Source organism: Frigoribacterium sp. ME-P-080 (assembly GCF_030209595.1).
Lineage (GTDB): Bacteria > Actinomycetota > Actinomycetes > Actinomycetales > Microbacteriaceae > Frigoribacterium.
The window spans coordinates 517,001-574,671 of sequence record NZ_JARVRR010000004.1; the positions used below are offsets into that span (position 1 = coordinate 517,001).

Consider the following 57,671-nt stretch of genomic DNA (forward strand, 5'->3'; position numbering starts at 1 on the left):
AGGGGGATGCGCTGCTGGGCCATGGTGTCGCGCTCGCGCACGGTCACGGCGTCGTCCTCGAGCGAGTCGAAGTCGACCGTGACGCAGAACGGCGTCCCGATCTCGTCCTGGCGGCGGTAGCGTCGGCCGATGGCGCCCGCGTCGTCGAAGTCGATGTTCCAGTACTTGCGGAGGTCGGCGGCGAGCCCGCGGGCCATCGGCGACAGCTGCTCGTTGCGGCTGAGCGGCAGCACGGCCACCTTGATCGGTGCCAGGCGACGGTCGAGCTTCAGCACGGTGCGCTTGTCGACGCCGCCCTTGGCGTTCGGCGCCTCGTCCTCGGTGTAGGCGTCGACGAGGAACGCCATGAGCGAGCGGGTGAGACCGGCCGCGGGCTCGATGACGTAGGGGGTCCAGCGCTCGTTCTTGGCCTGGTCGAAGTAGGTCAGGTCTTTGCCCGAGGCGGCGGCATGGGTCTTGAGGTCGTAGTCGGTGCGGTTCGCGACGCCCTCGAGCTCGCCGAACTCGCCGCCGGCGAACCGGAAGCGGTACTCGATGTCGACGGTGCGCTTGGAGTAGTGCGAGAGCTTCTCGGCCGCGTGCTCGAAGAGGCGCAGGTTCTCGGGGTCGATGCCGAGGTCGACGTACCACTGGAACCGCTGGTCGATCCAGTACTGGTGCCACTCTTCGTCGCTGCCGGGCTCGACGAAGAACTCCATCTCCATCTGCTCGAACTCGCGCGTTCGGAAGATGAAGTTGCCGGGCGTGATCTCGTTGCGGAAGCTCTTGCCGATCTGGCCGATGCCGAACGGCGGCTTGATGCGCGAGGACTGCAGGATGTTGTCGAAGTTGGTGAAGATGCCCTGCGCGGTCTCGGGTCGCAGGTACGCCATGCCCTGCTCGTTGTCGACCGGGCCGAGGAAGGTCTTGAGCAGACCGGAGAAGTTCTGCGGTTCGGTCCACGAGCCGGGCTGGCCCGTGTCGGGGTCGCGGACGTCGGCCAGGCCGTTCTCGGGCGGGTGGCCGTGCTTGGCCTCGTACGCCTCGAGCAGGTGGTCGGCGCGGTAGCGCTTGTGGGTGTGCAGCGACTCGACCAGCGGGTCGCTGAAGACCTCGACGTGCCCCGAGGCCTCCCACACCTGGCGCGGCAGGATGACCGCCGAGTCGAGGCCGACGACGTCGTCGCGGCCCTGCACCATGGTCTGCCACCACTGGCGCTTGATGTTCTCCTTCAGGGCGACGCCGAGGGGCCCGTAGTCCCAAGCCGAGCGCGAACCGCCGTAGATCTCTCCCGACTGGAAGACGAAGCCGCGGCGCTTGGCCAGGGCGATGACGGAATCGAGACGGTTGGGTGCTGCCACGTGTGATGCTCCGATGAGTTGAGGCCCGAGCTGGGTGCCCGGTCGGTCGAGGTACCCGGCAACTCTACCGGCGGTGCGTCACCGGCCGAGCGCGACGGCGACGGCCTCGACGTCGCCCTCGTCGTTCCAGAGGTGGAAGGCCACGCGGACGCGACCGGCGCGCCCCGAGACCACGAGACCGGCGTCGCCGAGGAGGCGCTGGTCGCGTCCGTCGGGATCGGCCCAGGTCACGATCGCGCGGCCCTGCGCCTCGATCCCGAGCCGGGAGCAGAGCGCGTCGCCCGTCCCGGCGGCGTGCGCCCAGGTCTCGTCGGGGTCGAGCGCGGCGAACGTCGTGAGCGCGGGCAGCGCCCCGGCCCAGGCCTGCCAGGCGGGCGACACGTCGAAGGCCCGCGCGTCCGTGGCGAGGCTCATGTCGGGGCCGTAGCACGAGGCCCACACGTCGTCGCCCGCGTACCAGCCGGCCTGGGCCGGGACCATGGCCTCCTGCAGCCGCTCCCCCACGGTGAGGAACGCCACCCCTCGCGGGCAGCACAACCACTTGTAGGCGTGCGTGACGCTGGCGTCGTACCGCGAGGCGTCGACGGGCCTCACGCCGGCCGCCTGCGTGAGGTCGCACAGCGTCAACGCCCCGTGTCGGGCCGCCGCGGCGACGATGGCGGCGTCGTCGGCGACCTCGCCGGTGGCGGACTGGACGGCCGACCAGGCCACGAGGTGCGTGCCGGGCCCGACGGAGCCGGCCACCTCGCCCAGCGGGACGCTCCGCACCCGGATGCCCCGCGCCTCCTGCACCACGAAGGGGTAGACGATCGAGCTGAAGTCGCCCGTGGGCACCAGCACCTCGGCGCCGTCCGGGACCGAGGCCGCGATGACGGCGACCATCGCCGACGTCTGCGACGCGATGGCCACGCGGTCGACGCCGACCCGGGCCAGCCGCGCGAAGGCCGCGCGCGCCTCCTCGACGACGGCGCCGTAGGCGGCCGGGCCGGCCCGACCGGACGACCACCGGTCGAGGTCGGCGCGCGACGCCTCGACCGTGGACCGCATCGGCAGGCCCATGGTGCAGGCGGCCAGATAACCCGGTGCGGGGGCGAAGATGTCGGGTCGGGACGCGGTCATGTCCTCAGGCTCCCCCCGTCGAGACCGGAGGACAACCACCAGTGTCTGAGGCCGATCATCACCGCGGCTTATGATTCGACCGTGCCCGACGACCTCGACCTCGCGTCCCTGCGCGTCGTCCGCGCCGTGGCCGACACCGGCAGCATCACGGCGGCGGCCGCCCTGCTCGGCTACAGTCAGCCCGCCATCAGCCAGCAGTTGCGTCGAGCCGAACGCCAGGTCGGGCAACCGCTCGTGCTCCGCGCCGGGCGCGGCGTCGCCCTCACCGAGGCCGGGCACAGGCTCGCCGCGCACGCCGTCCACGTGCAGGCGGCCCTCGACGCCGCGCGGCAGGACCTCGACGACCTGGGCGGCGTCGCGACGGGCCACGTCACCCTGGCCGGGTTCCCCAGCGCGTCGTCGACGATCGTCCCCGACGTGCTCTCGCGCCTGCGCGACCGGCATCCGGGCCTCACGGTCGACTACGTCGAGGCGGAACCCCCGGAGGCGCTGGCACGACTGCGCGACGGCTCGGCGGACGTCGCGGTCACCTTCCGTCACGGGGGCGACCCCGGGGGCGAACACGACCTCGACGGGTTGCTGCACCGCGCCTCCTTCGTCGACCGCACGGTGCTCGCCGTGCCGTCTGCCCACCCGTTCACGCGAGGCGACGACTTCGGCGGCCTGGCGCACGAGAGGTGGATCGGCGGATGCCCCCGCTGCCGGGGCCACCTGCTCGCGACCTGCGCCGCGTCCGGGTTCGAGCCCGAGATCGTGCTCGAGACCGACAACGCCCTGGCCGTGCTCGGCCTCGTCGCGGCGGGCCTCGGCGTCGCCCTGCTCCCGGGGCTCTCGCTCGTGTCCGCCGCCGTGCCTCGCGGGGTGCGGGTGGTGGAGCTCGACGACGGCCTCGCCCGCGTCGTGCACGTGGTCCACGGGCGTGGCGGCGACCGCGTGCCGAGCGTGCGGGCGGTCCTCGACGCCTTCGAGCAGGTGGACGGCGACGCGCTGGGCCTCGTGCCGGTGCCACGGGGCGAGCCGTCCACGGCGCCGGGTTAGGCTGGCCCGACGAACCAGGAGAGGTGCAGGTCGTGCGCACAAGACTGACCGTCGGCATCGCCGTCTCGGTGCTGGCCCTCGTCGGGCTGACCGGCTGCTTCCCGAGCCTCGACGACCTCACCCCGGCCGGTGCGGGCGGATCGGCGTCGACCCCCGGCCCGGGAGCCACCGGCGCGCCGCAGCCCCAGGTCACCGGGGCTCCCGGCACCGGCGGCGGCACGGGGTCGCAGCCCGACGCCCTCGCCCCCGGGGGCACGCTGCTCGGCCAGGTCAACTACAAGGACCTCACCATCTACGTCTACGGCGTCGGCGAGCTGACGACCTCGGCGCCCTCGATCTACGCCCGCCCCGACGGCACCGACCCCTACCCCGCGGGCACCGACGTCGAGGTCACGGCCTACGTGCTGACGAACAACTCGCAGCGTCGGCTCGACCTGACCGACCTGAGCGCCGACTACTCGTCGTACGGCAACGACCTCGCCACACAGGACGTCTTCGCCGGGCAGGATCTGTTGACCCAGCTGGGCTACGAGACCTCGCTCGAGTCGAAGTTCCCGGCGGACAGCGCGAACTGGTACCTGCTGCCGGGCGAGTCGACCGTCTTCGCCAACGCCTGGTTCCACCGGGCGAGCGACGGACCGCTGACCCTGCAGTTCCTCTGGCCGGCCGAGCGGATCTTCCTGGGCGCGAACATCCAGTTCTGACGGGCGTCCGGTCAGGCCGGGCCGGGGGCGTCCACCGCTCCCCCGAAACGACGGGTGCGCGAGGCGTAGGTCTCGACGGCCTGCCAGAGGTCGGTCCGGGTGAAGTCCGGCCACAGCCGGTCGAGGAACACCATCTCGGCGTAGGCGGACTGCCAGAGCATGAAGTTGCTCGTGCGCTGCTCGCCCGAGCTGCGCACGAAGAGGTCGACGTCGGGCAGTTCGGGAGCGTACAGCCGCTTCTGGATCAGCTTCTCGCCGACGGCCGAGGGCTTGAGCCGACCGGCGGCGACGTCGTCGGCGATCGAGCGCACCGCGTCGGCGATCTCGGTCCGCCCGCCGTAGTTGACACACATCGTCAACGTCAGGACTTCGTTGCCCTTGGTCAGCTCTTCGGCGAACTGCAGTTCCCTGATCACCGACCCCCACAGCCGCGGCTTCCGCCCGGCCCAGCGGACCCGCACGCCCCAAGCGTTCAGCTGGTCGCGACGTCGGTGCAGCACGTCACGGTTGAAGCCCATCAGGAAGCGCACCTCGTCGGGCGAGCGCTTCCAGTTCTCGGTCGAGAACGCGTACACGCTGAGGTGCTTCACGCCGATCTGGATCGCCCCGGCGACCACGTCGAGCAGCGACATCTCGCCGGCCTTGTGGCCCTCGACACGGGTGAGCCCGCGCCCGTTCGCCCAACGGCCGTTGCCGTCCATCACGATCGCGACGTGCTCGGGCACGGCGCCCCGCGGCATCTCGGGCGGGTGGACGCCCGTCCAGTCGAGGGGGCGGAAGTCGGCGGCGTCGCGGTGGGTCTTCTTCACGGTCTCTCTCTTCCGGGCACCCGGTCGACGTGCTGCAGCGATCGCAGTCCCCGTTCGAGGTGCCACTGCGTGTAGGCGGCGACGACGCCGCTCGCCTGGTTGCGGGTCGCGTCGGGTGCGTCCTCGGCGTGGTCCCAGTCCCCCGTGAGCAGCGCGCCCAACAGGGCCAGCGCCTCCTGCGTCAAGCGCGGAGCGCCGGGAGGCGCGTGCGAGTCGGCCACCACGCCACCGAGCTGGACGACGAAGGCCGAGTGCGGCCCGGGGGCACCGGTCACGGCGCAGTCGCCGAAGCTCGGCGACCAGCCCGCGATGCTGAGCGCACGCAAGAGGTACGAGTCGAGCGTGAGCTGGGGCGCGTGCTCGTGCCGCGCGAGCGAGCGGAGGGCCCCGACGAGCAGGAGGTACTGCTGCAGACCCGCCTCGGCCTCGGTCAGCTTGTCGGCCGTCTCGACCATCACGCTGCCGGCCGTGTAGCTCTCGTAGTCGGCCGCGATCACGGCACCGTACGAGCCGAGCGACTCGGCCTGCTGCACGATGTCGAGCGAGCGGCCCTCGTAGAGCTGCAGGTCGGCGACCATCATCGGCTCGAGGCGCGCCCCGAACTTCGACGCCGTGCGTCGGACGCCCTTGGCCACGGCCCGGATCTTGCCGTGGTTGCGGCTGAGCATCGTGAGGATGCGGTCGGCCTCACCCAGCTTGTGGGTGCGCAACACGACGCATTCATCACGGTAGACGGGCACCGACCAAGCATCGCACGCGTGGTACAAACGTCAGGTGCACGCCACAGCCTTCGCCGTACCCCTGTGGGTGGACCTCCTCGCCGTCGGCATCGGCAGCCTTCAGGGGGCGATGTTCGCGTCGGAGTACAAGGACCGCCGTCTCGACCTGCTCGGCATCGCCATCATCGGGATCGCCACCGGGCTCGGCGGCGGCGTGCTGCGCGACGTGTTGCTCGGCGAGGTGCCGCGCGCCATGTCGAGCAACTGGTACCTGCTCGTCGCCGTCGCCGCGGCGATCGTCGGCATGGCGCTCCAGCGCGTGTTCACCCGGCTGGCCGGGGTCATCACCGTGCTCGACGCGCTGACCATCGGCCTGCTCGGCGCGATCGGGTCGACCAAGGCGCTCTCGCTCGGACTGCCCGAGATCCCGGCCGTGTTCGTCGGGGTCATCGCGGCCGTCGGCGGCTCGGTGCTCCGCGACCTGCTGATGAACCTCACCATCGCGATGATGCACGTGGGATCGCTCTACGCCGTGGCGGCGGCCGGCGGCACCGTCGTGCTGGTCGTGGCCGTGACGCTCGGCGCACCCGTGGCCGTCTCCGCGATCGCGGGCACGTCGATCACCCTGGTCATCCGCATGCTGGCGGTACGGTTCGGCTGGACCCTGCCCGAGCAGCGCGCCCTCAGCCGGCTGCCCCGCTGGCGTCGTCCGCGCTGAGTCCGGCTGCCCGGTCTCGACGCCCGGTCTCGACGCCGGGCCCGTCGCCGGGCTCGGCGTCGGGCCGGTTGCCGGGCACGTCGCCCCTCGTCGGGCCCGTCGCCCCTCGTCCCTCGTCGCTCGTCGGGCCCGTCGCCCCTCGTCGGGCCCGTCGTCCTTCGTCGGGCCCGGGCCGCACCCCCTCGGCAACTCCTGCCCCCTGCGCCAGCGCACCCCGACACGCCGCACCCCCGCACCCCCGCGCGACACCGGGCAGGAGTTGCCCGCACCCGCGCGCGACACCAGGCAGGAGTTGCCCGCACCGTCGGCAACTCCTGTCCCCTGCGCCAGCACACCCGGACACGCCGCACAGCCGCACCCCCGCACGACACCGGGCAGGAGTTACCCGCACCCGTCGGGAACTCCTGCCCCCTTGCGCCAGCACACCCGGACACGCCGCACAGCCGCGCCCTCGCGCGGCACCGGGCAGGAGTTGCCCGCACCCGTCGTAAACTCCTGCCCCCTGCGCCAACACACCCGGACACGCCGCACTTCGGCGCCTGCGCCCTACACGAGGCAGGAGTTGCCGACACCCGCAGGCGCGACACCGCCGGCACGACGACGCCCCCGGCACCGCGAGGGCACTGGGGGCGGGTCGGGTCGGGTCGGGCGGGGCGGGACGGGACGGGACGGTCAGACCGACGCGAGCTCGCGCACGTCGGTCGTCGTGCGGATGGCGCGGTTCACCGCCGAGACGATGGCCTTGAGCGACGCCGTCGAGATGTCGGCGTCGATGCCGACGCCCCAGAGCCGGGTGCCGTCGACGTCGAGCTCGACGTAGGCCGCGGCCTGGGCGTCGCCCGAGGCGCTGAGGGTGTGCTCAACGTAGTCGTACAGCTTGACTTGGACGCCCTGCTCGGCGAGGACGGCGATGAACGCCGCGATGGGCCCCGTGCCCCGGGCCGACGTCGACTCGACCGTCTCGCCGACCCGCAGGTCGACGTCGAGGACGGTCTCGCCCGACATGTCGCTCGCGGTGCTCGTCCGGGTCAGCTCGAAGCGACCCCACTTGTCGTCGGCCTCGTCGGCGGGGAGGTACTCGTCCTGGAAGATCGACCAGATGTGGGCGCTCGTCATCTCGCCCCCCTCCTGGTCGGTACGCGACTGCACGACGCCGCTGAACTCGATCTGCAGCTTGCGTGGCAGGTCGATGGCATGGTCGGCCTTCAGCAGGTAGGCCACGCCGCCCTTGCCCGACTGCGAGTTGACGCGGATGACCGCCTCGTAGCTGCGTCCCAGGTCTTTGGGGTCGACCGGCAGGTACGGCACCGCCCACTCGAGCGCGTCGACGTCGACCCCGCGCGACGCCGCGGTCGCGGCCATGGCCTCGAAGCCCTTCTTGATGGCGTCCTGGTGCGAACCGGAGAACGCCGTGTAGACGAGGTCGCCGGCCCAGGGGCTGCGCTCGTGCACGGGCAGCTGGTTGCAGTGCTCGGCGGTGCGCTTGACCATGTCGAGGTCGCTGAAGTCGATCTGCGGGTCGATGCCCTGGGTGAACAGGTTGATGCCCAGTGCGACGAGGTCGACGTTGCCCGTGCGCTCGCCGTTGCCGAAGAGGCAGCCCTCGATGCGGTCGGCGCCGGCCAGGTAGCCCAGCTCGGCGGCCGCGATGCCGGTGCCCCGGTCGTTGTGCGGGTGCAGCGACAGGATGACGCTGTCGCGACGGGCCAGGTGACGGTGCATCCACTCGATCGAGTCGGCGTAGACGTTGGGGGTCGCCATCTCGACGGTCGCCGGCAGGTTGACGATCACCGGTCGCGAGGGCGTCGCGTCGAAGGCCTCGATCACCTGGTTGCAGATGTCGAGCGCGAAGTCGAGCTCGGTGCCGGTGTAGCTCTCGGGCGAGTACTCGTAGAACACGGCCGTCTCGGGGATGGTCTTCTCGGCCTCGAGGCACAGGCGGACGCCCTCGAGCGCGATGTCGACGATGCCCTGACGGTCGGTGCGGAACACGACGTCCCGTTGCAGCACGCTCGTCGAGTTGTACAGGTGGACGATGGCCTGCTTGGCACCGGCGATCGACTCGTAGGTGCGGGCGATCAGGTGCTCGCGCGCCTGGGTCAGCACCTGGATCGTCACGTCGTCGGGGATGGCCCCCTCGTCGATGAGGCTGCGGACGAAGTCGAAGTCGGTCTGCGAGGCACTCGGGAAGCCGACCTCGATCTCTTTGTAGCCCATGCCGACCAGCAGGTCGAACATGATGCGCTTGCGCTCGGGGCTCATCGGGTCGATCAGCGCCTGGTTGCCGTCGCGCAGGTCGACGGCGCACCAGCGGGGCGCCTCGGTGATGCGCTTGGACGGCCAGGTGCGGTCGGGCAGGTCGACGGCGATCTGCTCGTGGAAGGGCCGGTACTTGTGGATCGGCATGGCCGACGGCTGCTGTGCGTTCTTCATGTCCTGTGGTCTCTCTCGCCCTCGAGGGGCTGCTCTTCGCGGGGGTGTCGGCCGACGACGAACTCCGCGACGAGGGGGGCCTGGGTCAGGACTCGCCGCGGCAGCTAAGGAGGAGCAGGCCGGTGAACACGTGACGAGGCTAGCACCGACCGAGGAGGCGCGGGTCGTCGCGGACCGGCACCGCGCCTCCTCGGCTCCCCCGCCCGATCAGACCACCGTGCGGACGAGCCGCACGACGGCTCCGACCGAGAGGTCGGGCAGGTAGGCGCGGCCGAGTGCCGTGCCGATGGCCGGGAGCTGCACCGGATCGGGGAACGCCATGACGAGCGGGACGAAGTCGGGCTGGAACTTCTTCTTGAACGCCAGGAGGGTGCGGAACCCGTAGGCCGGCTCCAGCACGCGCCCGAGGAAGGCGAGCACGCGCTCCGTCTGCGTCGACGGCCCGTCGAACGGCGCACCGGTCGCCAGCGGCGCCGCCGACAGGCTCAGGAACTCGACGCCCTGCTCCTTCATCGCCAGGGCCGACGAGGCGATGACGAACTCCATGACGCCGTTCATGCTGTCCGGCCGACGTCGCATGAAGTCGAGCGTCCAGCCGACGACGACCCCGTCGCGCCACGAGGGCAGCCAGCTCGTCACGGCCTGGACCGAGTCGTCCTCGTCGAGGGCGAGCATCAGCGCCACGTCGGGGTCGCGCAACTCGTCGACGCCACCGAGGGTGAAGCCCATCTCGGGCAGGTCCTTCTCGGCGACCCACTGCTCGCTGATCTCGCCGATCTGGCGGGCGACGGCGGGACGGAGGTCGGCGTACCGGGTCCATTCGGCCCGGACGCCGTTCTTCGTCGCACGGTTGATGCTCGACCGGACGTCCTGCCACTTCTTGCCCGTCATCGCGAAGGTGGCCGGGTGCAGCACCGTCTCCTCGCCGACGGGCAGCGTCGCCCACCCCATCTCGTCGTAGAGGGGCGAGAGCTCGCCGCGCACGCTGTAGAAGACCGGGGTGAGGCCCTGGTCGTCGCACCACCGGGCGAACTCGCGGGTCACCTCGCGGAGCCGGTCGGCCGCGCAGAGCGGCTCGCCCGTGGTGATCGCGATGCCCGCGACGACGCGATAGGCCACCGCGGCGAGGCTGTCCTCCGTGAACCAGTACCGGTTGCCCTCCCAGAGGGCCATGTGCGACAGCGTGCCGGGGGTCCCGCGGTGGACGATGTCGCGCACCTGGGTGCGCGCCGCGTCGGGACGGACGTCTCCCGGCCGGGTCGCGCCCACCCCGAGCCCGACCAGGACGACGAGCCACCAGACCGGCCCCACCCACTCGAAGGCGGCCCGGACGAGCCCGCCGTCCGGCACCGGTCCGATGCGGGTGAGCCCGACGAACCCGACCGGCACGAAGCGTTCGGGCACGTCCAGCAGCAACGTCCACGGTTCGATCGTCGGGACGAAGGAGGCGCGCCCCAGCCACCCGACGACGGCGAACGTCACCGCCAGCACCAGACCCGACAGCACGACGACGAGCGCGAACCGCGGTCGTCGCGTCCCCTCGGCACCGACGCCGAAATGACGGCGCAGGAGGAACAGCCCGAGGGCCACCGCGGCCGGCACGGCGACCGCCAGCCCGGCGAGCACCACCCTCTCGACCACGTGTCGGGGCTGGTCGACCACCGGATCGGTCGTGACGGGCAGCACCACGTAGTACAGACCGGCGAAGAGGGCGAGGAGCCCGTTGACCGCGACGGCCACGTCGAGGGCGAGGCGACGTCCCCGCCGCAGGTACCAGGCGCAGAGCAGCAGCACGGCCAGCGGCAGCAGGCTCAGCAGGACCGTCGGGACGGTGTCGATGCCGGCGAGGGCCGCGGCGCGCGCGCAGGCTCCGATCGGAGGCGCGTGCCGGTCCGGTGCGCCCTGTCCCGCGGCCGCGCACGCGGCCGAGAGCGATCGCCCGGGGAGGACGTCGCGGAACAGCATGCCGAGGGGCGAGAGGGCCCCGATCGGGCTGCGGGTGAGGAGGGTCAGGACGGGACCCAGCGCGGTCACCGCGACGATGGTCGACGCGAGGCGGCGTACCTCGTGGTGCGAACTGCGCGACCAGCCGCGTTCGGCGGGGCGACCGGTCAGCACCACCCCGAACGCGAGCCCGACGAGGGCGCCGATCAGCGCGTAGAGACCGGCCGGGTGCCCGTCGTAGAGCACGAAGGCGAACACGCACGAGAATCCGACCAGCCGGATGCGCCGTCGCCAGAGGGGTCCGGAGAACGCGCTGGCGGTCATGATCGTGCCGAGGGCGGGGGTGAGCGGGTGGAGGGTGGACTCGGCCGCCACCTCGAGGGCCCAGGTCTCGCCGACCGCCTGCCCCAGGGCCTGCACCGCCACGCCGACCCCGGTCGCGACGACGGCCGTCACCAGGTAGGCGGCCACCGTGCGGGACCAGCCCATGCGACGCTCGGCGGTGCCCACGAGGACGAGCACGCCGACCACGGCCAGGACGAGCTGCGCGGGACTGCCGGCGAAGAACACCGAGCCGACGACGAGCAGCCATGAGGTGCGGTCCTCGAAGGGGTCGAGCCCTGCTCCGACGAGGTCGCGCAGCCGCTCGCTCGGCGCATGCGTCACGCTGCCCGAGGCGAGCGCGAGCACGACGAGCAGCAGCGCGAGGGCGAGACTGACGGGACGGCCGCCGACGAACGCCACCACGCGGGTCGCGACGCCGTCCACGAACCGGCGCGCACGCCCCGGCTCGTGGGGGTCGGGCTCGTGGGGTGCCGGCCCGGGGGGTGCCGTCGTGGAGGCCGTCGGCACCGTCGGTGCGCCGGCGCCGGCGCCGGCCCCGGCACCGGCGTCGGCTCCGGCCAGCTCGCCGCTCACGGTGTCTGCACCGTCGCACTCAGGCCGAGGCGCGGGTAGAACTGTCCGATGCCGTGGGCGAAGCCGTTCGTCGCGGTCGTCCAGTCGTGCCCGCTGCCCGGGGACACGTAGCGCGTCACCGTCATGCCGGCCTTCGCCGCGGCCGCCGAGTTCGCGGTCATGATCTGGCCGTACCGACCGTCCGTGGCGCCGACGGCGAAGAACGCCGCGGTGTCCTCGTAGGGCCCGTGCGCGGCCATGATCGCCTGCGGTCGGGCCGCCTCGTAGGCCGCTCGGTTCCCGGCGAAGCCCTGGTCGATCGTGGTCTTCTCGTCGCCGATCGAGGGGCCTAGCTCACCCGACACGTCGATGAAGGTCGAGAACAGGTCGGGCCGCGCCGAAGCGAACTGGATCGAGCAGGTGCCCCCCTGCGAGAACCCACCGATCGCCCATGCCCGCGGCCCGGTGGCGACGTGGAAGTGACTCGTCATGTAGTCGACCACATCGGTGGTGATGTAGGTGGCGCTGTTGCCCAGGGCGCCGTCGACGCACATCGGGTTGTGGGCGTCGGCGCTCAGCTGGTCGGGCACGACGACGATCGGCGCGAGCCCGTGGTTCTTCGCCGCGAAGGCGTCCAGCGTCTCGACGAGGTGGCCGGCCGTGATCACCGAACTCGGTTCGGCCGGTTGTCCCGAGAGCATGATCATCACGGGAAGGGCGGGGGCGTCGGCCACGAGGGCCGCCGGGGGCAGATAGACGACGGCGTCACGGGCGGGGAAGTGCGAGACGGCGCCGGGGATGGCCACGCTGCCGTACCGTCCCACGGCCGGGAGGTCGGCGGGGGCCTTCCAGGTCGACCAGAGGGTCGGGTCGAACTCCGTCGAGCCGGGCGCCGCGGACGGAGGCGCGGCGGCGGTCGCCGGGAGGGCGGGCACCTCGTCCCGACCGAGCGCCTGGGACAGGTTCTGGTAGACGCTGCCGTCCCGGTTCAGGGCGAGGCCCCCGGCCAGGGCGAAGACCAGGACGGCCAGGACGGCCACGAGCTTCCGCCACCACCGGGTGCGGAACAGGTTGACGACGACGACAGCGACGCCGGCGACCACGGCGGCGACCCAGAGGCGATCCACCCAGGTGGGTGACAGGCCCAGCACGTCGCGTACGTCGCCGAGCCACCAGGTCGCGAGGGCGCCGAGGCCGGCCCCGAGCAGGACCGCGAGGGCGATCCACCGCCACCACGTGCGTCGGGTCCGCGGGCGGACGAGGAGCCCGACGGCGACGAGGGCGGCGACGACGTCCACCGTCAGCAGCATCGTCGTGGACAAGAGCGGAACCGACAGCAACCAGTCCATGCGAGAGCTTCTTTCGGCGGAGGATCGGGGTGATGGCCACCCAGGTGACACTCTGCCGCCTCGGAGTCTCTCGACACGAGCCGTGCCCCCCGGTCTCAGCAGCCTCATCAGGTGTGATCAGCCACCACACGGCACCGACACGTCGCACCGGGGCGCCCCGTCGGCGACGGCCGTGGCAGCGCGCTTGAGCCGAACTACTCGGCGAGCCCGTGTTCGTACGCGTAGACCACCAGTTGCACCCGGTCGCGCAGGGACAACTTCGACAGGACCCGACTGATGTGGGTCTTGACCGTCGCCTCGCTGAGGAACTCCCGCGACGCGATCTCGGCGTTGCTGAGGCCCCGCGCCGCGAGGTCGAAGATGTCACGTTCCCGGGTGGTCAGGGTGCCGAACGACGCGGGCACGGCCCGGGCGCGTGAGGCCCGGCCGTCGAAGTGCTCGAAGAGTTCACGCGTGGCCGACGCCGCGATCACGGCGTTGCCCGCGTGCACGGTGCGGATCGCGGCGAGCAGGAACTCGGGGTCGGCGTCCTTCAGGACGAAGCCGCTCGCGCCTCCCCGGATGGCGCGAGTGGCGGCCTCGTCGAGGTCGAAGGTCGTCAGCACGATGATGCGCGGCGGGCGGCGGGAGGCCGTCTCGGCCTGCGCCAGGACGGTGGTGGTGGCCGCGATGCCGTCCATCACCGGCATGCGGATGTCCATGAGGACGACGTCGGGAGCGGTGCGCCCGACCATCGCCACGCCCTCCTCGCCGTTGCTGGCCTCGCCGACGAACTCGAGGTCGGGCTGCGAGCCGACGAGCATCTTGATGCCCGCACGGAACAGGGCCTGGTCGTCGACCAGGGCGACGCGGATGGGTGCCGTCGAACGGCCGGGCATGTCGATCATCGGATGCGTACCTCTTGGGTCAGTGCCAGGGTCGGCACGATGGCGTGGACGACGAAGCGTCCGTCGGCGTTCTGGGTGGTGAGCGAGCCGCCCGCCAGGGTGGCGCGCTCCCGCATGCCGTCGAGCCCGTGGCCGCCCCGTCGCTCGTCGCCGGACGTGTCGAGCGGACGCGTCGGCGGCCGCACGACGTTGGAGATCACGAGGTGCAACGCCTCGTAGCGCCAGTCGAAGTGGAGGCCGACGGGCTGGTCGACGGCACCGTGCCGCAGGACGTTGGTCAGGCTCTCCTGCACGATGCGGAACACGGCGAGCTGCCGGTTGGTCCCGAGGACCTGTGGTTCGCCGGTCACGAGCAGGTCGACCGTGAGACCCGACCCGCGCATCTGGTCGAGCAGACGGTCGAGATCGCCGAGGGCGGGCTGGGGCGCCTCGCCCTGGCTGTGCCGCAGTTGACCCAGCAGCACCCGGACGTCGCCGAGGGCCTCCCGAGCCGTCGTGGCGATCGTCGTGAGCGCCCCGTCGACCGAGGTCGGGTCGACCCGGGCGGCGTACCGGGCCCCGTCGGCCTGGGCGATGACGACGGCCAGCGAGTGGGCGACCACGTCGTGCATGTCCCGGGCGATCCGGTTGCGTTCCTGCTCGACGGCGATGTCCCGCTCGGCCCGGGCGGCCTCGCGTTCGGCCCGCGCGGCGTCGTTCTCGGCCCGGGCGGTCTCGCGCTCGGCGATGAGCCGCGCCTCACGGCTGAGCCGCTCGGACCATCGCGCCCGGGCCAGCAGTCCCCCGGCCCAGGGCAGACCGAGCAGGGCGAGGAATCCGAGGAGGCTGATCCCCAGCTGCAGGAGGATGCGGACGACGTCGGTCACCGCATAGATGTCGTAGTCGACGCCGAACAGGCTCTGCTGCACGAACGAGAGGTAGAAGGTGCCCAGGAGGGCACCCACGCCCACGGAGACCAGGCCCGACCACTTCACCCGGTTCGTCCCGTACGCCGCCGTGGAGTACAGCACCGCGCAGATCGCGAGGTTCGTGACACCGGGCGTGCTGCCCGTGATCATCTGGGACGCGGCGACCAGCCAGGCGAGGGTCAGGGCGAGCCCCGGCGACAGGCGGCGCAGGGCGAACGTGACCGTCATGCCCAGCACGACGAACGGAGTCGTCACGACGCCGTCGGACAACACCAGGCCGACCACGCCGAGCAGGAACGCCGCCGACAGGTCGACGGCGACCTGGTAGGGCGCGAGGCGTCGGAAGATCACCCGACCACCGTACGACCTACGGCGGCCGGTCCGGGGCGGCCGCCGTGCGCGAACGACCTCGGGACCACCACGATCATCCGCAGGGACGAGGACGACCCTCCTGCCCGGGACGGGCCCGGACGACCGGGAGGGGGCGTCAGAACCCCAGTCGACCGAGCTGCTTCGGGTCGCGTTGCCAGTCCTTGGCGACCTTCACCCGGATCGAGAGGAACACCTGCTTGCCGACGAGCGGCTCGATCTGCGCGCGGGCACGCTCGCCCACCTCGCGCAGGCGCTGACCGCCCTTGCCGATGACGATGGCCTTCTGGCTGTCCCGCTCGACGAAGAGGTTGGCGTAGATCTCGAGGAGGTCCTTGTCGTCACGCTCGACCATGTCGTCGATGGTCACCGCGAGCGAGTGCGGCAGCTCGTCCTGCACGCCCTCGAGCGCGGCCTCGCGGACGTACTCGGCCACCCGGTCGGTCAGGCCTTCTTCGGTGACCGCATCGGACGGGTAGAGGGGCTGGGACAGCGGCATGAGCTTGATCAGCTCGGCCGTGAGGACGTCGAGCTGCACGTCGCTGACCGCGGACAGCGGGATGATGGCCTCCCAGTCGCGCAGACGGCTGACCGCGAGCAACTGCTCGGCGACGGCCGGCCGCGACGTGGCGTCGGTCTTGGTGACGATCGCGACCTTCTTGGCCCGCGGGTACTGGTCGAGCTGCTCGTTGATGAACCGGTCCCCCGGCCCGAGCTTCTCGTCGGCCGGCACGCAGAACCCGATCACGTCGACGTCGCCGAGGGTGGTCTGGACGATGTCGTTGAGCCTCTCGCCGAGCAGCGTGCGCGGACGGTGCATGCCCGGGGTGTCGACCAGGACGAGCTGGCCGGTCGCCTGGTGCACGATGCCGCGGATCGCTCGTCGAGTCGTCTGCGGCTTCGACGAGGTGATGGCCACCTTCTGCCCCACGAGGGCGTTGGTCAGCGTCGACTTGCCGACGTTGGGCCGCCCGACGAACGAGACGAACCCCGCGCGGTAGGTCGACCCCCGAGGAGGCGCGGCCGAGGGGGTGAGGTCGTCTCCGGTGGTCGACATGGGGGCCTTTCGTGAACGTGCGGGAACTGGTGGGAGGTGGAGGGTCGCGACGACCGGACGCTCAGTCGTCGCGAGCGGCGTCGGCGAACGCGGCCTGGGCGTCCGCGAGGTCGGGATCGCGCTCGACGAGCACGGTCTGCAGGTCGTGCCGACGCCCCTCGGTGCGGTCGGCCGTGAGGACGAGGCCCGACACGCGGACGACCGAGCCCTGCTCGGGCAGGCGTCCCAGGACCTTGGTGAGCAGCCCTCCCACCGAGTCCACGTCGTCGTCGTCGAGTTCGAGGCCGAAGAGATCGCCGAGCTCGTCGACGGGGAGACGGGCACTCACCCGGAAGACCCCCGCGGAGACCTCGCGTTGCGGGGCGACCTCGCGGTCGTACTCGTCGCTGATGTCGCCGACGAGTTCTTCGATGAGGTCCTCGAGCGTGACCAGGCCGGCGATGCCGCCGTACTCGTCCACGACCATCGCGAGATGGTTCTTGTCGAGCTGCATCTGCCGGAGGGCGTCGTCGGCCTTCTTGGACTCGGGCACGAAGACGGCCGGGCGGGCGAGCGTCGTCACCGGGGCCGAGTCGTCGCCGCTGTGCTCGTGCAACCGCCGGGCGAGGTCGCGCAGGTAGACGATCCCGACGACGTCGTCGGAGTCGCGACCGACGACCGGGACCCGGGACACGCCCCGACCGAGGAAGAGGCTCATCGCCGAACCGACCGACGCCGTGGCGTCGAGGGTGACCATGTCGGTGCGGGGCACCATCACCTCGCGGACCACCGTGTCGCTGAACTCGAAGATCGAGTGGATGAGCTCGCGGTCGTCCTCTTCGAGGACGTCGAGCTCGGTGGCTTCGTCGACCATGCTGAGCAACTGCTCTTCGGAGGAGAACGACGCGCTGCGCGGACGTCCGGGGGTCACCCGGTTGCCGACCGCCACCAGGGCGTCGGCCAGGGGCCCGAGCACGACCCGGACGAACCGCACGAGACCCGAGGTCAGACGCACGAGGCCGCGGGCGTGGGCCCGACCGACGCTGCGCGGGCTGGAGCCCACGAGGACGAACGACACGACCGTCATGATGAGAGCCGAGAGCAGCAGGGCCAGCCACCACGGCTCGACCGAGAAGGCGAACGACAGCGACACGAGGACGGCCGCCGACGTCTCGGCGAGGATGCGCACGAAGTTGACGGCGTTGACGTGCGCCCCGACGTCGGCGGCGATGGCGGTCAACGCCGTCGCGTGACGCGGATCGTCGTCCGCCTCGTCGAGGAGGTCCTGGCGGCTGAGGACGCCTAGTGCGGAGTCGGCGGCGGCCAGGAGGCCGCCGAAGACCACCAGGAAGACCGCCACGACGACGAAGACCGTGACCATCACGGCGTCACCGACTCGTGTCGGACGCGGCGAAGGCCGCGAGGATCTCGCGCTGCAGACCGAACATCTCACGCTCGTCGTCGGGTTCGGCGTGGTCGAACCCCAGGAGGTGCAGGATGCCGTGGCAGGTGAGGAGCAGCATCTCGTCGAGCGGGCTGTGCCCCGCCGTGGCGGCCTGGGCCACGGCCACCTGCGGACACACGACGATGTCGCCGAGCAGGCCGGCCGGCGTGGGTTCGTCTTCGGTGCCGGGGCGCAGTTCGTCCATCGGGAAGCTCAGCACGTCGGTCGGACCGGGTTCGTCCATCCACTGGACGTGGAGCTGCTCCATCGCCGCCTCGTCGACGAACACGATCGCGAGTTCGGCCTCGGGGTGCACGTGCATCTGGTCGAGCGCGAAGGTGGCCAGACGTTGGATCGTGGCCTCGTCGACCTCGACGGCGGATTCGTTGGCGACCTCGATGCTCACCGGGTTCCCTTCTTCGGCAGGCGGTCGCGAGCGTCGGCCTGCTGGTCCGCCGCCTCGAGACGGCGGTGCTGCTGGGCCTGACGCTCGGCGTCGTAGGTCGTGTACGCGTCGACGATGCGGCCCACGAGCGTGTGCCGCACCACGTCGTCGCTGGTGAGACGGGCGAAGTGGATGTCGTCGATGTCGTCGAGCACCGTCGTGACGAGCTGGAGGCCGCTGGCACCGGTGGGCAGGTCGACCTGGGTGACGTCGCCCGTCACGACCATGCGCGAGCCGAATCCGAGACGGGTGAGGAACATCTTCATCTGCTCGGGCGTGGTGTTCTGCGCCTCGTCGAGCACGACGAACGCGTCGTTGAGGGTGCGACCGCGCATGTACGCGAGAGGGGCGACCTCGACGGTGCCGGCCGCGAGCAGCTTGGGCACGATCTCGGGGTCCATCATCTCGTTCAGAGCGTCGTAGAGCGGCCGGAGGTACGGATCGATCTTGTCGGTCAGCGTGCCGGGCAGGAAGCCCAACCGCTCGCCGGCCTCGACCGCGGGGCGCGTCAGGATGATGCGCTGGACCTCGCGGCGCTGCAACGCCTGGACGGCCTTGGCCATCGCCAAGTAGGTCTTGCCGGTGCCGGCCGGGCCGATGCCGAAGGTGATGGTGTGCTGGTCGATCGCGTCGACGTAGTCCTTCTGGCCCCGAGTCTTCGCCCGGACCCCCTTGCCGCGGCTGGTGACGATCGGCTGCCCGAAGACCTCGGACGGGCTGCCCTGCCCCGAGGCGAGCAGACGGGCCGACGTCGCGACCTCGGCCGGGCCGAGGTCGTGACCGCCGCGGACCATCGAGACGAGCTCGTCGACGAGGCCCTCGGCCCTGCCGACGGCCGACGAGGGCCCCTCGAGGGTGACCTCGTTGCCGCGGACGAGCACGCGCACGTCGGGGTACTGCTTCTCGACCGCACGCAGCAGGCGGTCTTGCGGGCCCAGGAGCTGGACCATGGCGACGCCGTCGACGGTCACGTCGACACGACGGACGTCGTCACCCGTCGTCGGTGTCGAGGGGCCGGTGGCGTTCGTGTCGCTAGTGGGCAAGGGTGCCTTCCTCCAGGGGTCCACCGAGCACATGGGCGTGCACGTGGAACACGGTCTGCCCGGCGGATGCGCCGGTGTTGAAGATCAAACGGAACTCGGACCCGGAGTGTTCCCCGAACGCTGCCGGGTCGGCCGCGAGCCGGGAGGCGGTCGCCACCAGTTCGGCGAGCAACGCCGGGTCGCCCGCGGCGAGTTCGACGACGTCGCGGTACGCCTGGGTCTTGGGCACCACGAGCAGGTGGACGGGTGCCCGGGGCGCGATGTCGCGGAAGGCGATGACCGCGTCGCTCTCGAAGACGATGTCGGCGGGGATCTCGCGCGCGACGATGCGGCTGAAGACGGTGGGCTCGTCGGAGGTCTCGGACATGCTGCCCATCGTAGCGACGACCGCCGACACGGCCCCGGGGGGCGTCGAGGTCACCAGCGACCGAGTCGCGCGCTCAGCACGGACAGCGCGGCGGGACCGGCCGTGGAGGTCCGCAGGACGGCGTCCCCGAGGCGCACGGCGCGGGCACCCGCCTCGGCGAGCTGGTGCAGCTCGGCGGGCGACACCCCGCCCTCGGGACCGACGACCACGACGACGCGGCCGGGCACCGCGCCTCCTGCGATCAGGTCGACCGCCGTGAGCGCCTGCTCGGCCGACGGCTCGAGCACGAGGACGAGATCGCGGGAGGCGCGCTCGGCCAGCTGCCGCGTCGTCGCGAGCCCCGAGACCTCGGGCGACCAGGGACGGATCGACTGCTTGGTCGCCTCGCGCACGATCGACGACCAGCGGGTGAGGCCCTTGGCGACCTTGGGGCCCTCCCAGCGGGAGATGCTGCGCGCCGCGGCCCACGGGACGATCTCGTCGACGCCGAGCTCGGTCGCGGCCTGCACGGCGAGTTCGTCGCGGTCGCCCTTGGCCAGCGCCTGGGCGAGGACCAGTCGCGTCGTCGGCGGTTCGTGCCGGACGACCCGGGTCGCGAGCAGCACCAGCCGCTCGGGGGCCGCCTCGGACACCTCGCCCTGGACCACCAGCCCCCGTCCGTTGCCGAGGGTCAGCGGCTCGCCCACCCGCACCCGGCTGACCGTGACCGCGTGTCGGGCCTCGGAACCGGTCAGCTCGACGCTCGAGCCGACCTCGGCGGCGGCCAGGTCGTCGACCAGGTAGAAGTGCGCCACGATCAGAAGTTCAGGAAGCGGTCGCGCAACTTGCCGAAGAGACCCTGCTGGAAGTGCGACAGCTCGGGCGCCGGGGAGCGGCGACCCGAGGCGAACTTCTCGATCAGCTCGCGCTCCTTGTGGCTGAGCTTGGTCGGGGTGACCACCTGGACGCCGATCTTGAGGTCGCCGCGACCCGTCCCGCGCAGTCTGGTGATGCCGCGGTCCTTCACGGTGAGGATGTCGGCACTCTGGGTGCCGGGCTTGATCTCGACCTCGATCTCGCCGTCGAGCCCGGTGAGCGTCGTCGACGTGCCGAGGATGGCGTCGGCCATCTGCACCTCGAGCGTGGCCAGCAGGTCGTCGCCGTTGCGGCTGTAGGTGTCGTGGTGTCGCACCTTGACCTCGAGGTACAGGTCGCCGTTCGGGCCACCGGCCTGGCCGACCTCGCCCTGACCGGGCAGCTGGAGCCGGAGTCCGGTGTCGACGCCCGCGGGGATGTCGATGGGGATCGAACGTCGGGCCCGGACGCGCCCCTGGCCCTGGCACGTCGGGCAGGGGTTGGGGATGACGGTGCCGTAGCCACGGCAGGTCCCGCACGGGCTCGACGTCATGACGTTGCCGAGCAGCGAGCGCACGGTGCGCTGGATCTGACCGGAGCCCCCGCAGATGTCGCAGGTCTGGGGCGAGGTGCCGGGTGCGCAGCACGAGCCGCTGCACGTGTCGCAGAGGACGGCCGTGTCGACCTCGATGTCGCGCTGCGTGCCGAAGACGATGTCCTCGAGGTCGACCTCGAGGCGCAGGAGCGCGTCCTGCCCGCGTTCCCGCCGGGACCGCGGACCCTGACGCTGGCCCTGGCCACCGCCGCCGAAGAACGCGTCGAAGATGTCGCCGAAGCCGGCGGCCCCGCCTCCGCCGCCGCCACCGAAGCCGGGCTGGGGGCCGAGGTCGTAGCGTTCGCGCTGCTGCGGGTCGCTGAGCACGTCGTAGGCGTGCGTGACGTCCTTGAACCGTTCGGACGCGTCGGGGCTGGGATTGACGTCGGGGTGAAGCTCGCGGGCGAGCTTGCGGTACGCCTTCTTGATCTCTTCCGGGGTCGCCTGACGGTCGACTCCGAGGACGTCGTAATGATCTGCCACTGGTTCTCGTCTGCCTCTGGTGTGGTGTGGTGGTCTTCCCGGCGGGGCCGGGCCCGGCGGACCGGGACGGGGATGGGGGTCGTGGGACGGCCGGGGCCGTGGTGGTCGGCTACCGCTCGGTGAGCAGCGACGACAGGTACCGCGCCACGGCACGGACCGCCGCCATGTTGGTCGAGTAGTCCATGCGCATGGGCCCGAGCACGCCGAGCCTCGCGATCTCGCTGCCCTGCGTGGAGTACCCGCTGGCCAGCACGGACGCCTGGGACAACCCGAACGACGCGTTCTCGCGGCCGATGCTCGCGGCCACGTCGACGGCGTCGAGTTGCATCTCGCCGAAGAGCCGCAGGAGGGCCACCTGCTCTTCGATCGCCTCGAGCACGGGGAAGAGGTCGCCGCTGAAGTCGTCGCCCGTGCGCACCAGGTTCGCCGCACCGGCCATGACGAGGCGGTCCTGACGTCCGGCGGCGATCTGCTCGGTGAGACTCGCGACGACCACGCCGACGACCGCCGCGAGGTCGGGACGGAACCGCGCCGGCAGGTCGGTGAGGGCGGTGGAGGCCTCACCCAGGGGCCGACCGCCGACCGCGGCGTTGATGGCGGCCCGCAACTCGGACAGGAAGGACTCGTCGACGGCGGTGCGGATGTCGACGACCCGCTGCTCGACCTGGCCGCTGTCGGTGATCAGCACCGTCATGACGCGACCGTCGCCCAGGCTGACCAGCTCGACGTGACGCACGCGGGCCCGGGAGAAGGTGGGGTACTGCACCAGGGCCACCTGGTTGGTGAGTTGCGACAGGAGCCGGACCGTCCGACCGAGCACCTCGTCGAGGTCGGTGGAGTCGCCCAGGAACGTCTCGATGGCCTGCCGCTGGGCCGCGCTGAGCGGGCGCAGGTCGGCGAGCTGGTTGACGAAGAGCCGGTAGCCCTTGTCGGTCGGCACGCGTCCCGACGAGGTGTGCGGTGCCGCGATGAGCTCTTCTTCTTCGAGCAGCGCCATGTCGTTGCGGATGGTCGCCGCCGAGACGCCGAACTGGTGTCGCTCGACGATGGACTTCGACCCGACCGGCTCGCGGGACGCGACGTAGTCGTGCACGATGACGCGAAGCACTTCGAGACCGCGTTCGGAGACCATGACGCACCTCTCTTCGCTCGACGTCCCCCGGGTCGTCCGCACGCCGGGCGACCGGGCCTGGCACTCGACGTGCCGGACTGCCAATCGTACGACACCTCCGTCGCGAGGCCTACTCGGGCCGCACCCGGCTGCCCTAGGGTGGCGGGGACATCCGCAGGACACTCACGAACAGGTGCAGCCATGACCGAGAACCCTCCCGCCCAGCCGAACGGCCCGCAGAACGGCCAGCCCGGCCAGAACGGTCAGCCCGGCCAGCCGTACGGGCAGGGTCTGCCCGGCCAGGGTCAGCCCGGCCAGGGCCAGCAGTCCGGCCCCGGCTTCGGCCAGCAGCCCGGCTACCAGCCGCAGCCCGTCCAGCCGATGCGCCCCGAGGACGAGAAGCTCTGGTCGACGCTCATCCACCTCGGCGGGATCCTCTTCGCGTTCGTCCCCGCCCTCGTCGGTTACCTCGTGTTGAAGGACCGCGGCCCGTTCATCCGGGAGCACACCAGGACCGCGCTGAACTTCCAGATCACGGTGGCCATCGTCTACGTGATCTCGGCGATCCTGTCGATCATCGTCATCGGAGGGGTGCTCGCCCTCGTCGCCGGCATCCTCGTGATCATCTTCTCGATCATCGCCGCCGTCGCGGCCAACAAGGGCGAGTGGTACAAGTACCCGCTGACCATCGAGTTCGTCAAGTAGACGGTCGACCGGCCCGGACGGGCACCACGCGAGGCGCGACTCCCCCGGGAGCCGCGCCTCCTGCGTTCCGGGCCCGCGCCTCCTGGTCGCCACCGCGGGGCGCGGCGGCGATCAGGACGATCGGGACGCTCAGTCGGGCAGCAGACGCCGCACGACGGCGTCGGCCATGAGCCGCCCCTCGCGCGTGAGCACGACACGACCCTGCAGGGCCGGACGCCCCTCGACCCAGCCGTCGGCGATGAGGCCACCGACGGCCCGGCGTCCGTCGTCGTCGAGCTCGGAGGTGGACAGCCCCTCGCGGATGCGCACCCCGAGCAGGACGCGCTCGACCCGACGGGTCTCGTCGTCGAGGGTCTCGCGCCCGGCAGCCGGCGACTCGCCCGCGGCCATGCGCTGCTGGTAGGCGGCGGGGTGCTTGACGTTCCACCAGCGGACGCCACCGACGTGACTGTGCGCGCCCGGGCCGACGCCCCACCAGTCGTGGCCCTGCCAGTACGCCAGGTTGTGGCGGGAACGGTGCTCGACGCCACGCGACCAGTTGCTGACCTCGTACCAGTCGTAGCCCGCGTCGGCGAGCCGGTCGTCCGCGATCTCGTACATGTCGGCCGCGGTGTCGTCGTCGGGCATCGGGACCTCGCCCCGCTTGATCTGGCGGGCGAGCTTCGTGCCGTCCTCGACGATCAGCGAGTACGCGGAGAGGTGGTCGGGCTCCTGCTCGAGGGCGACGTCGAGCGAACGCCTCCAGTCGTCGAGGGTCTCGCCGGGTGTGCCGTAGATGAGGTCGAGGCTGACGTCGAGCCCCGCGTCACGGGCCCAGCGCACCACGAACGGGATGCGCTCGGGGTCGTGCGTGCGCTCCAGGGTGGCGAGAACGCTCGGGACGGCCGACTGCATGCCGAAGCTGACGCGCGTGAAGCCGGCGTCGGCGAGCTGCTGCAGGTACGCGGCGTCGACCGAGTCGGGGTTCGCCTCGGTCGTCACCTCGGCGCCGGGCTCGAGACCCCAGGTGTCGACCATCGCGTGGAGCATCGACGTGAGGTCGCTCGACGGCAGCATCGTCGGGGTGCCCCCGCCGAAGAACACCGAGGAGGCGCGGCGCGGCGGGAGCCCCGCCTCGCGCAGCACCCGGCCCCCGAGCTCGATCTCGGTGACGGCCTGCCCGGCGTAGTCGTCGCGACGAGCGCCTCGCAGCTCGTCGCCCGTGTAGGTGTTGAAGTCGCAGTACCCGCAGCGCACGCGGCAGAACGGGACGTGCAGGTAGACCCCGAAGTTGCGGTCGTCCGCGCCGACGGCGACGGTCTCGGGCAGGCGTCCGTCGACGGGGGCGGGATCGCCGAGGGGAAGGGCTCCGGGCACCGTCAGGCGCCGGTTCCCGCGGCGTCGCCGCGCGGGCCGGTCGGGGGGCGCTCGTCACCGCGGGGGTCGCCGACGCCGGCCTCGGTGTCTTCGACAACGACGACCTCGTCGGTCTGCTCGCCCTTCTCGTTGAGGCTCAGTGCCCGCAGGTACCGCTTCGTGTACTGCGCCTGGGTGCGCCGCAGGAACGGTGCCACGAGGCGCCACTTCGCGCTCGACGGCTTCGAGAACGACCGGATGGAGAGCCACACCGAACCGTCGTCGGTCTGGTCGACGATCCAGGACTCCTCGCCGCTCTCGGGGTGGCCGTCGAGGGTTCCGTACGCGAAACCCTTGCGCTTCGGTTCGTCGATCACGTAGACGACGCGCACCGGGGCCTCGACCCTGCGCCCGTAGGCCTCGATGCTGAGCGTGGCCGTCGTGCCCGCCGTGAGGAAGGGCGTGCCGTCGGGCGAGTAGCGCGACTCGTCACGCGCGGTCGCCCACTCGGCAGCGTCGACCGGTTGCCCGTGCTCGTCGAACTGGACGGGCGTGTACTCGCTCTCGTCGGCCGGCGGCACGCTGTCGACCCGGACGCGGATGCCGCTGCGCTCCTGGATCTGCCAGGTCATGGTGGCGATCCAGGCCGCGGCGAAGCGGGCGTCGCCGTGACCGACGCGGGCCCGGTACTCGGCCGGCTTGAACCCCTTCGGCGGGTACTGCATGAGGTCGGGGGCCTGCGTCGCCCCGACCTCGCCGTAGGTCGTGCGGGTCTCGGTGTGGGTGGCTCGACGCATGGACCCTACTTCTTGTCTTTCTTCTCGACGTCGCCGCTGAGGGCGGCGATGAAGGCCTCTTGGGGCACGTCGACCCGACCGATGGTCTTCATGCGCTTCTTGCCCTCTTTCTGCTTCTCGAGGAGTTTGCGCTTGCGCGAGATGTCGCCGCCGTAGCACTTGGCCAGGACGTCCTTGCGCATGGCCCGGATGCTCTCGCGGGCGATGATCCGGGCACCGATGGCGGCCTGGATGGGGACCTCGAACTGCTGCCTCGGGATGAGTTCGCGCAGCCTGCCCGTCATGAGCACCCCGTAGGCGTAGGCCTTGTCGCGGTGCACGATCGCGCTGAAGGCGTCGACCTGCTCACCCTGCAACAGGATGTCGACCTTGACCAGGTCGGCCTCTTGATCGCCGATGGGCTCGTAGTCGAGGCTGGCGTAGCCCGCCGTCTTCGACTTGAGGCTGTCGAAGAAGTCGAACACGATCTCGCCGAGGGGCATCGCGTAACGGATCTCGACCCGGTCCTCGCCGAGGTACTCCATTCCCAGCAGGGTGCCGCGGCGCTGCTGGCAGAGCTCCATGATCACGCCGACGTAGTCCTTGGGCGCGAGGATGCCCGCCTTGACCATGGGCTCGCTGACGCTCGCGATCTTGCCGCCCGGGAACTCGCTCGGGTTGGTGACCGTGACGGTCTTCTTGTCTTCGGTGGTGACCTCGTAGATGACGCTCGGGGCCGTCGTGATGAGGTCGAGGCCGAACTCGCGGTCGAGTCGTTCGGTGACGATCTCGAGGTGGAGCAGGCCGAGGAACCCACAGCGGAAGCCGAAGCCGAGGGCCACCGAGGTCTCGGGCTCGTACACCAGCGCGGCGTCGGACAGCTTGAGCTTGTCGAGGGCCTCGCGCAGGAGGGGGTAGTCGCTGCCGTCGATCGGGTAGAGCCCCGAGAACACCATCGGCAGCGGTTCGGTGTACCCGCTCAGGGCCTCGGTCGCGGGCTTGGCCGACGTCGTGACGGTGTCGCCCACCTTCGAGAGGCGGACGTCCTTCACGCCGGTGATGAGGTAGCCGACCTCGCCGACCGACAGCCCCTGGCTCGGGACGGGCTCGGGTGACGAGACGCCGATCTCGAGGATGTCGTGGGTCGACTTCGTCGACATCATCTGCACCTTCTCGCGAGGGTGCAGGGTGCCGTCGATCATGCGGATGTACGTCACGACGCCGCGGTAGCTGTCGTAGACCGAGTCGAAGATCATCGCGCGGGGCGGTGCGTCCTTGACGCCGACGGGCGAGGGGATGCGGTCGACGACGCGGTCGAGGAGCTCTTCGACGCCCATTCCGGTCTTGCCGCTGACCCGCAGCACGTCGGCGGGGTCGCCGCCGATCAGGCCCGCCAGCTCGGCGGCGTACTTGTCGGGGTCGGCCGCCGGGAGGTCGATCTTGTTGAGCACCGGGATGATCTCGAGGTCGTTCTCGAGCGCCAGGTAGAGGTTCGCCAGGGTCTGCGCCTCGATGCCCTGCGCCGCGTCGACCAGCAGGATCGCCCCCTCGCACGCGGCCAGCGAGCGGGAGACCTCGTAGCTGAAGTCCACGTGGCCGGGGGTGTCGATCATGTTGAGCGCGAAGGTCTCGCCGTTGCGCTCCCACGGCATGCGCACCGCCTGGCTCTTGATCGTGATCCCGCGCTCGCGCTCGATGTCCATGCGGTCGAGGTACTGGGCACGCATCGCACGCGACTCGACCACACCGGTGATGCCGAGCATGCGGTCGGCGAGGGTCGACTTGCCGTGGTCGATGTGCGCGATGATGCAGAAGTTGCGGAGGGACTCGGGCTCGGTCGACGCCGGCTCGAGTGCGCGGGTTGCTTGGGGACTCACACGATCCTCTGGGGGTGGTGGGCGGGGGTACCGCACGATTCTCCCACGCCCGGGCGACGGATCGGGCGTCGGCCCGCGCGGGGCCGCACGTCGGCAACTCCTGCCCGGTGTCGCGACCGGCACCGCGCCTCCCCCGGTCGACGGCTCGCGCCGTGACGGTGGGCAGGACTTGCCGACACCGTGGCCGCACCGGATGCCGTGCGCGCGGGACGCCGCGGGGCGGGCGAGCGGGTGGGCCGGTCGGCGGGTGGGTCAGAGGGGGATGCGAGCCAGAGGGGCGGTGCGGGCAACTCCTGGCCGGTGCCGCTCGGGCGGTCGGACTCCCCGGCGTCGCGTCGGGCGTGCGACGGCAGGCAGGAGTTGCCGACGCGGGCGACGCGAGCCGGGCCGCGGGATGAGCGCGGGACGAGCGCGGGCGCGGGAGGCGCGAGCCGGAACGCGGGACGGGACCGCCGGGCGGGACTGCCGGGCCGAGGGTCAGGCCGCGGTGCCGGGAAGGAGCGCGAGGACGCCGGCGCCCCCGACGACGGCGAGGCCGATCGCCAGGGCGATCAGCGTGCCCACGAGCATGACGGCGGACGAGACGATGCCGACGAGCGCCATGGTGCGACCCTCGGGCTCACGGCGGCGGGACAGGACGCCGAGGACGAGGCCGGCGATCGGGACGACGAAGGTGAAGCCGAAGCCGATCGAGGCGAGGCCGAGGACGAGGCTCCAGACGGCGAGGGGCGAACGGACGCCGGTGCTGGAGGCGGAGAAGGTCGTGTGCGCGGGTTGGTTCGTCATGCTCCGAGCCTAGGAAGCCCCTCGCGTCGACCCCAGGGGGCTGACCCCCGGATCTCAGCGGGGGTCGCCCGGCGCCGGCAGTTTGCCGAGCCCCCGGGTGATCACCTCGGGTGACGACGCGAGGCAGACGCGGATCCACCCCTCGCCGCTCCTGCCGAACGCACTGCCCGGCGCGACCGCGACGCGCTCCGACAGCAGGAACCGCTCGGCCCACGCCGCCACGTCGCCCTGCGAGGCGTGGCTGACGTCGATCCAGAGGTAGAAGGCGCCGGTGGGCTCGAGGTACCGGATGCCCCGCTCGTCGAGCAACGTCGTGGCGAGGTCGAGGTTGCTCCGATAGTGCTCGCGGGCATCGGCCACGGGCTGGTGGTCCCCCACGACGGCGGCGAGGGCGGCGTGCTGGTCGGGCTCGGCGACGCAGCTGATGGCCGCCTCCTGGACCGTGCGCATCGTCTCCGCGAGGCCCTTGGGCGTCACGAGGTAGCCGACCCGCACGCCCGTCATGGCGTAGGTCTTGCTCATCGAGAAGACGCTGAACACCCGGTCGTCGCCGTCGAGCGACGCCAGGCTGACGTGCTTCGGCCCGTAGGTGAAGTACTCGTAGACCTCGTCGCTGATGACCCAGAGGTCGTGCCGGCGGGCGAAGTCCAGCAAGCGCCGCAGCGTCTCCTCCGGATAGACGACGCCGAGCGGGTTCGACGGGCTGTTCACGATGAGGGCACGGGTGCGGTCGCCGACGAGGTTCTCGAGTTCGTCGAGGTCGGGGTGGAAGCCGAGCTCGGGGGCCAACGTGTAGGGCACGGGCACGGCGTCGAGCATGTGGGCGTTCATCGTGAACGTCGTGTAGCCGGGGTCCGGCACCAGCACCTCGTCGCCGGCTGCGAGCAGCAGTCCCATCGTCTGGTGCAGGGCCTGCGTCCCCCCGACGGTGACCCAGACCTGCTCGAGGTCCACGTGCACGTCGTTCTCCCGGGCGAGTTTGTCCACGAGCGCCTCGCGCAGGGCCGGGATGCCGCCGTTCGGCGTGTAGTCGGTGCGGTCGTCGGCCCAGGCGCGGCGTGCGGCGTCGGCGATGTGGCGGGCGACGGGCACGTCGGGTTCGCCCACCACGAGCATGTCGACGCCGTCGAGCTGCGCCGCGAGCTCGTAGACCCGACGGATTCCGGAAGCGGGCACGGTGGTCATGTGGGGTGCGAGCTGAGGCATGATGGCACGGTACCCCGCACGACACGGCACGCCGACCGGTCGACGTTCGTTGAGAGTCGGGCTCGCTGCTGGTAACGTTGCCTGTTGGCTTGCGCGTTACGTCTGCAGTGGCGGAACGCGATCGCAGCCGAGAGCCGCTCCGGTGGCCATCACCGGCGGCAGCACCGGGTCGACCGATTCATCTCGGTCGGACGCTCGGCTGGCGCACATCGTCCGATACTCAGAATCCAGAAAGTAGTTCACGTGGCAAACATCAAGTCGCAGATCAAGCGCATCGGCACCAACAAGAAGGCCCAGGACCGTAACCGCGCCGTCAAGAGCGAGCTCAAGACCGCCGTCCGCGCCACCCGCGAGGCCATCGCCGCCGGCGACAAGGACAAGGCCACCTCGGCTCTGCTCCTCGCGTCGAAGAAGCTCGACAAGGCCGCCAGCAAGGGTGTCATCCACCAGAACCAGGCCGCGAACCGCAAGTCGTCCATCGCGAAGCAGGTCGGCGCCCTCTAGGCTCCCCTCCCCCGAGCCCCCGGGCTCGACGACGAAGGCCCCGTCTCGATCGAGACGGGGCCTTCGTCGTCCCCGTTCGCCCGCAGGACAGGTGACCGGACGGTCAGGACGCGCGACTCACGACAGCAGCGAACCGCGCGTCGAGATCATGGTCACCATCCGCTCGAGCGCGTACACCGGATCGCGCTCGGCGCCCTTGACGGCCGCGTCGGTCTCGGCGAGCAGCTCGATGCACCGGCCCAGCCCGTCCTCGGTCCAGCCCCGGAGGTCTCGTTGTGCCCGTTCGACCTGCCACGGGGCGAGTCCGAAGCGCGAGGCGAGCTGACCCGAGCCGCCGTACGAGCCCTGCACCTTGGCCATGGTGCGGATCTTCATCGCGAACGCCGCCACCACGGGCACGGGATCGGCCCCGGTCGACAACGCGTGGCGGAGCAGGACCAGAGCCTCGCCCTGCTGACCCGCGATGGCCGCGTCGGCCACCTTGAAGGCGTTGGTCTCGACCCGACCCGAGTAGTACTTCTCGACCGTGGCCTCGGTGATCTCGGCCGCGGCGTCGCTGATCAGCTGCTGGCACGCGCTGGCGAGCTCGGCCAGGTCGTCGTTGAAGGCCGTCACGAGCGCCCGGAGGGCCCCCTGCGAGATGCGACGCCGTTCGGCGGCGAACTCGGCGGCCGCGAACTCGAGCTTCTCGGTGTCTTTCTTGAGCTCGGCGCAGACGACCTCGAGCCCGCCGCCGGTGCCGCCCCGGACGGCGTCGAGCAGCTTCTTGCCGCGGACCCCGCCTCCGTGGCGCAACACGAGGGTCGTGTCGTCGGCGGGCGTGTCGAGGTAGCGCAGCGTCTCGGTGAGGAAGGCGTCGGTGCACTTCTCGACGTTCGAGACGCGGATGAGACGTGGCTCGGCGAAGAGCGACGGGCTCGCCAGCGTCACGAGCTCGCCGGGCTGGTAATGGTCGGCCTCGAGGTCGTGCACCTCGAGGCTGGGGTCTTCGGCGACGAGCTGGTCGCGCAGCTGGCGGGAGGCACGGTCGGCGAGGAACTGCTCGGGCCCGCTCACCAGCACCACGGCCGCGGGACGGATCTTGTCCCACCCGACCTGGTCGATCGCGACCGAGGCCTTCTTCGCCGTCTTGCCACTCGCTCGCGCTGCCATGCTGCCTCTCGGACGTCGTCCCACGGACGCGGGGCCCGCCGCGCCTCCTCCGATGCTAGAGGACGCCACCGACGTGTCGGACGCGCGATCTCGACCCGCGGACCCCGCGTGCTCCCGCCAGATCCGCAGGCCGACGTCGCCGCCGTCACGGCCGACGGGCGTGACCGCGGCCTGACCGGCCTCGTCGCTGCGGACCACGACTCCCCCGCCGTCCCGGACCAGGTCGAGCGCGACGTCGGTGGGGTGCCCGTATGAGTTCTCTGCCCCCACGCCGACCAGGCCGACGCGGGCCGACACCCGCTCGTACAACTCGGCGTGCTGGTCCGCCGACCCGTGGTGCGACACCTTCAGGACGTCGACCCGCCCGAGCCCCTCCTCGCCGTCGGGTGACGAGGCCAGACGGCGTTGGGCGGTCTCACCGAGATCGCCGAGGGCCAGCAGGGAGAGGCACCCGACCCGGCAGGACCCGCCCGGGTCGAGGCGCACCACGAGGCTGGCGTCGTTGCCCGCCGGGGTCGCGGAGGGCGGCCAGAGGAGCCGCCACGTGTGGTCGCCGAGGCGTCCCCGGGTGCCGACCCGCGCCTCCTGGACCTCGGCGCCACCGCCGCGCAGGGCGGTCACGACCTCGGCGTCGTCCGAGCGCCCCACGGGCCCGACGAGGGCCGTGCCGACCCGGCCGACGACCGAGCCGATCGCCCCGACGTGGTCACGGTCGAAGTGGGTGAGCACGAGCAGGTCGACGTGGCGCACGCCGAACGTCGAGAGGCAGCGGTCGACGGCGGCCTCGTCGTCACCCACGTCGATCAGGGCGACGGCCCGCACGCTGCGGACGAGCACGGCGTCGCCCTGCCCCACGTCGCACTGGGCGACGACCCAGTCGTCGGGAACGGAGGCGCGGGTCACCACGGTGCGCCCGCCCACCACCCCGACGGTGGCCACCAGCACGCCCACCAGCAGCGTCGTCGCGACGGCCCGCAGGCGGCCGCGGGCCCGGGCCACCACGGCGACCACGACGAGGGCCGTCACGCCGACCAGGGAGGCGACGCCGAGCGCCGAGGCGTCCCACCCGAGTCGCGTGCCCGGCCAGGTCGACGCCGACCGGGCGACAGCCGCGACCCAGGACGACGGCAGCCACGAGGCCCAGGCGACGGCCGCGGCGGTCGCGGGCGTCCAGGGCGCGAGCACGCAGACGACGAGCCCACCCACGGTCGCCACCGGAGCCGCCGGGCCGGCCAGCACGTTCGCGGCGACGCCGTGCAGGGCGATGCTCGGTTCGAGGGCGAGCAGCACGGGCTGGCAGGCGAGCTGCGCGGCCGTGGGGACGGCGAGGGCCGCCGCCACGGGTTCGGGCACGAGGCGCGCCAGCAGGGCGGTCAGCGGCCCTCCGAGCACGACCAGCCCCGACGTCGCGAGGACCGACAGGACGAAGGCGAGGTCACGGGCCAACCACGGGTCCGCGAACAGCAGCCCGGCGACCGCCAGCGCGATCACGGGCACACCGGCGATCGGCCGGGCGACGGCGAGGTGCACGAGGACGAGCACCGCCATGACGGTGGCCCGGACGATGCTCGGCTCGGGCGTGACGAGCACGACGAACGCGACCAACACGACGACGGCCATCGCGAGTCGCAGCAACCGCGGGACCCTCAGCACCGACCCGACGAGCACCACGAGGGCGACCAGCACGGCGCAGTTCGAGCCCGACACGGCCGTCAGGTGGCTGAGCGACGCCTGCGTCATGTCGTCGTCGAGGTCGTCGGGCACTCCCGACGTGTCGCCGATCGCGAGCCCCGGCAGCAGGGCCCCGCCGTCACCCGGCAGGTCTGCGGCCACGGCACGGAAGGCCGAGCGGAGACCGTTCGACCAGGCCGACGCCCGCCCGGGCTCGGCGCGGACGCCGAGCGGCTCGACCGCCCGCCCCTCGAACGCGACCGACTCGCCGTACCTCACCGGGCCCAGGACGAGCCGGGCCGACACCCGGGCCCCGATCTCGGCCGACCGGCGACCGTCGAGGCGCGCCCCGAACACCCGCACCGGGACGCGGTCCCCGAGGGCCACGGTCCCCGAGCCGACGTCGAGTCGGTCGACCGACATCGTCAGGACGTCGGACCGCGCCTCGACCCGGTCGAGCAGGCGCCCCTCGACGGTGACCGCGTGCCCCTCCGACGTCGTGAGCCCCGACGGGTGACGGCGGTCGTCGCGCACCGCCGCCTGGCCCGTGAGCCCGGCGCACGCCCCGGCGCTCAGGGCCACCACCAGCAGGACCTGCCCGGCCGCGAGGGCGCCCACCCGCGCCACGAGCACGAGCCCGACCGCGACGACGCAGACGACGAGGGCGACGGCGGCCACGACGGGCGACAGCCCCGGCCGGGTCGAACCCACGGCGAGCCCGACCCACGCCACGGCCACCGGCACCCCGAGCCGCAGGTCGAGGACGCGACCGGGCGTCACACCCGCACCCGCTCGCGCAGTGCCTCGAGCGTCTTCGGACCGATGCCCGGCACCCCCAGCAGGTCGTCGACGCTGCGGAAGCGGCCGTTCTCGTCACGCCAGGACAGGATCGCCGCCGCGGTCGCCGGCCCCACCCCGGGCAGCGTCTGCAACGCGGCGTCGTCCGCGAGGTTGAGGTCGACCGTCCCGCCACCGGCCCCCATCCCGCCACCGGTCGCCGTTCCCCCCGCGGCCGGTCCACCCGCCGCTGCGTCACCACCACCCGCCACCCCGTCGTCCGCGGTCTCACCGACGGCCGGCACCCGCAGCTGCTCGCCGTCGACCAGCACCCGCGCGAGGTTGACCGCCGCCTGGTCGGCCTCGTCCGTGAACCCGCCGGCCGCCGCGACCACGTCGACGACGCGGGCGCCGTGCGGCAGTTCGTACAGGCCGGGCGCCGCCACCCGGCCGTGCACGTGCACGAAGACGACCGAGGCACCCGCGGGAGGTGCGGTGCCGGCCCCTGCCCCGGCCTCGGCCCCGGTGCCCGGCTCGACGGTCACGAGCTCGTCCGCCGCGCCTCCTCGGGTGGCGAAGGCCGACACGGCGACGCTCACCGCCAGCACGACGAAGAGCAGGACGACGACCGCCCCGACCCCCACGCGCCACCGCGGACCACCCGGCTCGGACGGGTCGACGGCGGTGCGGAAGCTGACGGTCATGACCCGTCACGGTACGAGCGCGCATCACGCCGCACGGACGACGACGGCCGCCCTGGGGAACCAGGGCGGCCGTCGACGAGTGGGGACGAGACGCCCCGAGTACCTACTTCACCGCGATGTTCACCAGGCGCGGCGCCCGCACGATGACGTTGACGATCTGCTTGTCGCCGATCGCGCGCTGCACGGCCGCCGAGTCGCGGGCCAGCGCCTCGAGCTCGTCGGAGGCGATCTTGGGCGACACCTCGAGCCGGTCGCGCACCTTGCCGTTGACCTGGACGACCGCGGTGACGCTCGTCTCGACGAGCAGCGTCGGGTCGGCCTTCCGCCAGCCGTACGTGGCGAGGGCACCGCCGTCGTAGCCGAGCTTCTCCCACATCTCGGAAGCCGTGTAGGGAGCGAACAGCGACAGCCCCAGCGCGACGGTCTCGGTCGCCTCGCGCACCGCCGGGTCGGACGCGCCGGGACCCGAGTCGATCGCCTTGCGGACGGCGTTGGTGAGCTCCATCAGGCGAGCGACGACGACGTTGTACTTGAACGCCTCGCTCAGCCCCGGGGCCTCGGCGAGGAACCGGTGGGTGACCCGGCGCAGGGCCTGGTCGCCGTCGGCCCACACCACGTCGCGCGAGCTGTCGACGTCGCTCGCGAGACGGAACGCCCGGGCCAGGAACTTGGCCGAACCGGCGGGCGAGACGTCGGCCCAGTCGATGTCGTCCTCGGGCGGGCCGGCGAAGGCCATCGTCAGGCGGATGGCGTCGACGCCGTGCTTCTCGATCTCGTCGGAGAGGCTGACGACGTTGCCCTTGCTCTTGCTCATCTTGGCGCCGTCCTGCAGCACCATGCCCTGGTTCAGCAGCGCGCTGAAGGGCTCGGTGAAGTCGACGTGGCCGAGGTCGAAGAGCACCTTGGTGATGAAGCGCGCGTAGAGCAGGTGCAGGATGGCGTGCTCGACGCCTCCGACGTACTGGTCGACCGGCGCCCACCTGCTGGCCTGGGCCGGGTCGAAGGCCCGGTCGGCGTCGGTGGGATCGAGGAACCGCAGGAAGTACCACGAGCTGTCGACGAAGGTGTCCATCGTGTCGGCGTCCCGACGCGCGGGCGACCCGTCGCGCGGGTCGGGCACGTTCACCCAGTCCTCGGCCGCGCCGAGCGGCGAGCTGCCCTTCGGCTTGAGGTCGAGGCCCTCGGTCGACGGCAGTCGGACCGGCAGCTCGTCGTAGGGCACCGGCACCTCGACGCCGTCGGCCCCGTGCACGATCGGGATGGGCGTGCCCCAGAAGCGCTGGCGCGAGATCAGCCAGTCGCGCAGACGGTACGTCTTGGCCGCCCCGCCGTCGCCGGACGCCTCGAGCAGTTCGACGACGCGCTTGATCGCGTTCGACTTGCTGAGGCCGGTCAGGGCGCCCGAGTTCATCAGTCGGCCGTCGCCGGTCAGGGCCACGCCCGTCTCGCGGGGGTTCAGGTCGGGCAGGTCGTCCGGCAGGATCGCCTGGCCGTCCTCGTCGAGCTCGAGCTTGGGGATCACGCCCGTGACGGGCGCGTTCGTGTCGACCACGACGCGCACCGGGAGGTCGTACTTGCGGGCGAAGTCGAGGTCGCGCTGGTCGTGCGCGGGCACGGCCATGACCGCGCCGTGGCCGTAGTCGGCCAGCACGTAGTCGGCGGCCCAGACCGGCATCGGGTCGCCCGTGAGCGGGTTGACCGCGACCCGGCCGAGCGGCACGCCGGTCTTGGGGCGCTCGCTCGACTGGCGCTCGATCTCGGTCGCCTTCTGCACCTCGACGAGGTACTCGGCGAAGGTCGCCTTGACGTCGTCCGTCGCGTCGGCGACGAGTTCGGCCGCGAGGTCGGAGTCGGGCGCGACCACCATGAACGTCGCGCCGTAGAGGGTGTCGGGACGCGTGGTGAAGACCGTGACCTTCTCGTCACGGCCCTCGATGGCGAAGTGCACGTCCGCACCGATCGAGCGGCCGATCCAGTTGCGCTGCATGTTGAGCACCTTGGTCGGCCACCGGCCCTCGAGCTGGTTGAGGTCGTCGAGCAGACGGTCGGCGTAGTCGGTGATCTTGAAGTACCACTGCGTCAGCTTCTTCTTGACCACGACGGCGCCCGACCGGTCGCTGGTGCCGTCGGGCAGCACCTGCTCGTTGGCGAGCACGGTCTGGTCCACCGGGTCCCAGTTGACCCAGCTGTCCTTGCGGTAGGCCAGGCCCTTCTTGTACATCTCGAGGAACAGCCACTGGTTCCACTTGTAGTACTCGGGATCGCTCGTGTGCAGCACCCGGCTCCAGTCGAACGACGGGGCGTAGAGCTTCATGCTCTGCTTCTGCTGCGCGATGTTCGCGTAGGTCCACTCGCGGGGGTCGACGCCGCGCTTGATGGCCGCGTTCTCGGCGGGGAGCCCGAAGCTGTCCCAACCGATCGGGTGCAGCACGTTGAAGCCCTGCTGGCGCCAGTACCGCGTCACCATGTCGCCGAGGGCGTACTGCTCGGCGTGGCCCATGTGCAGGTCGCCCGAGGGGTAGGGGAACATGTCGAGGATGTACTTGCGCGGCCGCTTGTCGTCGGGGTCGACGACGAACGGCTGCTCGGCGTCCCACCGGGCCTGCCACTTCTCTTGCAGGCGGGCGACGTCGTACTCGCGTTCGGGCACGCCGTCGTGGGTCGGGATGGCCGAGGAGGCGTCGGTCGCGGTCGTGTCGTGCTCGTGTGCCACGGGGCTCTCATTCACTGCTGGCAGTCGGTGCGGTGGGGGCGGACCGTCCGTGCGAGGGCACGGCGACGTGCGCCGGGCTCGGCGATCCTCGCCAAGGCTACCGAACGGCACGCGCCGTCACGACATGCGGACCGGGGCCCCGTCGGCGGTACGGACGCCGAGCACGGCGAGCAGGGCCGCCGCCTTGAGCTCGACCTCGTCGCGTTCGTCGACCGGCACCGACGAGATGGTGATGCCGCCGCCCACCCCGACGCGAGCACCCGCCGGTCGCGCGGGCCGTCCCGCACCCGCCGCCCGGGCCCCGTGGACGACGATCGAGCGGATGGTCATCGCCAGGCTCGCCGAGCCGTCGCGCCCGAGCCAGCCGGTCGCGCCCGAGTAGACCCCCCGGGGCGCTCCTTCGAGGTCGGCGAGCAGTTCGACGGCCCGTCGCTTCGGGGCACCGGTCATCGACCCGGCGGGGAAGGCCGCCTCGACGACGTCGGCCGCGGTGCACCCTGCCCCGAGACGGGCCCGCACCGTGCTGACGAGCTGGTGGACGTGCTCGTATGAGTGCACGGCGAGCAGCTCGGACACCTCGACCGTGCCGAGCAGGGCCACCCGGGCGAGGTCGTTGCGGACCAGGTCGACGATCATGACGTTCTCGGCGCGCTCCTTCTCGCTCTCGACGAGCTCGCGCGCGAGCACCGTGTCGTCGGCGCCCGACCCGCGGCGTCGCGTGCCCTTGATCGGCGCCGACGACACCCGGCCGTCGGCCGTCACCTCGACGAACGACTCGGGCGACGCCCCGACGACGGCCACGTCGCCGATGCGCACGAACGACGCGTGCGGCGCCGGCGAGGACCGACGGAGGCGCGCGAAGGCCTCGAGCGCGTCCACCGGCCCCACGACGTCGACGGCCGTGGTCAGGCAGAGCTGGTACGCCTCGCCGGCCGCGATGGCCCGCCGACACCCCTCGATCAGGTCGAGGTACTCGTCGGGGCGGTGCCGCCAGCGGGCGGTGGGCGGGGCGGTGCCCCCCGAGGAGGCGCGGGTCGGCCCGGGCACCGGAGGCTCGGGCGGCACGTCGGCCCAGGCCTCGACCAGGGAGGGTGCCCACGGGTCGCCGGCCCGCGCGACGGCCTCGACCGAGCGTGCGGCGTGGTCGAAGACCAGGGCACGGTCGACGTCGAGCAGGGCGAGGTCGGCGGGGTCCCCGTCGGCGGCGACGGTGGAGGCGGTGGCTGCCCGCCGGTGCCCCTCGGTGGCGTCGCGGTCGAGCAGCCGGCAGCCGAAGCCGTAGCCGAGCCAGCCGGCCCAGCCGAGGGGATGGCTGTCGGGCTCGACGTCGACCAGGTCGTCACGCACCGCCTGCCAGAGCCGGTCGGCGCCGCCGTCGCGCACGTCGCCCGTCGCGGCCCGACCCCACCCGACGACCGAGCGGCCCCGCACGGCGCCGTCCCCGGCGTCGCGCCAGACCACGTCGCCGGTCGCGGCCAGGTGCCGGACGACGGCCTCGGGGTCGCGCCACGGCAGGGAGGAACGGACGACCGCGGGACGCATACCCTTGATCCTATGAGCGGAGACCCGACCCGATGAGTGGCGAGCGGCCGGGTGGTGACGTGCTGCACGTCTGGCAGGGCGACGAGCTGGCGACGCGCGGGGGCGGAGGGGCGGCGGACGCCGACCCGCGCCTCCTCGTGGCGGACTCGTGGCTGGTCGACGACGGCTCGGTGCTCGCCCTCGACGTGCACCGCGACCGATTCGCCGGGTCGATCGCCGAGGTGCCCGGGGCGCCCGACGCGGACGAGGTGTCGGCGTTCTGGACGGCGGCCCTCGCGGTCCTCCCCCGGGCGGGAGCCTGGTTCCCCCGCGTCGAGCTCGTCGCGGGCGACGGAGCCGAGGACGGCGACCGGGCACGGCTGCGGCTGCGCCTCCGTCCCGCTCCCCTGCGTCACCGCTCGGTCGTCCTCGCCACGGCCGACCGGGACCCCCGCACGCGACCGACGGTCAAGGGGCCCGACCTCGCCGCCCTCGGCTCGCTCGTCTCCGAGGCGCGGTCCCGAGGGGCCGGCGAGGCCGTGCTGCTCTCGCCCGAGGGGCACGTCGTCGAAGGCGCCTGGAGCTCGATCGTCTGGTGGCGCGGGGACGCCCTCTGCCTCCCGTCGGACGACCTGGCGCGCCTCCCGGGCGTCACGGTCCGCAGCCTGACGACGCTGGCCGCCGTCCTCGGCGTCGACGTGCTGCACGACCGCACCCGGCCGGACGAGCTCGACGGGTTCGAGGTCTGGAGCCTCGGCGCACTGCACGGCATCCGCATCGTCACCGGCTGGATCGACGGCCCGGCACCCGCCGAGGAGCCGGGGCGCCTGGCGCTCTGGCGCGGCCGACTCGACCGCCTGCGACGACCGGTCGACGGCTGACCCCCACCGGGCCGCGATCGGTGCCTCGACGCGTCAGGCGCCGGCCCCGTCGTCGGGCGTGACCTCGGACCCGACCTCGGAGCCCACCTCGACCTCGTCGAGGCGGCCCGCCTCGAGGCGCACGCGCCGCGTCACCAGCTCGGCCGGCACCTCGACGTGCGAGATCACGACGACCGTCGAGCCGTCGTCACGGGCGGTGGTCAGGACGTCGTGCACGAGCCGCCGGGCGGTCTCGGGGTCGAGTCCGGCCGTCGGCTCGTCGAGCACGAGCACCGGGAACCCCCGCAGGAGGGCACGCGCGAGCGAGATGCGCTGGGCCTGACCACCCGAGACGAGGACGCCGCGCTCGCCCACCGGTGCGTCGAGCCCGCCGCGCTCGGCGGCCCAGCGGCCCAGCCCGACGCGGTCCAGGACCGCGAGCAGGTCGTCGTCGGTGGCGGTGTCGCGGGCGAAGAGCAGGTTCTGCCGCAGGGACTCGTCGAAGAGGTAGGGCGTCTGCTCGATCAGGCCGACCGTGGCCCGGACGGCGGCCGGGGCGAGGATCGCCGTGTCGACTCCCCCGACCTCGTAGCGACCCGTGTGCTCGACGAAGCGGGCCAGCACCCACGCCAGCGTGGTCTTGCCGGCGCCGCTCGGCCCCTCGACCACGAGGCGGTCGCCGACGGCCACGTCGAGGTCGACGCCGCGGAGCGCGGGGCCCGCCGCCCCCGGCCAGGTCGCCGAGACCCCTCGCAGGCGAAGCGCGGGCACGGAGGCCGGCACGGCGGGCCCGTGGGCTCGGAGAGGGTCGGAGGCGGTGACGTCCGCCTCGCCGGACACGTGGTCGTCGTCGACGACGCCGGCCGGCACGTCGACCGGCACCGCCGAGTCGACGCGGTCACCGCTCGCCCGCACGCGACGCCAGGCCAGCACGGCCGTCGGGACGGCACCGACGACCTCGAAGACGGCGAGGGGCACGAGAGCGACCAGCGCGAAGGCGGGACCGGTCAGCCCGCCCGAGGCGACGTCGGGCGCCACGACGGGGATCGTCGCGAGCACGGCGGCACCCGACAGCGCCGAGAGCACGGCGGCGACGACACCCCCGGTCAGGGCCCGACGCGAGGAGGCGCGGCGCAGGTCGTCGTCGAGTCGAGCGACCCGGGCGAGCTGGCGGTCCACCGCCTCGAACGCGACGAGCACGTCGAGGTTCTGCACGAGGTCGACGACGGCGGCCGAGAGCGCCCCCCGCCGGTCGGCGAGGGTGCGTTCACTGCGGCGGGCGAGCCGGTCCGCGGCGACGCAGCCGACGACGAACGCGACGACGAGTGCGCCTGCCAGGACGACCGCCGCCATCGGCGACACCAGGGCGACGCCGATCACCGCGACGACCGAGGTCAGGCCCGACACCACGAGCGGCTGCACGACCCGGAGGGGAAGGTCCTGCAGGGCGTCGACGTCACCGACGACCCGCGCCAGCAGGTCGCCGCGATCGGTGCGGCCGAGACCCGCCGGGGCCACGCGGATCAGTCGGCGGTAGAGCTCGGTGCGGACCACGGCCAGCTGACGGAAGGCCGCGTCGTGGCTCGACAGCCGTTCGAGGTAGCGGAAGACCGCGCGGGTCAGGGCGAACGCGCGGACGCCCACGACGGCGAGCGAGAGGTACAGGATCGGCGGCTGCTCGGCGGCCCGCGTGATGAGGTACGCCGACGCCGCGAGCAAGGCCACCGCCGAGAGGGCGCTCAGCGACCCGAAGACCAGGCCGGGGGCGGCGCGGCGCCCGGCGGGCTGAGCCGTGCGGAGCAACGAGCGGGTCACGAGGGGCCTCCGATCGGGACGACGACGTCGGCCGCGTCGCTCACGGCGCGGCGGTGCGTGACGACGACCACGGCGACGCCCGTGGCCGCGATGCGACGGAGGCCCTCGACGACCCGGGCCTCGGTGACCCGGTCGAGGGCGGACGAGGGCTCGTCGACCAGCAGGAGGCGCGCCCCGACCCGGTCGAGCCGGTACAGCGCCCGGGCCACCGACACCCGCTGCGCCTGGCCGCCGGACAGCCCCTCGCCGCCGGCCCCGAGCACGAGCGCCGGGTCGAGGCCGGCCGCGCCGGCCAGGTCGAGGGCGCGGACGACGGCCTCGGTGGCGGGCCCGTCCTCGTCGCCGAGGCCGACGTTCTCGGCGACGGTGCCGGACGACAACTGGGCGGACTGGCCCGACCAGGCGATCTCGTGGCGGGCGGGCGCGCGGCCCGACGAGCGCCAGACGGCCCGTCCCTCGCACGGCTCGAGCCCCAGCACGGCGTCGAGCAAGGTGGACTTCCCGGCACCGCTCGGTCCGACGACCGCGGTGACGCGACCCGTCTCGGCGACGAAGGAGGTCTCGGCCAGCCGCACCGCGCCTCCTCGGCCGACCGACACCCGGTCGACGACGAGCGCGTCGGCCTCGGGGAGGGCCGCGGCCGGATCGGCGTCGGTCGTCGCCCTGGACGACCGGGGCGTGACGTCGCCGTCCTCGTCGTCGAGCAGCTCGAAGACGTCGTCGGCCGCCGCGACCCCGTCGGCCGCGGCGTGGTAGTTGGCTCCGACCTGGCGGAGGGGCAGGTAGGCCTCGGGGGTGAGCAACAGCACGAACAGCCCGGCGGTCAGCCCCAGCGACCCCTCGACGAGCCGGATGCCGATGGACACGGCGACGAGTGCGACGGACAGCGACGCCGCGAGCTCGAGCACGAAGCCGCTGAGGAACGACACGCGCAGCACCGTGACCGTCTCGACCCGGTAGTCGTCGGTGATGCGACCGATCCGCTCGACCTGGCGCCGCTCGCGACCGAAGGCCTTCAGCGTCGACGCCCCGCCCACGGCGTCGGCGAACGACGAGGCGAGGTGCGTCAGGCGGTCCCACTGCCGGGTCTGGGCGGCCCGCGTGGTCCACCCGATCAGGACCATGAAGACGGGGATCAACGGCAGGGTCAGCACGACGATCAGGGCCGACAACCAGTCGTGGAGCGCCATGACGACGATCAGCAGCGGCGTCGCCAGGGCCGTCAGCACCAGCTGCGGCAGGTAGCGCGCGAAGTACTCGTCGAGGGCGTCGAGCCCGGGGCCGACGAGCGTCGCGACGCGCGCCGAGGAGTGGCGGTCGACCCAGGCGCGCCCCCGGTCGGCGACGGCGCGGACGACCCGGGCCCGCAGCTGGCTCTTGACCTGCGCCGCGGCCCGCGCGGCCGTCACCTCGAGGGCCCAGGCGACGAGCGATCGTGCCGCCACCGAGACCCCGAGCCCCAGCAGGGTGGTCGAGAGACCGGAGACGCGCCCGTCGACGACCTGGACCACGGCCGTCGTGGTGAACCAGGCCACGGCGACGATCGCGAGGGTCTGCGCGAGGCCGAGCACGGCACCGAGCCCCAGGAACACCCGGGCGGCGGAGGCGTAGCGCAGGAGGCGCGGGTCGAGCGGCTTCACGGACGTCGCCTCAGTGCGCGGCCGGGATCGTCGCCCGGGTGATCCGCTTGCGGAAGATCCAGTAGGTGAAGCCCTGGTATCCGAGGATGAGCGGGACGAAGACGAGGGCCACCCAGCTCATGATCGTCAGGGTGTAGGTCGAGCTCGACGCGTTGGCGATCGTGAGACCGTTCGCCGGATCGTTGCTCGCCGGCATCACCCAGGGGAAGAGCGCGGCGAACAGGCTCGACACCGCCAGGGCGATCGTGAGGGCCATCAGGCCGAAGGACCGGCCCTCGCGACCGCGCAGGTTCGCGACGAACGAGGCGATCAGGCTGACGGCGGCCCCGGCCGAGAGGACCACCGAGGCGAGGGTCCCGTGCATCAGCGAGGTCAGGACCAGGAAGGACGCCGCGACGACGATCGTCACGAGCCCCGCGCGGGTGGCCAGGCGCCGGGCCCGGTCACGGATGCCGCCCTCGGTCTTGAGCGTGACGAACACGACGCCGTGCGTGAAGAAGAGCAGCAGGGTCGTGAGACCGCCCAGCAGGGCGTAGGGGTTCAACAGGTCGACCAACGTCCCGGTGTAGTTGTGCCCCTCGTCGAGCGGCACGCCCTGCACGACGTTGGCGAACACCAGCCCCCAGACGAACGCCGGCACGGCCGAGCCGACGACGATCATGAGGTCGAAGCGGCGCTTCCACGAGGACTCGGGACGCTGGTGGCGGTACTCGAACGAGACGCCCCGCGCGATCAGGGCCAGCAGGATGAGCAGCATCAGGAGGTAGAAGCCGCTGAACAGCGTGGCGTACCACTCGGGGAAGGCCGCGAACAGGAACGCACCGGCGACGATGACCCAGGTCTCGTTGAGGTCCCAGACCGGACCGATGGTGTTGATCAGCACGCGCCGGTCGGTGTCGTCGCGACCGAGGAAGGGCAGGGACATGCCGACCCCGAAGTCGAAGCCGTCGAGCACGAAGTAGCCGACGAAGAAGAACCCGAGGATCACGAACCAGAGGGTGGGGAGGTCCATGGTCAGAGCCTTTCTCGCATCGGTTCGGTGGGGGTGGTGGGCATCAGTAGACCGTCGCCTCGTGGCGGATCTCGCCCGACACGGGGTCGGGCTCGGGGGCGTCGGCCGGCCCCTTCTGGGCTGCCCTGACGATGAGCTTGAACTCGACGACCGCGAGCGTGCCGTAGATCAGCGTGAAGGCGACGAGCGAGATGAGCACCGTCAGGCCGGTGACGCCCGGCGAGACGCCGTCCTCGGTCTTCAGCAGCCCGAAGACGAGCCAGGGCTGTCGACCCATCTCGGTGAAGACCCAGCCGACGATCATGGCGAGGAGGGGCATCGGGTAGCTGAAGACCGCGGCCCGCCAGACCCACCTGTTCTGCGGCAGGCGTCCTTTGCGGGTGATCCAGAGGCCGACGAGCGAGACGAGCACGCTGACCATGCCGAGGCCCATCATCCAGCGGAAGGACCAGTAGGTGACCCAGATGATCGGGGTGTAGTCCCCCGGACCGTAGAGCTGCACGTACTGCGCCTGGAGGTCGTTGATGCCCTCGACCGTGCCGTCGAAGGTGTGCGTCGACAGGAACGACAGCAGGTACGGCACCCGGATGCTGAAGAGCTCGTGCACCCCGTCGGGCGTGCCCAGGGTGAAGATCGAGAACGAGGCGTCGGCGCCGGTGCTGGTCTTGTACAGGGCCTCCGCGGCCGCCATCTTCATCGGCTGGGTCTCGACCATGGCGAGACCCAGCTGGTCGCCCGTGATGAAGGTGAGCGCGCCGGCGGCCACCATCGTCCAGAGACCGAACCGCAGGGCCGGTCGCATCGTCTCGAGGTGCTGGTTGCGCGAGAGGTGCCAGGCGGCGACGGCGACGATGACCGCGGCCGAGACCATGAAGCAGGCGAAGATCGTGTGCGGGAACGCGGCGAGGGCGACCTTGTTGGTCAGCACCTCCCAGATGCTCGTGAGCTCGGCCCGCCCCTTCTCCTCGTTGATGTCGTAGCCGACCGGGTTCTGCATGAAGGCGTTGGCGGCGATGATGAAGTACGCCGAGAGGATGCTGCCGACCGTCGCACCCCAGATGCTCAGCAGGTGGAGCTTCGGCGGCACCTTGTCCCAGCCGAAGATCCAGATGCCGATGAAGGTCGCCTCGAGGAAGAACGCGAGCAGGCCCTCGAGCGCGAGCGGGGCGCCGAACACGTCGCCGACGAACCGCGAGTAGTCGGACCAGTTCATGCCGAACTGGAACTCCTGGACGATGCCGGTCACGACGCCCATGGCGAAGTTGATCAGGAAGATCTTGCCGAAGAACTGGGTCAGCTGCAGGTAGTGGACGCGGCCGGTGCGCACCCAGGCCGTCTGGAAGACCGCCACCGTGAAGGCCATGCCGATCGTGAGGGGCACGAACAGGAAGTGGTAGATCGTGGTGAGCCCGAACTGCCAGCGGGACAACAGCAGCGGGTCGAGCAGCTCGTTCATCGGGATGTGCCTTCTCCCTCGGATGGTGGTGGTGGTCGTGCGTCGCACCGTCGGGACGTGTCGAGCCTAGATCCGGAGATGAACGACACCTGTCGTTTAGGGCACCCGGGCGCCGTGCACTCGCTGTGAATAGGCTCGGGCGGGTGAACGACGTGCTGACGACCCTGCTCGACCTGGTGCAGTCCGTCGATCCCGTGCTGAGGACGGTGCTGGCCGGCATCGCCATGGTGCTCGAGACGTCGGTGCTGCTCGGCCTGATCGTGCCGGGCGACACGGTGGCGATCGTGTCGGCCACGGCGGTGGGGTCACCCTTCGAGTTCGGTGCGCTCGTGGTCGCCCTCGTCCTCGGCGCCCTGGTGGGCGAGAGCATCGGGTTCGCCCTCGGCCGGTTCTTCGGACCGAGGATCCGCGCGAGCGCGCTCGGACGACGCCTCGGCGAGGCGAACTGGGTCCGGGCCGAGAACTACCTCGCGCGACGGGGCGGCATCGCCGTCTTCGTCTCGAGGTTCCTGCCGGTTCTGCACTCGCTCATCCCGTTGACGGTGGGCACGAGCCCCATGCGCTACCGGACGTTCCTCACCTAAACGGCCCCCGCCTGCCTCCTCTGGGCCCTCGCCTACGTCTCCGTCGGCGCGGCGGCCGCGGGCGGCTACCGCGAGCTGGCGGACCGACTGCACCAGGCCGGGTACGTCTTCGTCGGCATCATCGTCGCGTTCGTCCTGCTGGTCGTCGTCGTGAAGAAGGTCCTGCACCACCGCGAGGAGCGCCACATGACACGCCCCGACGGGGACGCGGGCGACGGGACGTCCTGACCCGCGCCTCCTCGGGGTCGCCCTCCGGGCGGGGCCCGGACGACGGAGAGCCCCGTTCCGCGGACGGAACGGGGCTCTCGACGAGGGGGCCTAGCTGTCGAGCAGGCCCTTCTCGGTCAGGTAGTCCTTGGCGATGGTGGCCGAGGACTCCTTGTCGGTCTGGCTCTTCGAGTTGAGCTTCTGCAGGTCGGAGGCGCTCAGGACCTCGTCGACGCTGTCGATGACGTCCTGCGCGTCGGAGTCGACCTTGTCGGACACGATCGGCACCACGTTCTGCGGCAGGATCATGTTCTCGGGGTCGTCCAGGGTGACGAGGTCGTTCTCGGCGATCAACGGGCTGGCCGTGTAGATGTCGGCCAGCTGGACGCTGCCGTCGGTCAGGGCCTTGACCGTCAACGGGCCACCGCCGTCGTCGATCGGCGTCGAGGTGACGTCGACACCGTAGATGCTCTTCAACCCGGGAGGGCCGTAGGGACGTTCGGCGTTCTCGGGCGGAGCACCCAACGTCAGCGTGCCGGAGTAGTCCTTGAGGTCGGCCAGGCTCGTGATGTCGTTCTCCTCGGAGAACTCCTTCGTCACGTTGTAGCTGTCCTGGTCGGACGCAGCAGCGGCCTTCAGCGCGGTCAGACCGGAGGGCAACGCGGCGGCGAGGGCCGTCTCGACCTCTTCGGGCGACTTGGCGGTCTCGTCTTTGTCGTAGTACTGCAACAGGTTGCCGGTGTACTCGGGGAAGACGTCGATCTTGCCGGACTCGAGCTCGGGCAGGTAGACCTCGCGCTGACCGATCTGGTACTGACGGTCGACCGTGTAGCCCTTGGCCTCGAGGGCCTGGGCGTACAGCTCGGCGATGATCTCGTTCGAGTAGTACTGCTGCGAGCCGATGACGAGCGTGTCGCCGTCGCTCGACGCCGACGAGTCGCCGGAGCTCAGCGGGTCGCTCGACGCGCACCCTGCCAGGGCCACCATGGCCCCGATCGCGACTGCGCCGAGAACGGTGAGCCGGCCTTTCTTGTTCGCTGTGATCACTGTGTGCCTTTCGTGAGGGGTGTTGCCGTGACCGCCCCGGGCCGGACGGCCCTGGAGCGGATGTCGGTGGGGCGCCCGGCCGTGACCCCGGCGGGGACGACGAGGCGCTGGACGATCGAGAAGAGGATCTCGAGGACGACCGCGAGGGCGATGACGAGGATGGAGCCCGCCAGCATCTTCGGGTAGTCGTTCGCCCGGAGGCCCGTGATGATGTAGCTGCCGAGACCGCCCGCGCCGACGAAGGTGGCGAGGGTCGCCGTCGCGACGACCTGGAGGACGGCGGACCGGATGCCGCCGATCAACAGGGGCAGGCCGAGGGGCATCTCGACCTTCGTCATGATCTGCCACTCGGTCATGCCGACAGCCCGTGCGGCGTCGACGGTCTTGCGGTCGACGGCCTCGAACCCCGAGTAGGCACCGGCGAGCACCGACGGGATCGCCAGGATGACGAACGAGATGATCGGCGCGGTGAGGCCGATGCCGACGGACAGGGCGATCAGGGTGATGACGCCGAAGGAGGGCAGGGCACGCGCGCCGCCCGAGATCGAGACGGCGATCGAGCGACCACGGCCGGTGTGTCCGATGAGGTACCCGACGGGAACGGCGATCACCGAGGCGATCACCACCGAGAGGGCGCTGTACCAGAGGTGCTGGCCCAGCCTCGTGGGGATGCCGTCGGCACCCGTCCAGTGGATCGGGTCCGCGAGCCAGGCGAACGCCTCGACGAAGAAGTTCACGGCAGCACGACCTTCTGGCGGTCCTGGAGGGGAGCGACGGGCTTGATCTTGGCGTCCTTGCGGCTCCAGGGCATGAGGACCCGCCCGAGGAGCACGAGCAGGAAGTCCAGCACGAGGGCCATGACGATGGTGAGCACGATCCCCGCCACGATCTCGGCGGTGATGTCGCGCTGGAAGCCGTCGATGAAGAGGAGTCCCAGACCGTTGACGCCGAGCACCCCTCCGACCGTGGCGAGGCTGACCGTGCTCACCACGACGACCCGCAGACCGGCGAGCATGACCGGACCCGCCAGGGGGAACTCGACCCTCCAGAACCGTTGCCAGGACGAGTAGCCCACGGCCGTCGCCGACTGCGTGACGTCGGCCTCGACGGCGGCGAGGGCGTCGGCCACCGATCGGACCATGAGGGCGATGCCGTAGAGGGTGAGGCCGATGACGATGTTGACGGGACTCCGCAGCGAGGTGCCGAAGACCACCGGCAGGGCGATGAGGAGGGGCAAGGACGGAATCGCGTAGAACAGACCGGCGACCGTGAGGATTCCCCTCGACACCCGGTAGCGGTTCGCGAACCAGCCGATGGGCAGCGAGATGACGAACGCCAGGATGACCGGCGGCACGCTCAGGCCGAGGTGCACGATCGTCTTGTCGAGGATGTAGTCGCTGTTGGACCAGATCCAGTTCACGACGCCTGCCCACCTCGGACCGACTCGGTCAGCACCCCGGCGGTGCGCCCGTCGCCGTCCACCACCACCTGCCCGGTCGGCGTCTGCTCGACGTGGAGGGCACGCTTGCCCCGGTTGGCTCCGATGAACTCGGCGACGAAGTCGGTGGCGGGTGCCGAGAGGATCTCGGCGGGGCTGCCCTGCTGGGCGATCTGGCCGCCCTTCTCGAGGATCACGACCTGGTCGCCGAGGTAGAAGGCCTCGTCGATGTCGTGCGTGACGAAGACGACGGTCTTGTCGAGTTCGCGCTGCAACCGGATGAGCTCTTGCTGCAGGTCGGACCGGACGAGCGGATCGACGGCACCGAAGGGCTCGTCCATGAGCAGGATGTTCGGGTCGACGGCGAGGCCACGGGCCACGCCGACGCGCTGTTGCTGCCCTCCGGACAGCTGGCTCGGGTAACGCTGGGCCAGGTCACGGTCGAGACCGACGGTGTCCATGAGCTCGAGGGCGCGGTCGCGGGCGACCTTCTTCGACGTGCCCTTGAGGACGGGGACGGTCGCGATGTTGTCGACGACCTTGCGATGCGGAAGGAGGCCGGAGTTCTGCATGACGTAGCCGATGCTGCGGCGGAGCCCGACGGGCTCGAGGTCGCCGATCGACTTGCCGTCGATCTCGATGACACCGGAGGTCGGGTCGACCATGCGGTTGATCATCCGCAGGATCGTCGTCTTGCCGCAGCCGCTCGACCCGACGAAGACCGTGGTCTTCCGGGACGGGATCACCAGGCTGAAGTCGTCCACCGCCAGGGTGCCGTCGGGGTACTGCTTCGTCACGGAACGGAACTCGATCATGGGTGGCTCATTCCTCGTGGGCAGCACGAATCGACACTTGCCAGGGCGTTCACCCAACCACAGATCCCGACGAAGCGTCACCGACCCCGCCGGGGCCCCCGACGCCGGCCGTCACACGGCCGACGAGGTCAGTGCGCGCCGACGAGGGGCTCGAGGTAGCCCGTCAGGACCGTGCGGCACTGGTCGACGAAGCGGCCGTCGCCCTCGGCGTCGTCGATGAAGGCGCGCGCCAACAGGGCGTTGGCGATCTCGACCGCCACCTGGAGGCCCAGCTCGAGCTCGTCGGTGCGCGGCACCGAGCAGTGGTCGACGAGCACGGCGAGCAGCTGCTCGGCCAGGGGGCTCGTGTACTGGCGCGTCTCGGGCGTGCGCACGTCGGGTGCGTCGCCGAAGCGGATGGCCCGGAAACCGGGCTCGCTGCGGTACATCTCGGCCTTGGCGTCGACGAACAGGTCGACGGCACGACGCCAGTCGGTGACGGCGTCGTCGGACACGGCCTCGTCGACCCGGACGGTCAGACGCTGGACGGAACGCAGGGCGAGCGCGTCGACGACGGCGATGCGGTCGGGGAAGTAGCGGTAGACCGTGCCGATCGAGGCGCCCGCCCGCTCGGCGACCATGGCCGTCGTCAGACGCTCGTAGCCGATCTCGTCGATGATGGCCGCGGCCGCGTCGAGCAGCCCGGTGAGCCGCGCGGAACTGCGAGCCTGGACCGGCTCGTTCCTCAGCAGCGGTGAACCCCCGGGCAGTGCGTCATTGACGTCGGTGACGAGCAACGTTTCTCCGTTTCGTGGCGATGCCTCGACGGGGTCGGGCACGGTGCGATGACGTCGGAAGGGGGACCGTGGTGGCGGTCACCGGATGTCGGCGGCTGCCACCAGAATGGATCGCATGTGCGGACGATTCGTGATGGCACGCGCCTCGAGCGACCTGGTGGCCCTGTTCGACGTCGATGTATCAGGAGACACTCTCCCAGAGCCTTCCTGGAATATCGCTCCGACCCGGCCGGTGAGTCTGCTCGTCGACGCGGCTCCTCGGGGCGAGGACGCCGGCGGCCCGCCGGTCCGACGGCTCGCCGCGGCGCGGTGGGGTCTCGTGCCCGGTGGCTCGGCAGGGCCCGACTCCGGTCCCCCGCTGTTCAACGCACGGTCCGAGTCGGTCGCCGAGAAGCCGTCGTTCCGCGACGCCGTGGTCTCGCGCCGCGGCCTGGTCCCGGCCACGGGGTGGTACGAGTGGCAGACCCTGCCCGACGGCTCGAAGCGCCCCGTCCTCGTGCGGCTGCCCGACGACGAGGTGGTGCTGTTCGGCGCGCTCTACGAGTGGTGGCGAGACCCGTCGGCCGAGGTGGGCGCCCCGTCTCGGTGGCTGTTGTCGACGACCGTGTTGACCCGCGCCTCCTCGGGTCCGGTGTCCGAGGTGCACGACCGCATGCCGGTGCTCGTCGGCACCGACGTCATGGACGACTGGCTCGACCCCGAGACCGAGGGCGACGACGACCTGGTGCAGGGCATCGCCGGCCTCAGCGACGAGATCGCCGCGCGCCTGCTGCACCACGAGGTCGGCCCCGAGGTCGGCTCGTCGTCGGTCGACCACCCCGGTCTGCTGGCCCCCGTCGGCTGATCCGGTCCGCCGGCGGTCCGTCCGTCCGTCCGACGACCCATCGTGCGAGACTGACCGGATGCCCGACACCCGCAAGGCACCGCCCGCCGCCGTCGAGCCCTTCCTCCACCGAGCGGCCCGCATCGAGAACTCGGTCCACCGCTTCCGCGAGAAGCGGGCCCGACGCCGCGGCCTCCTGCCCACCGTCGTGCCGTACACCGGCTACGGCGCTCCCGGATGGGCGCGGGTGCTGTCCCGCGTCCTGCTCACCCGGACGGGCACGCTGTCGGGCGTGGACCGCCTCAACGTCCGGGGGTGGCGCAGCTTCACCAGCGTGCCCGTCGAGAAGGCCCTGGTCGAGGTCTCGCTCGGCGGTCGCGTCCAACGCGTCCAGGCCGACCGCGGTGGCGTGCTCGACGCCCGCATCGCCGTCGACCTCGAACCCGGCTGGCACGTCGCGACCCTGAGCACCGAGGGGTCCGTGCCGGTCGAGGCGCCGATCTTCGTCATCGATCCGGAGGCGCGGTTCGGCATCGTCTCGGACATCGACGACACCGTGATGGTCACCTCGTTGCCCCGGCCGCTGCTCGCGGCCTGGAACACCTTCGTGCTCAACGAGCACGCCCGTCGCCCGGTGCCCGGCATGGCCGTGCTCTACGAGCGCCTGAACGCGGCGAACCCCGGGTGCCCCGTCATCTACCTCTCGACGGGCGCCTGGAACGTGGCGCCGACGCTGTCCCGCTTCCTGTCCCGCAACCTGTACCCGAGCGGCGCACTCCTGTTGACCGACTGGGGCCCCACCCACGACCGGATCTTCCGCAGCGGTCGCCTGCACAAACAGGAGTCCCTGCGCCGCCTCGCCGACGAGTTCCCCGAGCTCAAGTGGCTGCTCGTCGGCGACGACGGGCAGCACGACGAAGAGCTGTACGGCACGTTCCTGCACGACCACCCCGAGAACGTGGCCGCCGTGGCGATCCGTCAGCTGTCGCCGAGCGAGGCCGTGCTGGCCGGTGGACGGTCGCGGTCGGAACACGCCGAGGGCAGCGACGTCGTCTGGGTGTCGGCACCCGACGGCGCCGGCCTGTGGGAACAACTCCTCGACAACGGCGTGATCGACTGACCCTGGCAGCTCGTGGTGATCCTGTGATAGTGGGATAGTCCTGTTTTGTGGGTCGACATGGCTGCTATCGTGGATCATCCCGAGATTGGAGCATCGTGTTCGACGACGACCAGGCCGCACGAGTGCCGGTGCCCCCGCTCGTGTCGACGGACGAGCGTGAACGCCAGGTCGGCGAGCAGGTCCGTCGCCTGCGGCTCGACCGGGGACTCGACCAACTCGAACTCGCCCGACGGGCCGACCTGTCCCCCAGCACGGTGCAGTCCCTCGAGGCCGGCCGCGGCAGCACGTTGCGCACGCTCGTCCGCGTCCTGCGGGCCCTCGGTGCCGACGACGTCCTCGGGGGCATCGCCCCGGCGAGCGCCGTCAGCCCGCTCGACGTGCTGCGGTCGGCGGGCGACGAGCCGCGACGTCGGGTGTATCGCCCGCGGGGCGGACGATCGCCGGGCGGCGACTCGTGAGCTGGGTCCCGGTCCGTGCGGTCGAGGTGACGGCGTGGGGTCTCCGGGTGGGGGCCGTGGCGCTCGACCCGGCGATCGGGGCGTACGTCTTCGAGTACTACCCGGACTGGGTGGCGCGCGGCATCGAGTTGGCGCCACTGACGATGCCGGTGCGTACGCGGCGGCACGTCTTCCCGCAGTTGCCCGAGGCGACGTTCCATCGCCTGCCCGCCGTGCTGGCGGACGCGATGCCGGACGACTTCGGCAATGCGGTGATCGACGCCTGGTTGGTGCGCCAGGGGGTGTCACGGCAGCAGGTGAGCCCGCTCGACCGGTTGGCGTACATGGCGGACCGGGCCATGGGGGCGTTGGAGTTCCGGCCGGCGCGGGGACCGCGTCAGCGGACGACGAGCGCGGTCGAACTGAGTGCGCTCGTCGAGGGGGCACGCAGCGTGCTGGACGCCAGCTTCGGCGACGACCGCGAGGCGGAGTCGGCGATCAGGTCGTTGATCCAGGTGGGGACGTCGGCGGGTGGGGCGCGGGCGAAGGCGGTGGTCGCGTGGAACCGTGGCACGGGCGAGATCCGGTCGGGCCAGGTGGCGGCGCCGGACGGGTTCGAGCACTGGTTGATCAAGCTGGACGGGGTGGGCCCGGACTCCGAGCTCGGGTCGGGAGGTCTCGCCGGACGGGTCGAGTACGCGTATTCGCTGATGGCGGGGGCGGCGGGGATCGACATGGCCGAGTGCCGGTTGCTCGACGAGAACGGGCGGTCGCACTTCATGACGCGTCGGTTCGACCGCCGGGCCGAGGGCAAGGCCCACGTCCTGACGCTGTGCGGGGCGGCCCATCTCGACTTCCGGCAGCGACAGGCCCACGACTACGGGCAGCTGTTCGACGCCGTCCGTCGGATGGGGTCGGGCGACGAGGCGATGGCGCAGGCGTTCCGCCGGATGGTCTTCAACGTGCTGGCGGCCAACAACGACGACCACACGAAGAACTCGTCGTTCCTGTTGGCGGGGCCCGAGGCGTCGTGGGGGCTGTCGCCCGCGTACGACGTGACGTTCGCGCACAACCCGACCGGGCGGTGGACGTACCAGCACCTCATGGGGGTGGACGGCGTCTTCCGTGACGTCTCGCGGGCCGACGTGATGCGCCTGGCGGACCGTTTCCTGGTGCGGGACGCGTCGGGCATCGTCGACGAGGTGCGTGACGCGGTGGGGCGGTGGCGGTCGTTCGCCGACGAGGCCGGTCTGCCCCGCGAGGCGGTCGTCCACGTCGAGGAGGCGCTGCCCGGCTGGTGAGGACGCAGGCGCCTCGGCACCCGGGCCTCGGCCCCGCATCGGGGGTGGCCGATGTCGGTGGGGGTTCGTAGACTCCGTTCGAACACACATTCGAACGAGAGGTCGGCAGATGAGGGTGGACGAGAAGGTCCCGGTCGAGACGACCGCCGACGGGGCGCCCCTGCGCTTCGAGTGGCGGGGGGTCGTGTACGGCGTCGTCAGTTCGCCCGAACTCTGGGTCACTCGGACCGACTGGTGGCGATCGGCGACCCGGGCACCACGCGGGGCGAGCGCGCACCTGCTCGAGATGACGGTCTGGCGGGTCGACGCCGTGCCGCTCACGGACGGTGCCCACCGGGTCGACGGCACCTTCGACCTGGCGCTCGACGGCCGAGGCGACTCGTGGTTGCTGCTCGGGGTGTTCGACGACCGGGTCGAGCAGCAGCTGTTCGCCTGACCCCGGGCGTCCGTCGGACGACGGTGGCCGGTGAGCCGTGCGACGTCGGGAATTCCCCCCGTGCCACACTCGTTGACGCACCAGGCGCCCTGCGCCCCGGGGACGCCGTGGTCCCGCACCACCCGCCTCCCCGACCGAAGAGAGCCTCCCGATGAATCCGTTGCTGTGGTTGTTCGACGCGCAGGTGCACATCGGCGACCAGACGATCCTCTGGCGCGAGGTGGTGGGCAACGTCTTCGGCCTGCTCAGCGCCCTCGGCGGCATGAGGCGCAAGGTCTGGGCCTGGCCGATCGGCATCGTGGGCAACGCGCTGCTGTTCACCGTCTTCCTCGGCGCGGTGTTCGACACCCCCAACCCGGTGAACCTGCTCGGGCAGGCCGCACGCCAGGTGATGTTCATCGTGGTGTCGATCTACGGCTGGTACCGCTGGAAGCACGCCGACGACGCCGGCGGCGCGGCCGTCGAGCCCCGCTGGGCGGGGTGGAAGAACCGGGTGCTGATCGTCGTCGTCCTCGTCGGCGGCACCGCCGCGTTGACCCCCTTGTTCCGCCTGCTGGGGTCGTACGAACCCGTGTGGGCCGACGCCTGGATCTTCACCGGGTCGCTCCTCGCCACCTACGGCATGGCCAAGGGCTGGGTCGAGTTCTGGTTGATCTGGGTCGCGGTCGACCTCGTCGGCACTCCCCTGTTGTTCAGCGCCGGCTACTACGCGTCGGCGTTCATGTACGTCTTCTACGGCGCCTTCACGCTCGCGGGGTTCGTCGTCTGGGCTCGCACCCGGCGGCAGAAGCCCAAGGTCGAGACGCTCTGGCCCGATCCGACGCTGCAACACTGATCCCGGCCCCGGCGCGCGCTGGTTTGATGAGCGCATGCCCCTGCCCATCGAGAACTACGCACTGATCGGCGACCTGCACACCGGAGGCCTCGTCGGCTCCGACGGCAGCATCGACTGGCTCTGCCTCCCCCGCTTCGACTCCGCGTCGACCTTCGGTGCCCTGCTCGGCGACCACGACGCCGGACGCTGGCTCGTGGCCCCCTCCGACGCCGCCGCCACCTCGACCCGGCGATACGTCGACGACACCTTCGTGCTCGTCACCCGCTGGACGACGCCCACCGGCGTGGTCGAGGTCACCGACCTCATGCCCTACGGCGACCGGCGGGCCGACGTCGTCCGCCGGGTGACCGGGGTCTCGGGCACCGTCTCGATGCACGTGGACCTCGCGATCCGGTTCGGCTACGGGACGGCCCTCCCCTGGGTGCGGCAGATCCCCGAGGGCGACGAGACGGCCCTCGTCGCCACGGCCGGGCCCGACGCCGTCGTGGTCCGCGGCCCGCGGCTGACGGCCACCGACCACACGCACGAGGCGACGTTCGACGTCTCCCCCGGCGAGACGGTCGACCTCAGCCTCACCTGGTACCCGTCCCATCGCGAACCGCCGGCGCCCCTCGACGTGCCGGCCGGCATCGACGAGACCGTCGCCTGGTGGCAGGCATGGGCCTCACGCTGCTCGGCCCCCGAGGCCTACGCCCCCGAGGTGCACCGGTCGCTCCTGATCCTCCGAGCCCTCACCAACGAGGACACCGGAGGCATCGTCGCCGCGGCGACCACGAGCCTGCCCGAACGGTTCGGCGGCTCGCGCAACTGGGACTACCGCTACGTCTGGCTGCGTGACGCGTCGATGACGCTGCAGGCCCTCATCCTGCACGGATACGCCGAGGAGGCCGACCGGTGGCGCGGCTGGCTGCTGCGTGCCATCGCCGGGGACCCCGCCGACGTGCAGATCATGTACGGCCTGGCCGGCGAGCGGTACCTGCACGAGAGCGAACTCGGGCATCTGCCCGGCTACGACGGGGCCTCACCGGTGCGCATCGGGAACGCCGCGTACGAGCAGTACCAGGGCGACATCTTCGGCGAGGTGATGGTGGCCCTGCACGAAGCCCGCCTGCTCGGCGTCGAGGAGAGCGAGTACTCGTGGCCCCTGCAGCGTGCCCTCATGCAGTACGTCGAGGACAACTGGACCCGGCCCGACAACGGCATCTGGGAGATCCGCGGCGAGTTGCAGCACTTCACCCACTCGAGGGTGATGATCTGGGCCGCTCTGGACCGGGCCATCAAGGGCATCGAGCAGTTCGGCCTCGACGGCCCGGTCGACCGGTGGCGCCGGCTGCGTGACGAGGTGCGCACCGAGATCGAGACCCGCGGCTGGAACGCCGACCGCGCCTCCTTCACCCAGCACTACGGCACGACCGAGGTCGACGCGTCCCTGCTGCAGCTGCCGCAGGTCGGCTTCGTCGCCGCCGACGACGCCCGGATGCTCGGCACCGTCGCCGCCATCGAGCACGATCTGCTGCAGGACGGCCTGCTCCTGCGTTACCGCACCGAGAGCGGCATCGACGGCCTCGACGGAGCGGAGAACCCGTTCTTGACCTGCTCGTTCTGGCTGGCCGAGCAGTACGCCGCCTCGGGGCGCGTCGACGACGCCGTCGCCCTGATGGACCGGCTGGTCGGCTACTGCAACGACGTCGGGATGCTCTCGGAGGAGATCGAGGTCGCGACGGGGCGCCACGTCGGCAACACCCCGCAGGCGTTGTCGCACCTGGCGCTGGTGCGCGCGGCCGACGCGATCGGGAAGGCGCACGACCGCGGGTGACCCGACCCGCGCCTCCTCGGCTGCCGGACGCGACGACGGCCGCCCTGCTCGGGAGAGCGGGGCGGCCGTCGAGGTCTGCCGGTCAGGAGTGCGCGACCAGGATCAGGCGGGCCAGTCCGACGGACCGGTCGACCCGGCGGCGTAGGTGTCGAGGGGCACCTGGTCGGCCTTCCAGGCCTCGATCACGGGAGCGACGATCGCCCAGCAGCGCTCGGCCACGTCGCCGCGGATCGAGAGCGTCGGGTCGTCGTGGAAGATGCCGCTGAGCACCTCGCCGTAGGGCGTGAGCTCGGGCTTGCCCAGGGTGACCGACATCGTCGACTTCTCGAGGTCGAACGGGTTGCCCGAGCCGTTCGTGGTGACGCCGAGCTCCATCGTCTCGGGGCTGATCTCGATGCGGAGCGTGTCGGGCGTCGACGAGCCGTTGAGGCCCTCGGGAAGCGCGGGGACCGGCTTGAAGGTGATGAGCACCTCTTTGCGGATCTTGGTCATGCCCTTGCCCGAACGCAGGATGAACGGCACGCCCGCCCAGCGACGGGTCTTGACCTCGAACTCGACCTCGGCGAGGGTCTCGGTCTGGCGCTCGTTGTCGACGCCGTCCTCGTCGGCGTAGGCGGGGACGTCCTTGCCCTCGATCGTGCCGGCCGCGTACTGGGCGCGACGGCTCGAGGCGACCGGGTCGGCGTCCTTGACCCAGGTGGCGCGCAGGACGCGGGCGATCTCGCTGCGCAGCTCGACCGAGTCGATGCTCGACGGGGCGTCCATCGCGATGACGGCGAGCACCTGCAGCAGGTGGCTCTGGATCATGTCGATCAGTGCGCCGGCCTTGTCGTAGTACTGGGCGCGACCCTCGAGGCCGAGGACCTCGTCGTAGAAGATCTCGACCTTCTCGATGTTCTCGCTGTTCCAGACCGGCTCGAAGAGGCGGTTGGCG

The 57,671-nt window shown here is 71.6% G+C and carries 49 protein-coding genes and 2 pseudogenes (2 of these 51 running past the window's edge); 14 read left to right on the plus strand and 37 right to left on the minus strand.

All coding sequences use genetic code 11. The features are described 5' to 3' along the window. Both QRN23_RS10995 and QRN23_RS11000 read right to left on the minus strand, forming a co-directional pair. On the minus strand, positions 1 to 1,340 hold the 5' portion of the coding sequence (locus tag QRN23_RS10995) for a glycine--tRNA ligase (protein ID WP_285063555.1). The gene continues 46 nt to the left of window position 1, outside the view; the window shows 1,340 of its 1,386 coding nt (coding positions 1–1,340); its start codon is at positions 1,338 to 1,340; the stop codon falls past the left edge of the window. A gap of 78 nt (positions 1,341 to 1,418) precedes the next feature. Further along, positions 1,419 to 2,459, minus strand: a complete 1,041-nt coding sequence (locus QRN23_RS11000; protein ID WP_285063556.1) for an aminotransferase class V-fold PLP-dependent enzyme — start codon at positions 2,457 to 2,459, stop codon at positions 1,419 to 1,421. Positions 2,460 to 2,540: 81 nt separating this feature from the next. Between QRN23_RS11000 and QRN23_RS11005 the strand changes: the two genes are divergently transcribed. Beyond that, positions 2,541 to 3,497 (plus strand): LysR family transcriptional regulator, encoded by a 957-nt coding sequence (locus QRN23_RS11005; RefSeq protein WP_285063558.1) that lies wholly within the window; start codon positions 2,541 to 2,543, stop codon positions 3,495 to 3,497. A 32-nt stretch (positions 3,498 to 3,529) separates the two neighbouring features. Then, a complete protein-coding gene (locus QRN23_RS11010) occupies positions 3,530 to 4,201 on the plus strand; it encodes a hypothetical protein (RefSeq protein ID WP_148053616.1) in 672 nt (223 codons plus the stop codon). An 11-nt stretch (positions 4,202 to 4,212) separates the two neighbouring features. Here the strand turns inward: QRN23_RS11010 and QRN23_RS11015 are convergent, their stop codons facing one another. Both QRN23_RS11015 and recO read right to left on the minus strand, forming a co-directional pair. Further along, entirely contained in the window at positions 4,213 to 5,010 is a 798-nt protein-coding gene (locus QRN23_RS11015; RefSeq protein ID WP_285063559.1) for an isoprenyl transferase, read from the minus strand. Beyond that, positions 5,007 to 5,750 carry a DNA repair protein RecO gene (recO, locus tag QRN23_RS11020; RefSeq protein ID WP_123570177.1) on the minus strand — a complete coding sequence of 248 codons (744 nt, stop codon included), beginning with the start codon at positions 5,748 to 5,750 and terminating at the stop codon, positions 5,007 to 5,009. The genes QRN23_RS11015 and recO overlap by 4 nt, the downstream gene beginning before the upstream one ends. A gap of 34 nt (positions 5,751 to 5,784) precedes the next feature. Between recO and QRN23_RS11025 the strand changes: the two genes are divergently transcribed. Further along, complete coding sequence (locus QRN23_RS11025) at positions 5,785 to 6,447, plus strand: trimeric intracellular cation channel family protein (RefSeq protein ID WP_056045653.1); 663 nt, start codon at positions 5,785 to 5,787, stop codon at positions 6,445 to 6,447. A gap of 672 nt (positions 6,448 to 7,119) precedes the next feature. Here QRN23_RS11025 and leuA read toward each other — a convergent pair. The 13 genes from leuA to hrcA all read right to left on the minus strand — a co-directional run bounded on the left by leuA (position 7,120) and on the right by hrcA (position 22,613). Beyond that, the gene (leuA, locus tag QRN23_RS11030) at positions 7,120 to 8,880 is read right to left on the minus strand and encodes a 2-isopropylmalate synthase (RefSeq protein WP_200412855.1); all 1,761 of its coding nucleotides are present in this window, start codon (positions 8,878 to 8,880) and stop codon (positions 7,120 to 7,122) included. 207 nt (positions 8,881 to 9,087) lie between these two features. Further along, the gene (locus QRN23_RS11035; protein ID WP_285063560.1) at positions 9,088 to 11,742 is read right to left on the minus strand and encodes a bifunctional lysylphosphatidylglycerol flippase/synthetase MprF; all 2,655 of its coding nucleotides are present in this window, start codon (positions 11,740 to 11,742) and stop codon (positions 9,088 to 9,090) included. After that, positions 11,739 to 13,070, minus strand: coding sequence for an alpha/beta hydrolase (locus tag QRN23_RS11040; protein ID WP_285063561.1), 1,332 nt, complete (start codon positions 13,068 to 13,070; stop codon positions 11,739 to 11,741). The genes QRN23_RS11035 and QRN23_RS11040 overlap by 4 nt, the downstream gene beginning before the upstream one ends. Before the next feature lie 194 nt (positions 13,071 to 13,264). Further along, the gene (locus tag QRN23_RS11045; RefSeq protein WP_431521894.1) at positions 13,265 to 13,957 is read right to left on the minus strand and encodes a response regulator; all 693 of its coding nucleotides are present in this window, start codon (positions 13,955 to 13,957) and stop codon (positions 13,265 to 13,267) included. Further along, entirely contained in the window at positions 13,954 to 15,216 is a 1,263-nt protein-coding gene (locus QRN23_RS11050) for a sensor histidine kinase (protein WP_123570181.1), read from the minus strand. Before QRN23_RS11050 ends, QRN23_RS11045 begins: the two co-directional genes overlap by 4 nt. Positions 15,217 to 15,352: 136 nt before the next feature. Continuing rightward, complete coding sequence (gene era, locus QRN23_RS11055; RefSeq protein WP_056045670.1) at positions 15,353 to 16,291, minus strand: GTPase Era; 939 nt, start codon at positions 16,289 to 16,291, stop codon at positions 15,353 to 15,355. Between the two features lie 61 nt (positions 16,292 to 16,352). Further along, a complete protein-coding gene (locus tag QRN23_RS11060) occupies positions 16,353 to 17,651 on the minus strand; it encodes a hemolysin family protein (protein ID WP_052505052.1) in 1,299 nt (432 codons plus the stop codon). 7 nt (positions 17,652 to 17,658) lie between these two features. Then, the gene (gene ybeY / locus QRN23_RS11065; RefSeq protein ID WP_056045671.1) at positions 17,659 to 18,120 is read right to left on the minus strand and encodes an rRNA maturation RNase YbeY; all 462 of its coding nucleotides are present in this window, start codon (positions 18,118 to 18,120) and stop codon (positions 17,659 to 17,661) included. After that, positions 18,117 to 19,109, minus strand: coding sequence for a PhoH family protein (locus QRN23_RS11070; RefSeq protein ID WP_285063587.1), 993 nt, complete (start codon positions 19,107 to 19,109; stop codon positions 18,117 to 18,119). Before QRN23_RS11070 ends, ybeY begins: the two co-directional genes overlap by 4 nt. Before the next feature lie 82 nt (positions 19,110 to 19,191). After that, entirely contained in the window at positions 19,192 to 19,569 is a 378-nt protein-coding gene (locus tag QRN23_RS11075; RefSeq protein WP_056047543.1) for a histidine triad nucleotide-binding protein, read from the minus strand. Between the two features lie 50 nt (positions 19,570 to 19,619). Further along, positions 19,620 to 20,363: a 16S rRNA (uracil(1498)-N(3))-methyltransferase gene (locus tag QRN23_RS11080; RefSeq protein ID WP_285063563.1), complete on the minus strand. Its 744-nt coding sequence runs from the start codon at positions 20,361 to 20,363 to the stop codon at positions 19,620 to 19,622. 2 nt (positions 20,364 to 20,365) lie between these two features. Continuing rightward, positions 20,366 to 21,481: a molecular chaperone DnaJ gene (gene dnaJ / locus QRN23_RS11085; RefSeq protein ID WP_159824840.1), complete on the minus strand. Its 1,116-nt coding sequence runs from the start codon at positions 21,479 to 21,481 to the stop codon at positions 20,366 to 20,368. 109 nt (positions 21,482 to 21,590) lie between these two features. Then, on the minus strand, positions 21,591 to 22,613 hold the full coding sequence (gene hrcA / locus QRN23_RS11090; protein ID WP_056045687.1) for a heat-inducible transcriptional repressor HrcA: 1,023 nt from the start codon (positions 22,611 to 22,613) through the stop codon (positions 21,591 to 21,593). Positions 22,614 to 22,793: 180 nt separating this feature from the next. Between hrcA and QRN23_RS11095 the strand changes: the two genes are divergently transcribed. Further along, complete coding sequence (locus QRN23_RS11095; protein ID WP_236556798.1) at positions 22,794 to 23,297, plus strand: DUF4870 domain-containing protein; 504 nt, start codon at positions 22,794 to 22,796, stop codon at positions 23,295 to 23,297. Positions 23,298 to 23,426: 129 nt separating this feature from the next. Here QRN23_RS11095 and hemW read toward each other — a convergent pair whose 3' ends face one another. From hemW to QRN23_RS11120, 5 genes are all read right to left on the minus strand, one after another. After that, complete coding sequence (hemW, locus tag QRN23_RS11100) at positions 23,427 to 24,653, minus strand: radical SAM family heme chaperone HemW (protein ID WP_277959830.1); 1,227 nt, start codon at positions 24,651 to 24,653, stop codon at positions 23,427 to 23,429. A 2-nt stretch (positions 24,654 to 24,655) separates the two neighbouring features. Next, positions 24,656 to 25,429, minus strand: coding sequence for a DUF1990 domain-containing protein (locus QRN23_RS11105; protein ID WP_277959831.1), 774 nt, complete (start codon positions 25,427 to 25,429; stop codon positions 24,656 to 24,658). A 5-nt stretch (positions 25,430 to 25,434) separates the two neighbouring features. Next, positions 25,435 to 27,285: a translation elongation factor 4 gene (gene lepA / locus QRN23_RS11110; protein WP_056045691.1), complete on the minus strand. Its 1,851-nt coding sequence runs from the start codon at positions 27,283 to 27,285 to the stop codon at positions 25,435 to 25,437. Positions 27,286 to 27,762: 477 nt separating this feature from the next. Beyond that, positions 27,763 to 28,071 carry a DUF4190 domain-containing protein gene (locus QRN23_RS11115; protein WP_285063565.1) on the minus strand — a complete coding sequence of 103 codons (309 nt, stop codon included), beginning with the start codon at positions 28,069 to 28,071 and terminating at the stop codon, positions 27,763 to 27,765. 54 nt (positions 28,072 to 28,125) lie between these two features. After that, positions 28,126 to 29,277, minus strand: a complete 1,152-nt coding sequence (locus tag QRN23_RS11120) for a pyridoxal phosphate-dependent aminotransferase (RefSeq protein WP_159824834.1) — start codon at positions 29,275 to 29,277, stop codon at positions 28,126 to 28,128. A gap of 243 nt (positions 29,278 to 29,520) precedes the next feature. On the opposite strand from QRN23_RS11120, the gene rpsT reads away from it, so the two are divergent. Further along, the gene (gene rpsT, locus QRN23_RS11125) at positions 29,521 to 29,781 is read left to right on the plus strand and encodes a 30S ribosomal protein S20 (protein WP_043596189.1); all 261 of its coding nucleotides are present in this window, start codon (positions 29,521 to 29,523) and stop codon (positions 29,779 to 29,781) included. 117 nt (positions 29,782 to 29,898) lie between these two features. On the opposite strand, the gene holA is transcribed toward rpsT, so the two are convergent. The 5 genes and pseudogenes from holA to QRN23_RS11150 all read right to left on the minus strand — a co-directional run bounded on the left by holA (position 29,899) and on the right by QRN23_RS11150 (position 38,340). Then, a complete protein-coding gene (gene holA, locus QRN23_RS11130) occupies positions 29,899 to 30,933 on the minus strand; it encodes a DNA polymerase III subunit delta (RefSeq protein WP_056047549.1) in 1,035 nt (344 codons plus the stop codon). A gap of 660 nt (positions 30,934 to 31,593) precedes the next feature. Next, a pseudogene (locus QRN23_RS11135) lies at positions 31,594 to 33,027 on the minus strand (ComEC/Rec2 family competence protein); the annotation flags it as partial. A gap of 353 nt (positions 33,028 to 33,380) precedes the next feature. Beyond that, on the minus strand, positions 33,381 to 34,085 hold the full coding sequence (locus QRN23_RS11140; RefSeq protein ID WP_285063566.1) for a ComEA family DNA-binding protein: 705 nt from the start codon (positions 34,083 to 34,085) through the stop codon (positions 33,381 to 33,383). Positions 34,086 to 34,188: 103 nt separating this feature from the next. After that, entirely contained in the window at positions 34,189 to 36,798 is a 2,610-nt protein-coding gene (leuS, locus tag QRN23_RS11145) for a leucine--tRNA ligase (RefSeq protein WP_173150953.1), read from the minus strand. Between the two features lie 117 nt (positions 36,799 to 36,915). Next, positions 36,916 to 38,340, minus strand: a complete 1,425-nt coding sequence (locus QRN23_RS11150) for an anthranilate synthase component I family protein (protein ID WP_285063568.1) — start codon at positions 38,338 to 38,340, stop codon at positions 36,916 to 36,918. Positions 38,341 to 38,372: 32 nt separating this feature from the next. Between QRN23_RS11150 and QRN23_RS11155 the strand changes: the two genes are divergently transcribed. Next, positions 38,373 to 39,200, plus strand: a complete 828-nt coding sequence (locus tag QRN23_RS11155) for an aminotransferase class IV (RefSeq protein WP_285063569.1) — start codon at positions 38,373 to 38,375, stop codon at positions 39,198 to 39,200. Between the two features lie 33 nt (positions 39,201 to 39,233). On the opposite strand, the gene cydC is transcribed toward QRN23_RS11155, so the two are convergent. The 4 genes from cydC to QRN23_RS11175 are packed head-to-tail and all read right to left on the minus strand — an operon-like array spanning position 39,234 to position 45,102. Then, positions 39,234 to 40,994, minus strand: coding sequence for a thiol reductant ABC exporter subunit CydC (gene cydC / locus QRN23_RS11160; RefSeq protein WP_285063570.1), 1,761 nt, complete (start codon positions 40,992 to 40,994; stop codon positions 39,234 to 39,236). Continuing rightward, positions 40,991 to 42,634, minus strand: coding sequence for a thiol reductant ABC exporter subunit CydD (cydD, locus tag QRN23_RS11165; RefSeq protein WP_285063571.1), 1,644 nt, complete (start codon positions 42,632 to 42,634; stop codon positions 40,991 to 40,993). Before cydD ends, cydC begins: the two co-directional genes overlap by 4 nt. A 10-nt stretch (positions 42,635 to 42,644) precedes the next feature. Further along, positions 42,645 to 43,646, minus strand: coding sequence for a cytochrome d ubiquinol oxidase subunit II (gene cydB / locus QRN23_RS11170; protein ID WP_285063572.1), 1,002 nt, complete (start codon positions 43,644 to 43,646; stop codon positions 42,645 to 42,647). A gap of 43 nt (positions 43,647 to 43,689) precedes the next feature. After that, positions 43,690 to 45,102 carry a cytochrome ubiquinol oxidase subunit I gene (locus tag QRN23_RS11175; protein ID WP_123570195.1) on the minus strand — a complete coding sequence of 471 codons (1,413 nt, stop codon included), beginning with the start codon at positions 45,100 to 45,102 and terminating at the stop codon, positions 43,690 to 43,692. A gap of 143 nt (positions 45,103 to 45,245) precedes the next feature. Between QRN23_RS11175 and QRN23_RS11180 the strand changes: the two are divergent. Next, positions 45,246 to 45,914, plus strand: a pseudogene (locus QRN23_RS11180) (DedA family protein). Positions 45,915 to 46,004: 90 nt separating this feature from the next. Here QRN23_RS11180 and QRN23_RS11185 read toward each other — a convergent pair. From QRN23_RS11185 to QRN23_RS11205, 5 genes are all read right to left on the minus strand, one after another. Beyond that, complete coding sequence (locus QRN23_RS11185) at positions 46,005 to 46,940, minus strand: ABC transporter substrate-binding protein (protein ID WP_285063573.1); 936 nt, start codon at positions 46,938 to 46,940, stop codon at positions 46,005 to 46,007. Then, entirely contained in the window at positions 46,937 to 47,677 is a 741-nt protein-coding gene (locus QRN23_RS11190) for an ABC transporter permease (protein WP_056045720.1), read from the minus strand. The genes QRN23_RS11185 and QRN23_RS11190 overlap by 4 nt, the downstream gene beginning before the upstream one ends. Beyond that, entirely contained in the window at positions 47,674 to 48,360 is a 687-nt protein-coding gene (locus QRN23_RS11195; protein ID WP_056045723.1) for an ABC transporter permease, read from the minus strand. Before QRN23_RS11195 ends, QRN23_RS11190 begins: the two co-directional genes overlap by 4 nt. Further along, positions 48,357 to 49,193, minus strand: a complete 837-nt coding sequence (locus tag QRN23_RS11200; protein WP_056045726.1) for an ABC transporter ATP-binding protein — start codon at positions 49,191 to 49,193, stop codon at positions 48,357 to 48,359. Before QRN23_RS11200 ends, QRN23_RS11195 begins: the two co-directional genes overlap by 4 nt. 128 nt (positions 49,194 to 49,321) lie before the next feature. After that, entirely contained in the window at positions 49,322 to 49,969 is a 648-nt protein-coding gene (locus QRN23_RS11205; RefSeq protein WP_056045731.1) for a TetR/AcrR family transcriptional regulator, read from the minus strand. Positions 49,970 to 50,084: 115 nt separating this feature from the next. Here QRN23_RS11205 and QRN23_RS11210 point away from each other — a divergent pair, with 115 nt between their 5' ends. The 7 genes from QRN23_RS11210 (at position 50,085) to QRN23_RS11240 (ending at position 56,737) form a co-directional block, all read left to right on the plus strand. Beyond that, complete coding sequence (locus tag QRN23_RS11210) at positions 50,085 to 50,813, plus strand: SOS response-associated peptidase (protein WP_159824822.1); 729 nt, start codon at positions 50,085 to 50,087, stop codon at positions 50,811 to 50,813. Positions 50,814 to 50,871: 58 nt separating this feature from the next. Next, entirely contained in the window at positions 50,872 to 51,912 is a 1,041-nt protein-coding gene (locus QRN23_RS11215) for an App1 family protein phosphatidate phosphatase (protein WP_056045734.1), read from the plus strand. 95 nt (positions 51,913 to 52,007) lie between these two features. Continuing rightward, complete coding sequence (locus QRN23_RS11220; protein ID WP_056045735.1) at positions 52,008 to 52,370, plus strand: helix-turn-helix domain-containing protein; 363 nt, start codon at positions 52,008 to 52,010, stop codon at positions 52,368 to 52,370. Further along, positions 52,367 to 53,650, plus strand: coding sequence for a type II toxin-antitoxin system HipA family toxin (locus QRN23_RS11225; RefSeq protein ID WP_056045738.1), 1,284 nt, complete (start codon positions 52,367 to 52,369; stop codon positions 53,648 to 53,650). Before QRN23_RS11220 ends, QRN23_RS11225 begins: the two co-directional genes overlap by 4 nt. A 109-nt stretch (positions 53,651 to 53,759) precedes the next feature. Further along, the gene (locus QRN23_RS11230) at positions 53,760 to 54,086 is read left to right on the plus strand and encodes a DUF6504 family protein (RefSeq protein ID WP_055972315.1); all 327 of its coding nucleotides are present in this window, start codon (positions 53,760 to 53,762) and stop codon (positions 54,084 to 54,086) included. A 151-nt stretch (positions 54,087 to 54,237) separates the two neighbouring features. Then, positions 54,238 to 54,921, plus strand: coding sequence for a nicotinamide riboside transporter PnuC (gene pnuC / locus QRN23_RS11235; protein WP_285063575.1), 684 nt, complete (start codon positions 54,238 to 54,240; stop codon positions 54,919 to 54,921). Beyond that, positions 54,902 to 56,737, plus strand: a complete 1,836-nt coding sequence (locus QRN23_RS11240; RefSeq protein WP_285063589.1) for a glycoside hydrolase family 15 protein — start codon at positions 54,902 to 54,904, stop codon at positions 56,735 to 56,737. The genes pnuC and QRN23_RS11240 overlap by 20 nt, the downstream gene beginning before the upstream one ends. 102 nt (positions 56,738 to 56,839) lie before the next feature. Here QRN23_RS11240 and QRN23_RS11245 read toward each other — a convergent pair whose 3' ends face one another. Then, positions 56,840 to 57,671 carry the 3' portion of a glucose-6-phosphate dehydrogenase gene (locus QRN23_RS11245; RefSeq protein WP_285063576.1) on the minus strand. The gene runs 533 nt beyond the window's last position, so only the last 832 of its 1,365 coding nucleotides appear in the window; the start codon falls outside the window, past its right edge; its stop codon occupies positions 56,840 to 56,842.

Excerpts from the sequence above, each read along its gene's own strand:
- QRN23_RS11000 (WP_285063556.1), bottom strand. The coding sequence starts at position 2,459 with ATGACCGCGTCCCGACCCGACATCTTCGCCCCCGCACCGGGTTATCTG.
- leuA (WP_200412855.1), bottom strand. The coding sequence starts at position 8,880 with ATGAAGAACGCACAGCAGCCGTCGGCCATGCCGATCCACAAGTACCGG.
- QRN23_RS11040 (WP_285063561.1), bottom strand. The coding sequence starts at position 13,070 with ATGGACTGGTTGCTGTCGGTTCCGCTCTTGTCCACGACGATGCTGCTG.
- QRN23_RS11045 (WP_431521894.1), bottom strand. The coding sequence starts at position 13,957 with ATGATCGACATGCCCGGCCGTTCGACGGCACCCATCCGCGTCGCCCTG.
- era (WP_056045670.1), bottom strand. The coding sequence starts at position 16,291 with ATGTCGACCACCGGAGACGACCTCACCCCCTCGGCCGCGCCTCCTCGG.
- QRN23_RS11060 (WP_052505052.1), bottom strand. The coding sequence starts at position 17,651 with ATGGTCACGGTCTTCGTCGTCGTGGCGGTCTTCCTGGTGGTCTTCGGC.
- QRN23_RS11070 (WP_285063587.1), bottom strand. The coding sequence starts at position 19,109 with ATGGTCCAGCTCCTGGGCCCGCAAGACCGCCTGCTGCGTGCGGTCGAG.
- QRN23_RS11075 (WP_056047543.1), bottom strand. The coding sequence starts at position 19,569 with ATGTCCGAGACCTCCGACGAGCCCACCGTCTTCAGCCGCATCGTCGCG.
- hrcA (WP_056045687.1), bottom strand. The coding sequence starts at position 22,613 with ATGGTCTCCGAACGCGGTCTCGAAGTGCTTCGCGTCATCGTGCACGAC.
- QRN23_RS11095 (WP_236556798.1), top strand. The coding sequence starts at position 22,794 with ATGACCGAGAACCCTCCCGCCCAGCCGAACGGCCCGCAGAACGGCCAG.
- QRN23_RS11105 (WP_277959831.1), bottom strand. The coding sequence starts at position 25,429 with ATGCGTCGAGCCACCCACACCGAGACCCGCACGACCTACGGCGAGGTC.
- QRN23_RS11115 (WP_285063565.1), bottom strand. The coding sequence starts at position 28,071 with ATGACGAACCAACCCGCGCACACGACCTTCTCCGCCTCCAGCACCGGC.
- QRN23_RS11120 (WP_159824834.1), bottom strand. The coding sequence starts at position 29,277 with ATGCCTCAGCTCGCACCCCACATGACCACCGTGCCCGCTTCCGGAATC.
- holA (WP_056047549.1), bottom strand. The coding sequence starts at position 30,933 with ATGGCAGCGCGAGCGAGTGGCAAGACGGCGAAGAAGGCCTCGGTCGCG.
- QRN23_RS11140 (WP_285063566.1), bottom strand. The coding sequence starts at position 34,085 with ATGACCGTCAGCTTCCGCACCGCCGTCGACCCGTCCGAGCCGGGTGGT.
- QRN23_RS11150 (WP_285063568.1), bottom strand. The coding sequence starts at position 38,340 with ATGCGTCCCGCGGTCGTCCGTTCCTCCCTGCCGTGGCGCGACCCCGAG.
- QRN23_RS11155 (WP_285063569.1), top strand. The coding sequence starts at position 38,373 with ATGAGTGGCGAGCGGCCGGGTGGTGACGTGCTGCACGTCTGGCAGGGC.
- cydB (WP_285063572.1), bottom strand. The coding sequence starts at position 43,646 with ATGGACCTCCCCACCCTCTGGTTCGTGATCCTCGGGTTCTTCTTCGTC.
- QRN23_RS11175 (WP_123570195.1), bottom strand. The coding sequence starts at position 45,102 with ATGAACGAGCTGCTCGACCCGCTGCTGTTGTCCCGCTGGCAGTTCGGG.
- QRN23_RS11200 (WP_056045726.1), bottom strand. The coding sequence starts at position 49,193 with ATGATCGAGTTCCGTTCCGTGACGAAGCAGTACCCCGACGGCACCCTG.
- QRN23_RS11210 (WP_159824822.1), top strand. The coding sequence starts at position 50,085 with ATGTGCGGACGATTCGTGATGGCACGCGCCTCGAGCGACCTGGTGGCC.
- QRN23_RS11215 (WP_056045734.1), top strand. The coding sequence starts at position 50,872 with ATGCCCGACACCCGCAAGGCACCGCCCGCCGCCGTCGAGCCCTTCCTC.
- QRN23_RS11230 (WP_055972315.1), top strand. The coding sequence starts at position 53,760 with ATGAGGGTGGACGAGAAGGTCCCGGTCGAGACGACCGCCGACGGGGCG.
- pnuC (WP_285063575.1), top strand. The coding sequence starts at position 54,238 with ATGAATCCGTTGCTGTGGTTGTTCGACGCGCAGGTGCACATCGGCGAC.